The following is a 46,807-nucleotide window of genomic DNA, read 5'->3' on the forward strand; positions in this document are numbered from 1 at the left end:
TTGGAGACCGTGCCGAGACCCGGCCGCTGACGCAACGGGATCCACAGGAGCAGTACCGCCGCGCCCACGATGATCGACACGACACCGATGGACAGGTCCGTCAGCCCGGCGAGGCCCTGGTGCAGCACGCCCCAGGGCTCGAGCCCCAGGCCCGCCTCGACGAGCAGCGCCGAGCTGGCCCCGTAGAGGGCGAGCCCGGCGTACAGCTGGATCAACCGTCGTCCGAGACGACTCTGCGTGGACAAGGCGGGTCCCCCAGTGGTGGTAGTGGCCTGATGCATGACACCCTGTGGCTCGGGATGACACGCCATCCATGGCCAATTCGGGGAAGGTGGACTGATTTCAGTGGCGCAGTGGACCTCGGCGGTGGGTGCGGCGCAGCTCGCCCGGCTGCTCAACTCCCAGCAGGACCGTCCGGCGGGCCCCGGCACGCGCCGCCCGCCGGCCTACCGCGCGCTCGCCGACGGCATCCGCCTGCTGGTCCTGGAGGGCCGTGTTCCGGTGGCCGCCCGCCTGCCCGCGGAACGCGAACTGGCGCTCTCCCTGTCCGTCAGCCGTACGACCGTGGCGGCGGCCTACGAGGCGCTGCGGGCCGAGGGTTTCCTGGAGTCCCGGCGCGGTGCGGGCAGCTGGACGGCGGTCCCGGCCGGCAATCCCCTCCCGGCGCGCGGCCTCGAACCCCTCCCGCCCGAGGCCCTCGGCTCGATGATCGACCTGGGCTGCGCGGCACTGCCCGCGCCGGAGCCGTGGCTGACGCGGGCGGTGCAGGGGGCCCTGGAGGAACTGCCGCCGTACGCCCACACGCACGGCGACTACCCGGCCGGACTTCCGGCCCTGCGGACGATGATCGCCGAGCGGTACACCGCGCGCGGAATACCGACGATGCCCGAGCAGATCATGGTCACCACCGGGGCGATGGGCGCGATCGACGCGATCTGTCATCTGTTCGGGGGCCGGGGCGAGCGCATCGCGGTGGAGTCCCCGTCCTACGCGAACATCCTTCAGCTGATGCGGGAGGCGGGCGCCCGGCTCGTGCCCGTCGCGATGGCGGAGGGGCTGACCGGCTGGGACGTGGACCGCTGGCGGCAGGTGCTGCGGGACGCGGCGCCGCGGATCGCCTACGTCGTCGCCGACTTCCACAATCCGACCGGTGCGCTGGCCGACGAGGACCAGCGGCGGCGGCTGGTGGAGGCGGCAAGGTCCGCGGGGACCGTGCTGGTGGCCGACGAGACGATGACCGAGCTGTGGCTGGACGAGGACGTCTCCATGCCGCGGCAGGTGTGCGCGTTCGACCCGGCCGGCTCGACCGTGGTCACGGTCGGCTCGGCCAGCAAGGCGTTCTGGGCGGGAATGCGCATCGGGTGGGTGCGGGCGGCGCCGGACGTGATCCGCAGCCTGGTCGCCGCGCGGGCCTATGCCGACCTGGGCACGCCCGTACTGGAGCAACTGGCCGTGAACTGGCTGTTCAGCACCGGCGGCTGGGAGCAGGCCGTGGAACTGCGGCGCGGACAGGCCCGGGAGAACCGGGACGCGCTGGTGGCGGCGATGCGCAAGGAACTGCCGACGTGGGAGTTCGAGGTGCCGCAGGGTGGCCTGACGCTGTGGGTTCGGGCCGGGGGGCTGTCCGGCTCGCGGCTGGCGGAAGTCGGCGAGCGGGTGGGCGTGCGCGTGCCGTCGGGACCGCGGTTCGGGGTCGACGGGGCCTTCGAGGGCTATGTGCGACTGCCGTTCACCGTCGGGGGAGCGGTGGCCGATGAGGCCGCGGCGCGGCTGGCCGCGGCGGCGCGGGTGGTGGAGAGCGGCGGGTCCGGGGGCGGCGAGGCGCCGCGTACGTTCGTTGCGTGAACGGAGCGGGCGGGAAGGGGCGCGGGGAACTGCGCGATCAGCCCCCACGCACCCGCAGCCGCCCGAGAACCGCTGAGGGTCACGGTGCTTCCGCGGGCACCGCTTCCGGCTCCGCCTTCGAGAGGACCGGCACTGCCTCCGATGGGGCCGCTTCCGGCTCGGCTTCTGGCTTGGCCTCGGAGGGGGCCGTCTCCGCGTCGGCCGGAGTCGTCCGCGCCGGCAACAGCGCCAGCACCGCCTGCCGGTCCGCCTCGCTCGTCGCGTCGTCGTACGGGTCCGGAGTCGCCGGCACCTGGAGACGATGGACCGGCCCCGTCCCCAGGCGGGCGTACCCACGGCCGGGCGGGACCTGCGCGGCCGGGGTCGTGTGCGGGGGCGCCCCCAGGAACGCCTCCAGCTGGTCCGGTGTCGCCGGGCCCAGCACGACACGCGCGCGCGTGTGCTGCCGTACCGGATCGCTCAGCGCCTCCGCGCTGTCGAACTGATCGGCCACCACCACCGTGACATTCGCCGCACGGCCGTGCCGAAGGGGGACCTGGAGGAAGGACTGCGGATCCTTGCGGCCGTCCGCGGCGGCCAGATGGGTGAAGGCGCTCGGGCGGTCGAGGAGGATCCACAGCGGGCGCTTGATGTCGTCCGGCGAGGGCCGGCCGGCCTGACGGGCCCGGTTGGTCGCGATGAGACGGCGCTCCGTCTCGGTCGCCGCCCACTCCAGGCTCGCCTGTGCTCCCGCCAGTCCGCCCTCGACCGCGAGGACCCCGTCCCGCCCGGTCAGGCACGCGTACTCGGCGGTGCTGCCGCCCTCGACGATGACGACATCGCCGTACTGAAGGGCCTGGAGCGCGATCGAGCGCAGCAGGGTCGAGGTGCCGCTGCCCGGCTGGCCCATGACCAGCAGGTGCGGCTCGGTGGAGCGGATGCCGGTGCGCCAGACGACCGGCGGGACGTCGCGCTGTCCGTCGCCGAAGCCGAGCGGCAGGGTGCGCTGGACCTGGGTGGGGTCGGTGAAGCCGAGGACCGTCTCGCCCGGGGCGGTGACGAAACGCTGGGCGGCGATGTCGGTGGGCAGCGGGGCGAGGACGGTCACCGTGAGCTGGTTGCCCTCCTCGTCCCAGGTGAAGTGGTACTCGCGGCCGCGGCCCGACTTGGCGTGCAGCAACTGCTCGACGCGGGCGCGGGCCTCGGCGTCGCCGTCGGTGAAGTACGCCGGGTAGCAGATCAGCAGGTGGGTGATGCGACCGGTGCCGTCGAAGTCGTACGCGGGGAAGGCCTTCTCCCACTCGCCGCCGTGCGCGTACAGCGGGGCCGGGTCCTCTGCCGCCGAGAAGTACGGGACGAGCGCTTCGTACAGCGACTGGAGGCGCTGTGTCTGCGACTCGTCGGGTCCTTCCGGCTCCGACGGCTTGCGGTCCCGGCCCTGCCAGGCCGCCGCCGCCATCAGGCTGATGACGGCGAGCAGCGGACCGTACGGAACGAGCGCCACGACCAGGACCACCGAGGCCACCAGGAAAAGCAGCGGCCCGCGCCTGTCCTTGGGTGCCTCGGCCCACTTGCGCCGCCCGGCCGAGGCCAGCCGGCGCAGACCGCGTGTCATCGTGATCAGCGGGTGGAGGACGTCGGTGGCGCTGTCGGCCGCCGTCCGGGCCAGCTCCCGGCTCCGGGCGATCTGCGCGCTGCCTGTGCTCAGGATGCGGGGGAGGGGGCGGCGGGCCACTGCGGTCTCCTGGAGGTGCGTACGGACGGGAGGGGCGGCGTCAGAACTTGATGCCGCCGAGGAGGCTCGCCAGGCTCTCGCCGCCGGCCTTGATGCTCGGGGCGATGGCGGTGCTGGCCAGATAGAAGCCGAACAGCGCCGAGATCAGCGCGTGCGAGGCCTTCAGCCCGTCCTTGCGGAAGAAGATGAAGACGACGATGCCGAGCAGTACGACACCCGAGATGGAGAGGATCATTTGGTGCTCCTGGTTCGTGGGGACAGTCACCATGAGTACTTCCAGGATCACAGCATGTATCCATACGACAAAAGGTGCAAATGGTTGAATTTTCCGTGATTTCACTTGGTTGGCTGAGTCGTAGTGTCCTTACGTCCGGCACTTCGGGTCATGTGCCGCGCGAGCCAGTACCCTTGCGATTCACCTGAACGGTTGTATGAGAGGCGGATCGGCCGATGACTGAAGCCCCCGACCCCGAGGTCGTGGAGCTGGCGACCAAGATCTTCGATCTGGCCCGGCAGGGACAGACCGAAGCGCTTGTGGCGTACGTCGACGCGGGTGTTCCCGCAGGCCTCACCAACGACCGCGGGGACTCACTCGTGATGCTCGCCGCCTACCACGGTCACGCGGACGCGGTGCGTGCGCTCGTCGAGCGTGGGGCGGCGGCCGGCGGCGTCAACGACCGCGGGCAGACACCTCTTGCCGGGGCTGTCTTCAAGGGCTCCACGGACGTCATCAAGGCCCTGTTGGAGGGCGGCGCCGATCCGGCCGAGGGCACCCCCTCGGCCCTGGACACGGCCCGGATGTTCGGCAGGGCGGAACTGCTCGAACTGTTTGGCGCACACTGATCCGTATGTTCTGACCAGCGAAAACACTAATAACGGGGGAGGCGGTACAGGGCCGCCGAAATTTCGGTCGCGGCAGATGGAAGTGCCGAGTCATCATGACGTCGTGGTTCACGGACGTGATGGCAGGGCAGGTGATGCCGCACCGCGCGGACCGTGATGCGGGTCCGCATGGGCCACCGACGAGAGGCAGAGGAAGATGGCTTACAGCAAGCAGGAAACGGCGGGCGCCCCGACGTGTTGTCACGCGGCCAGGTAATGCACGTCCCCGGTTGCGTCGACGCTTGATGTGAGGCTGTTTCCCATGTTCGATCCGGTCATAGCGCCCAGCGGCACGCTGCTCGGCCTGCTCCAGCGGGGCCGCGGCGACGGCACCCTGCACGCGCTCACCGCCCCGCGCGCCGAGGCGCTCGCGGCCCTGAACCACTGCGTGCTGCGCGATCCCCGCCACGACTGGCAGGTGGAGAACCGCTCGCTGTATTACGCCCGTCTTTTCCTCGACCTCAATGGCGAGCTGGACGAGATCGAGACGCACCTCTTCGAGGTGGACGACGTCTTCGACACCGAGGAGTCGCGCACGGGCCTCGCCCTCGCCGTCCTCGGCCACCTCGCCTCCTACGGCAGGCTCGACGCGCTCGAACTGCTGCGCAGGTACGCCGCCTCGGGCTCCAACTGGGCCTGGGCACTGGACGAACTGGCGCTGCGGGACGACGACGCCGGTCTGCGTGCCCTCGCCGCGCCCGTGCTCGCGCGCTTCGCCACCGATCCCGAGGGCGAGGCCGAGCTGGCCGCGGTCGTCCGCGACGCCTTCGAACCGAGGCCGTGGCGGCTGTGGGCCGACGATCCCCGCGAATCCGTCTCCACGCGTGTGCGTGCCGCTCAGGAGGCCGGCTGTTTCGACCGCTGGCAACGCCAGATGCGGCCCGCGGGGCCCCGCCCCGGGTGGAGCGTGCAGGCCGTCTTCGAGTGGGCCCAGCAGGGCGTCGAGCGGGGCGCCGCGCTGCATGTGCCCGCCGCCCGCTGTCTGTCCGCCGTCGCGGGCCCCGAGGACCGGCCCGAGATCCTCGCGGCGGCCAAGGACGGCACCGACGGGGCCCGGGCCACCGCTCTGCGCCATCTCGCCGACAGCAATGATCCCGTCGCCTTCGATCTGATCGAGTTGGCCGTCGTCACCGGCTCACCGGTCGTCGTGGAGGCCGCCCTCGACTCGTTCGAACGCATGCGCAGTATCGCTGCCGTCGACCGCGCGCGTGGCTGGGCCCGACGGCCCGATCCACTGGGCGCCGCCGCCGGGCGCATGCTCGCCTGCCTGGGCGGCGCCCAGGACCGGGACCTGGTGCTCGCGGCCCTCCGGGAGGCCGTACGGGGCGAGGGCCCCGACGCCCCCACCCTGTGGACCCTCGTCGACGGCACCGGACGCCTCGGCATCGCCTGTGCCGCGCCCGTGCTGCGCCACATCTACCGGGAGACGGCCTCCTCCCATCTCCGTGGCCGCGCCGCCCGCGCGCTCGCCGCCACCGACCCCTCGTTCGCCACCGGCTTCGCCGTCGAATGCCTCTGGGACTGCGAGGAGACCACCCGCGAGATCGCCGCCCGGCACGCCGAGACGGGAGACGCCCGGGTCGTCGAGCGACTGCGCCGACTGGCCGCCGATCCGGCCGAGGAGGCCGAGGTCCAGACGGCCGTCCGCAGCCGTATCGGACCGGACACCGCGGCCATGTGAAACGACCCTCGGGTGTGCACCTCCGGGCCCTGTCGCACCCGCCCGGTGAACTCGGGGTGACTCGCGGGTCAGGTCGGCATGGACGCCGCCTGACCTGCTCGGGTGTGCAGCGGAACGCTCACGGGACGTTCATCGCCGGCAAAGATCCACGTTGACGCGGCCACGTCCAGTGCGGCGAGAACACCCGTATGCGTGTCGTCATAGTGACCGAATCCTTTCCCCCCGATGTGAACGGCGTGGCCCACTGCGCGCTCCAGACCGCCCGGCACCTCGTAGATCGCGGTCACCTTCCGCTCGTCGTCGCGCCGGCCACCGCGTCCGGCCCCGTGCGCGGCGCGGACGCCCTCGCGCCGTGCCCCGTCGTCCGTGTCCCGTCCCTCCCCCTCCCGGGCTACCCCCAGGTCCGCGTCGCCCTCCCCAGCAGGCGCGTGGCCGCGGCGATCGTCGAGCACCGTGCCGACGTCGTCCACCTGGCCAGCCCCTTCGTCCTCGGCGTCCGCGGCATGGCCGCCGCCGCCCGGCTCGGCATTCCCGCCGTGGCCGTCTACCAGACCGACCTCGCCGGATACGCCCGCACCTACGTGCACGCGGGAGAAGCCGCCGCCTGGCGCCGTATCCGCTCCGTCCACGCCGCCGCCGACCTCACCCTCGCCCCGTCCAGCGCGTCCCTGCACGACCTCGAGGCGCACGGCGTGCCCCGGGTCAAGCTGTGGCCGCGCGGCGTGGACACCGTCCGCTTCCGCCCCGACCTGCGCGACGAGGCGCTGCGTCGGCAACTCGCCCCGAACGGCGAGATGATCGTCGGCTACGTCGGGCGGCTGGCGCCCGAGAAGCACATCGAGCTGCTGGCCGACGTGTGCCGTCTTGAGGGCGTCAAGGTCGTCGTGGTCGGCGACGGGCCGAGCCGGCCGAACCTGGAGCAGGCACTGCCCGGCGCCGTCTTCCTGGGCCGCCGCATGGGCGACGAACTGGCCCGGATCTTCGCCTCCTTCGACGTCTTCGCGCACACCGGCCCCTTCGAGACCTTCTGCCAGACCGTGCAGGAGGCCATGGCGAGCGGTGTGCCCGTCGTCGCGCCCGCCGCCGGCGGACCGCTGGACCTGGTCGCCCACGGGCGCACCGGGTTCCTCGTCCCGCCGCGCGACCCGGCCGCCGTACGGGACGCGGTGCGGTCCCTGGCCGCCGACCCCGAGACGCGCGCCTCGTTCGGAGCCGCCGCGCGGGCCATGGTCGAGGGGCGCACCTGGGCGGCCGTCGGCGATCAGCTGATCGGCCACTACGCCGCCGTGCTCACCGGCCGGAAGACGGCGGTGGCGGCATGAGCGGACAGTCGCTGCGGATCGTCCGCCTCGCCAACTTCGTCGCTCCCGCTTCGGGCGGCCTGCGCACCGCCTTGCGCGAGCTCGGCAAGGGCTACCAGGCGGCCGGACACGAGTCCGTGCTCATCGTTCCGGGCGACCGCGCGAGCGACCGCCTGACCGAGCAGGGAAGGATCATCACCCTGCCCGGCCCGCTGCTGCCCGGCACCGGCGGCTACCGCGTCCTCGCCGACAAGCGGCGCGTGGCCCGGCTCCTGGAGGAGCTCGCCCCCGACCGCCTGGAGGTCTGCGACCGTACGACCCTCAGGTGGACCGGCAAATGGGCCCGGCGCGCCCGCGTTCCCGCCGTGATGGTCTCCCACGAGACCGCCGACGGTGTGCTCCGCACCTGGGGCCTGCCGGAGGGAGCGGCCCGGCGTGCCGCCGACGCCCTCAACGTCCGTACGGCGCACACGTACGCGCGCGTGGTGTGCACCACGGAGTTCGCCGAGCGGGAGTTCGTGCGGATCGGAGCGCGCAACGTCGTACGGGCCCCACTGGGCGTCGATCTGGTCGAGCGGCATCCGGCGCTGCACGACGCGGGAATGCGGGGCCGTTACGCGCGCGAGGACGAGACGCTCCTGGTGACCTGCACCCGGCTGTCCGTGGAGAAGCGGCCCGGCACCGCGCTGGACGCCGTGGAGGAGCTCGTACGGCGCGGTCGGCGGGCGGTGCTCGTGGTGGCCGGGGACGGGCCGCTGCGACCGCGCCTGGAGCAGCGGGCCCGGGAGCGCGGGCTGCCGGTCACCTTCCTCGGGCACGTTTTTGACCGCGGGCTGCTCGGCGCTCTCCAGGCGTCCGCCGACGTGTGCCTGGCCCCTGGGCCGGCCGAGACCTTCGGGCTCGCCGCGCTGGAGGCCATGGCGTGCGGTACGCCGGTGGTGGTGAGCGCCTCCTCGGCCCTGCCGGAGGTCATCGGATCGGCCGGGGCCGTCGCCGCCGACCGGGGGGAGGCCTTCGCGGACGCCGTGGACATGCTGCTCGAACGTTCCGAGGCCGAGCGCCGCGGGATCGCACGCGCGCGTGCGGAGTGCTTCGGCTGGGACACGGCGGTGCGGGCGTTCCTCGCCGCACACGACGCGGAGGTCTTCCTACGGCGCTCCGTACCCGGAGGCGTGGCATGAGCGGGGGCGCGTCATGAGGGGCCTGCGTTTCGTCGCCCTTGGTGACTCGCTCACCGAGGGCGTGGGAGACCCGTTGGGGGACGGGTGGCGCGGCTGGGCCGCCTTGCTCGCCGACGGGCTCTCCCCGGCGGACGTGGACTTCACCAACCTCGCGGTGAGCGGAGCGCAGACCCGGGACGTGCTGGAACGGCAACTGCCCGCGGGGCTCGCGCTGCGGCCGGACGTCGTGTCCGTGGTCGTCGGCGTCAACGACACGCTGCGCTGCACCTTCGACATCCACGCCGTGGCCGCCCGGCTCGACACGGTCTACGCGGCCTTTCGCGCCCAGGGGGCGGTGCTGCTCACGGCGTGTCTTCCGGACCCGGGCACGATGCTGGGTCTGCCCGGGGCGTTGGCGAGGCCGCTGGCTCGGCGGCAGCGGGCGGTGAACGCCGTGGTGCACGCCCTGTCCGAGCGGTACGGAGCCCTGCACCTGCACGCCGCTGAGGGAGCCTGGACCACCGAGCGTGCGATGTGGAGCGCGGACCGGTTGCACCCCAGCGAACGAGGGCACCGGCAACTGGCCGTGCGGTTCCATGAGGTGCTGGTGGAGCGGGCGGTCGCGTCCGGAGCGGCGCCCTCGGCCGAGCCGGAGTTTCCCGTGCCCGCCAAGTCGGCGAGTCTGTGGTGGCTGGCCACGGCGGGGACGGGGTGGGTGGCGCGCCGGTGCACGGATCTGCTGCCGCAGTTGGTGACGTTGGCCGTGGACGAGATGCGGCACCGCGCGCGGGGAACGAGTGGGCGGCTCGACCTGCGGGCCGCGCACGCGGTTTCCATGGCGTTGGCCGCGTTGTCGGTGGCGTCGGGGGAGCAGCAGGTGGAGGCGGCTCGAGCGGTGTGATGGGTGCGGGCGCGTCGTGGGCGGCCGCGCAGTTCCCCGTGCCGCTGCGGGTCAATACATCTAGCGCCTGCGTACCTCTATGAAGCGCACCGGAGTCCCCGGTACCGCCTGAGCCACCGCTGGGAGGTCCGTCTCGCGGACCACTCCGATCACCGGGTAGCCGCCGGTGGTCGGGTGGTCGGCCAGGAAGACCACCGGTCTGCCGTCGGGTGGGACCTGGACAGCGCCCAGGACCATGCCCTCGCTGGGGAGTTCGCCGGTGAGCCTCCGCTCCAGGACGGGCCCCTCCGTGCGCAGGCCGATCCGGTTGCTCGCCGAGGACACCTGGAATGTGCGGGAGGTGAAGGCCCGTACCGCTTCCGGGGTGAACCAGTCGTCCCGGGGGCCCAGTGTGACGCGCAGGACCAGTTCCGCGGGGGGTGCCGGCTGCGGCGCCGTGTCCACGCGCGTGTGGAGAGAGCTCGGGGTGCCCAGGGGCAGCACCGCGCCGTTCGTGAGAGGGGCCGGGCCCAGGCCCGACAGGAGGTCCGTGGAGCGGCTGCCCAGGACCGGCTCCACGATGATTCCGCCGGACACGGCCACGTAGCTGCGCAGCCCTGAGAGGGCCGTTCCGACGGTCAGCAGTGCTCCGGCCGGCACGCGTACGGGTGCGCCCCAGGCTGCCGGGCGGCCGTCCACCGATACGTGGCAGGGGGCACCCGTCACGGCCACGGTGACCGTCGAACGGGGGCGTACCGCGCAACCGTTGAGGGTGGTCTCCAGGACGGCTGCCTCGGGGCGATTGCCGACCAGACGGTTCGCGAGCGCCGCGGCGGGGCCGTCGAGGGCGCCCGAGCGGGGCACGCCGAGGTGGGCGTGGCCCGGGCGGCCCCGGTCCTGGACCGTGGTCAGGGCCCCGGACCGGACGACGGAGAGGGCGCGGTCCGTCATGCCGCACCCACGAAGCGCACCCGCGTACCCGGCGACAGCAGCGCGGCCGGCACGCGCGCGTGGTCCCACAGCACGGCGTCCGTGGTCCCGATGAGCTGCCAGCCGCCGGGCGAGGAGCGCGGGTAGACGCCGGTGTACGGGCCCGCGAGCGCCACCGAGCCCGCCGGGACGGCCGTACGGGGGGTGGCCCGGCGTGGGACGTCGTAGCGGGCGGGCAGGCCGGTGAGGTAGCCGAAGCCGGGGGCGAATCCGCAGAAGGCGACGGTGAATTCGGTGCCGGCGTGGATGCGGGCCACCTCCTCGGGAGAGACGCCCCAGTGCGCGGCCACGTCGGCCAGGTCGGGGCCGTCGTAGCGCACGGGGAGTTCGACGACCTCACGCGCGCGTGGGGGAGCGGACGGTATCTCGGACGCGGTGAGTTCGGCGGCCAGGCGGGCCGGGTCGGTGAGGCCGTCGAGGAGGACCGTGCGGGCCGCGGGAACGATCTCACGGACGGACAGCGAGCCCTCCGCGCGGCGCCGCACGAGCTCCGCGTGCAACGCCCGGGCCTCGTCGCCCGAGGACACCTCGACGAGCAGGGCGGCGTCTCCGACCGGGAGTGCCCTCATACGAAGGCCTCCACCCGGACGCCCGACGTCTCCAGCCGCTCCCGGACCCGCCGGGCCAGCTCCACCGCGCCCGGCGTGTCCCCGTGCAGGCACAGGGACCGGGCCTCGACCTCGATGCGGGCGCCGGAGCGGGTGGTGACCACGCGGTCCCGGGCCAGACCGAGCGAGCGTGCCACGACCGCCTCCGGATCGATGACCACCGCGCCCTCCTGGCCGCGCGGGACCAGCGTGCCCTCCTCGGTGTACGCGCGGTCCGCGAAGGCCTCCGTGACGCCCTCCAGGCCCGCCTTGCCGGCTGCCTCCAGGAGGCGTGAGCCGGGCAGGCCGAGCACGGCCAGCGTGGTGTCCGCGAGGAGCACGCCGTCGACGACCGCGGCGGCCTGCTCCTCGTCGTGGACGACCCGGTTGTAGAGCGCGCCGTGCGGCTTGACGTACGACACACGCGTGCCCGCCGCCCGGGCGAAGACCTCCAGGGCGCCGATCTGGTAGGCCACTTCGGCCGTCAGTTCGGCGGACGGCACGTCCATCGCGCGCCGCCCGAACCCCGCCAGGTCCCGATAGGAGACCTGCGCGCCGATCCGCACCCCCCGCGCGGCCGCCAGCTCGCACACCCGTCGCATGGTGGCCGCGTCCCCGGCGTGGAACCCGCAGGCCACGTTGGCGCTGGTGACGACGGACAGCAGTTGCTCGTCGTCGGTCAGCAGCCAGCGGCCGAAGCCCTCGCCGAGGTCGGCGTTGAGATCGATCGTCGTCATGGAAGCTTCGCGTCTCCTACTCAGGCCACTCGGTACTGCTCGTCGCGGGCGTCCGTGAGGAACATCTGCCCGGGTGCGTGGGTGAGGGCGAACGGCGGGCGCGAGGCCATCACCGCGGCCTGCGGGGTCACTCCGCAGGCCCAGAACACCGGGATGTCGTCCGGTTCGGCCTCCACCGGATCGCCGAAGTCGGGGCGGTCGAGGTCGTCGATGCCGAGCCCCGAGGGATCGCCGCAGTGCACAGGGCTTCCGTGCACCGCAGGGAGGAGACTGCTCTCTCTCAGCGCGGCTGCCAGGTGCTGCGGCGGCACCGGACGCATGGACACCACCATGGGGCCGTGCAGCCGCCCCGCGGGGCGGCACTGTCGACTGGTCACATACATGGGAACGTTCCGTCCCTGCTCAATGTGCCGGATCGGGACGCCCGCCTCGGAAAGTGCCCACTCGAAGGTGAAGCTGCACCCGATCAGGAACGAAACGAGGTCGTCGCGCCAGTACGCGCGCACGTCCGTCGGCTCGTCCACCAACTCGCCGTTCTCCCACACCCGGTAGCGCGGGAGATCGGTGCGCAGATCGGCGCCGTCCGCGAGGACGGTGGTCCAGTCACCGGCGTCCGTGACGTCGAGGACCGGACAGGGCTTGGGGTTGCGCTGGCAGAACAGCAGCATGTCGTACGCCCAGTCGGCGGGCACCGAGATCAGGTTGACCTGGGTGTGGCCGGCCGCGACTCCGGCGGTGGGGCCCGTCAGGCCCGCGCGGAAGCGGGTACGCGCCTGGGCCGGGCTCCACGCGTGCGCGTGCTCGTCCACGAGGGTCAGGGGACGGTCTTCCGTACGGTTCACGCGAGTTCCTTCCCACGGGTCTCCGGCAGCCCGAGCAGGGCCAGAGCGGCGATGCCGTAGCCGATGGCGCCGAAGACCAGCGCCCCGCCCACGCCCCAGCTGTCGGCGAGGAAACCGACGGTGGTGGGGAAGACCGCACCGACCGCGCGGCCCGCGTTGTACGTGAAGCCCTGTCCCGAACCGCGCACCGCCGTCGGGTACAGCTCGCTCAGATAGGAACCGAAGCCGCTGAAGATCGCCGACATGCAGAACCCGAGGGGGAACCCGAGGACCAGGAGCCAGGTGTCGGCTCCGCTGGGGATGTTGCCGTACGCCACGATGCAGACGGCCGACAGCAGGGCGAAGAGCCAGATGTTGCGCCGCCGGCCCAGGCGGTCGGTGAGGTAGCCGCCGGTCAGATAGCCGAGGAAGGCGCCGGAGATCAGGAACGTCAGATAGCCGCCCGTGCCGACGACCGACAGTCCGCGGTCGCTCTTGAGGTACGTCGGTACCCAGGTGGCCAGGGTGTAGTAGCCGCCCTGGACCCCGGTGGACAGCAGCCCCGCGAAGATCGTCGTACGCAGCAGGTCGGGCTTGAAGATCGCGGCGAACGAGCCCTTCCCGGCGCTCTTCTCGCGCACCGCGATCGCCTCGGGGGCGTCCTGGACCTGGCGCCGCATCCAGACGACCAGCAGTGCGGGCAGCGCGCCGGTCCAGAACATCACGCGCCAGGCCGTGTCGGCGTCGAAGACCGAGAAGACGAGCGTGTACACGATCGCGGCCAGTGCCCAGCCCACGGCCCAGGAGCTCTGGATCGCGCCCAGGGTGCGGCCCCGGTGCTTGGCGCTCGCGTACTCGGCGACCAGGATCGCGCCCACCGCCCATTCGCCGCCGAACCCGAGACCCTGGAGGGCGCGGAAGACCAGCAGTGACTCGAAGTTGGGCGCGAAGCCGCAGGCCACGGTGAAGATCGCGTACGTGACCACGGTGATCATCAGCGCCCGGACCCGGCCGGCCCGGTCGGCCAGCACCCCTGCGAGGGCTCCGCCGATGCCGGAGGCCAGCAGGGTGACGGTGGTGAAGAGACCGGTCTGGCCGCTGTCCAGACCGAAGTAGGCGGCCAGCGCGACCATGCTCAGCGGGAGCGTGAAGTAGTCGTAGGAGTCGAGGGCGTAGCCGCCGAACGCGCCGGCGAAGGCGCGGCGGCCGCGCGGACCGAGAGCGCGGAACCAGCCCAACGCCCCGTCTTCGGTGGGGCGTTCGGTCGCTGTGGGGTGATCGGTCAGGGCCTGTGGGGGCGGGGTCGTGCTCATGGGCACCTCGCAGAAGGGGGACGGAGGATGCGGAGTTGAGCCGTGCGGTGTAGAGCACCGTAGAGGATCGTTCAACGATCCTTCAATACCCGTGTTGTTTCGTTCTCGTGTCTGCGGTTGAATTCCGGGCATGGCAGAGCAGCTGAGCGGACTGGCCGACGACCGTGCCCTCCTGGGCCGCACGAGCACGGCCGAGCGGGTCTCGGACATCCTCAGAAGTCGCATCGCCGAGGGGTATTTCCCGCCGGGGACGCGGCTGTCGGAGGACAGCATCGGAGGGGCGCTGGGTGTGTCCCGCAACACACTGCGCGAGGCGTTCCGCCTGCTCACGCATGAGCGCCTGCTCGTCCACGAGTTGAACCGAGGCGTGTTCGTCCGGGTCCTGGCCGTCGAGGACGTGGAGGACATCTACCGGACCCGTGCCCTCGTGGAGTGCGCCGTCGTCCGCGGGCTGGGCGAGCCTCCGTACGCCCTGGACGAGCTGGCCGAGGCTGTCGTGGAGGGGCAGCGGGCGGTACGCGAAGGTGACTGGAAAACGCTGGGCACGGCCAATATCCACTTCCACCGGGAACTGGTCGCCCTCGCGGGCAGCGACCGCACCGACGAACTGATGCGCAGTGTCTTCGCCGAACTGCGGCTCGCCTTCCATGTCGCGGACGACCCCAAGGCCCTCCACGAGCCGTACCTGGCCCGCAACCAGCAGATCCTCGGAGCGCTTCAGGCGGGCGACAAGGGTGAGGCCGAAAAGCTGTTGGCGGTGTATCTGCGCGACTCGCTGGAACGAGTGGTCGATGTATACCTGCGCAGGGTGAGCGCCCCCTAGGGGCGCGGGGAACTGCGCGACAAGCCCCCACCGGCCTGCCGACGCGACACAACCGGTGGTCCCCCGTCCAACCGCCGGAGGCGATCCGCACGGTTTGGGGAGTTGTCAGACCGAGGACCTAGTCTGTGCACCGTGACTTCGCCTGCGACGACGGACAGCGTTCCGCCCCAGTTCAGCGCGGGGCCGCGCCCCGCACCGGGCCCGGCCGCCGACGAGGGACTGGCGCGGCGGCTGCGCGCGCTCGCCTGCACCGCGCCGCTGCACGACCTCGACACCCGCAAGGCCAACCTCGCGGGTGAGTACTCGGTTTACGGCATGGCGGAGGTGGCCCTCTCCGCCATCGACCTGGTCACCCTGAACATGGACTTCGACACCGGCGCCGACCACGACCAGATAGTCGCTCGCCTCATCCCGCGCATCGCCGCCCAGGCCCCGCAGCGGCCCGTCGCCGAGCACGAGCGCGTGGCCCGCTGGGTCCTGGAGAACCTGATCAACGTCGGCAGCGTCGACCGCGGTTTTCGCGCCGTCTACGGCACTTTCGCACCGGACGGGACCTACGTCCGGCGTGACTACGACTTCAAGCTGATCGAGGAAGTTCCGGGGCCCGGCGGCTCGGTGTATCTCCGGACCACGGACGAAGCGGTCAACGTCCTCGTCGGTGCCCTCGACACCGACGTCACCAGCGCCCAGATCGCCGCCGAGGTCAAGCTGGAGGTGCTGATCAGCCGCGGCCGCCTCGCCGACGCCCAACTCGCCGCCGAGCAGGCCCGGTACCGGACCGTGCAGTACTCCGAGACCCTGCGCAGGGCACTGGACGCCACCCGCCGCAATGTCCGGGCCGTCGACTGGCTCAACTCCGTGCCCGACATGATCGCCGAGGCTCTCGACCACGTCGCCGACCGGTACCGCCACGAGAACGCGATCCTGACCAACATCCGCAAGGCGCGGGACGAGTCCGAGGACGCCGAGCAGAAGCGGCGGGCCGCCGAGCTCGTGGACATCGTCAAGGACTGCATCCGGCGCCACACCCAGCTCCAGTCCCGGCTCCTCGAAGCGGGGCCGCTGTTCCGCGCCGAACAGGACCGGCAGGCCTTCGCCACGCCGATGACGACGTCGGGGATCGATCTGTACGGCCACCTCGTCGCTCCGGTGCTGCCGCTGCCGTTGGAGCAGGCCACCCGCGTCACCGACGCGTTCTTCGCGCGCGGGACCGGCCTGCGCACGCCGGTGTCGGTCCGGGTGGGCGATCTCGTCGACATACTGCTGACGCCGCCCATGGAGCGGGAGCACCTGGGCGCGGAGATGCCGGAGCCGGACCTCATCGCCACGCCGGACGACAGCCGGTTCAGCGAGGAGCAACTCGCGTCCGCGAAGGAGCTGCTGGACCTGCCGGCCGACGCCCCGCGACGACTCTCGGGACTGCTCGCGGAGGCCCGCAGGACCGGTGGCTTCGATCTGGCCTACCTGGTCGCCCTGTTGGCGGTCCACGCGGCGAGCCCCGCCGTCGGCACCGCCTACCGCCAGGGCGAGCAGAAGCTGCTCTTCGCGGTGGACGACGGAACGGACCTGGACGATCCGGACTTCGGTGGCGCCGACCTCATCGTCGGCACAGCCCTGCTGGACGCCGTGGGGATGGCGGCGGACCGGACGGAAGCAGCATGAGTGAGCAAGAGCGTGACAAGGAGCCCCAGCCGTGAGTGAGCATGTCGAGTGGAGCGAGTCGGAGGCCCCGACCCCGTCGGCGCCCGCCGCCGTCACCCCCGCCGACGCCGCCGACGCCGCTCGGCTCGTCGCCTTCGGACTGCAGCCCAAACTGCAGCCCGCGCGGGACCAGGAGTACGCCGAGCTGCTGCGGCGCTACCGGGAGGACCCCCCGTTCGCGCGGCTCGCCGACGCAGTCGCCGCCGGACTCGGTCTGGTCGTCCTGGAAGTGTCCCCGCGCGCGGGCATGGCCGTGACCGCCGCCGAGGACTCCGTGTTCGCCGTCCGCATGGGGGACTACGCGCGTCGTACGTCCGCCGACGGCGGGGACCGGTTCCTGCACGGCCTCGCCCATCTCGCCGTGGCCGCCATGGCGTTCCCCCGGCCCGAGGACCTCGCCGACGACGGATACATCGGGCGCGTCTCGGTCAACGGCGTCGACGCCTTCGTACGCCAGGCCTGCCGACGCCTGGAGGAGCGGGCCGAGGAGGTCGGCGAGAACACCGACCCGGCCACGGACGCGCCGGGCCTCGAGGCGGCCTGGCGGATCTGGGCCAGACGCAGCGCGGCCGGCGCGACCAAGGACGCGCGCCGGCTCGCCGGGTCCACGACCGGCATCGTGGGCAAGGCGGCCGCCTTCCTCACCGACTCCGGGTTCCTGCAGCGCACCGGGGACGACAACGGCGGTACCTACCGGACCACGGCTCGTTACCAGCTCCAGGTGCGGGACATGGCCGGAAGTGCCGCCATGGCCGAGCTCCTCGAACTGGGGGTCGTCCCGGTCACCGACGGCACGCCGACGCTGCTGCCGCCCGAGGACCGCGACGACCTGGAGCTGGCGGCCGATGCCGGGCTGCCGTTCCACTCCTGAACTTCCCTGACCTGCCGAAGACTTACGAGAGTCCGCCATGTACGAGCTGTCCCGGGTCCGCCTCTACTCCATCGGTCCTGCCGGTGCGCGCTACGCCGACACCGTGCTTGACCTGCGCGGCGTCGGCGCGGAAGTGCCCGACCCCGCGCCCACCCAGGCGGAGTTCTTCGAGGAGGAGCCCGTCGGCCCGCCCCGTCGGCCCGCCCCGGCCGGAGTGCTCTTCCTGGAGAACGGCGGCGGCAAGTCGGTGCTGCTCAAACTGATCTTCTCGGTGATGCTGCCGGGCCACCGGAACACGCTCGGCGGTGCCAGCTCCGGTGTGCTGCGGAAGTTCCTGCTGGCGGACGACTGCGGGCATGTGGCCCTGGAGTGGCAGCACACCCTCACCGGCGAGTGCGTCGTCGTCGGCAAGGTGAGCGAATGGCGGGGGCGCCAGGTCTCCAACGACCCGCGGAAGTTCGCCGAGGCCTGGTACTCGTTCCGGCCCGGACCGGGGCTCAGCCTCGACAACCTGCCCGTCGCCGAGTCCACCGCCGTGCGGCCGCCCGCCGAGGGCCAGTCGGCCGCACAGGGCCGTCGCCGGACCATGAAGGGCTTCCGGGACGCCATCACCGAGGCGGGCAAGGCGTATCCGCATCTGGAGGTGCACTGGGAGGAGATCCACGACCGGTGGATCGAGCACTTGGGCGACCTCGGCCTGGACCCCGAGCTCTTCCGCTACCAGCGGGAGATGAACGCCGACGAGGGCGAGGCCGCCGGCCTCTTCGCGGTGAAGAAGGACTCCGACTTCACCGACCTGCTGCTGCGTGCCGTGACCGACACCCGAGACACCGACGGGCTCGCCGACCTGGTCGGCGGATTCGGCAACAAGCTGGGGCGACGCGCCGAACTGATCGCCGAACGGGACTTCACCGCAGGGTCCGTAGACCTGCTGGGCCGGATCGTAGAGGCCGCCGAGGCGCGCTCACGCGCGCGCGACATCCACGCGGGCGCCGAACGCCGCACCCGGACTCTGGCCCGACGGCTGTCCGCGCGAGGCGTCCAGGAGCGGGTGCGGGCCGCCGACCTCGCCCAGCGGGTCACCGCTGCCGCGTACGCCGTCACCCACGCCGAGGCGGGCCGGGAGCGCAGTGCGCTGATCGCCGCCGAACTCGCCTACCGGCACGCCTCCCTCGCGCTCGCCGCCGCCGAGAAGTCGGCCGCCGCCCAGAAGCGCGAACTCGCCGAAGCGCGCACGCTGCACTCCGCCTGGCAGGCCGCCGAGGCCGTCCTGCGCCACCGTGCCGCAGCCGACCGCATCGCGCGCGTGGCCGCCGCCATCCAGGAGGCCGAGCGGGACGCGGCCCCCGCGCTCGCCGCCCGGGCCAAGGCCGCCGTCGATCTCGTCCGGGCTCTGCACGCGGCCGCCGAGAGCGCCGAGGCCCTCGCCAACGAGGAGGAGGAGCGGTCCGCAGCCCTCCAGGAGGTCGGCGAGTCCGCCTACCGGGACTCCACCTCGGCCGCGACCGAGGCACAGCGCGCCCGCAGCGAGATCGGGCATCTGCGCCAGCGGCTGAGCGAGGTCGAGCAGGAGACCGCCGAGGCGGTCCGCGCGGGCTGGCTCGACGACAGCGCACCCGACGCCGACCCCGCCCGCGCGGCCCTCGCCGCGAGCGACGCCGAGAAGACCGCGGTCGCCGCCTGGGACACCGCCCGCGAGGCCTCGCACCGCGCCGCCGAGCACGCGCGCGAGGCAGCCTCGGCCGAATCCCGCGCGGAACTCACGGCCGCCCGCGCGGAGGACGCGGCCACCGCGGCCGCGCGGTCCTACGAGGCCGAGCGGCGGCTAGCCGAGGGGCTGGCCCGCGAGGAGCGGCTGGCGGAGATCCTGAGCCTGACCGGGGCCTTCGGGGGAGTGCCCGGCCCGCGGACGACCGCCGAGGGCACGAAGGCCAACGGCCCGGCCGGGCGCGAGGGTGCCGGTGCCGGACAGGGCACCGACCCGCACGCCGGCTCCCCGGGTGCTTTCGCCGACGACGGTCTGAACCCCGAGGACCTCGACCGATTCGCCGACGAACTGCGGGAACTGCTCGACGACTCCGTCTCCTCCGCCGAACGCCAGCTCTTCGAGCTGCGTACGGCCGCCGCCGACGATGCACGGATCCTCGGCGCGCTCGGTGACGGCGGGCTGCTGCCGCCGGGACCGGACGTGCTGGCCACGGTCGAGTTCCTCGGTGAGAACGGCATCCCCGCCCTGCCCGGCTGGCGCTATCTCGCCCAGGCCGTCGACCCCGCCGACCACGCGCGCGTGCTGGCCGCAAGGCCGGAACTGGTCGACGGCGTGATCATCACCGACCCCGACACGCACGCCCGAGCCCGCGAGGTCCTGAACGACGCGGCACTGCTTCCCCGGTCCGCCGTCGCCGTGGGTACGGCGGCTGCCCTCCTCGCACCCACTCCGGCCCCCGAGTCGGACACGGGGGACGTCTTCCTCGTACCGCCGAACCCGGCCATGCACGACGAGCATGCCGCCGACGAGGAGCGCCAGGCGCTGCGCGGCCGGGCAGGCGAGCGGGACGAGGAGATCCGGTCGCTCGCGGCCCGCCTCGCCAAGGACCGTGAACTGTCCGCCCGGCTCGCCTCCTGGCGTACCGGCTGTCCGGCCGGCCGCCTCGTCGAGCTGGCGCAAGCCGCCCGTGACACACGCGCGTTCGCCGAGGAGTCGGAGGCCGAACTGGCCGAGGCACGCACCGTGCGGGCCGAGGCCGACGAAGCCGCCGCCGAGGCCGCGCAGACGCGCGACGAGCGGCAGGAGGCCGCACAGAAGGCCCGGCGCGCCGCCGACGCCCTCGCCGGGCTGGCCTACCGACTGCGTGAACGGGCCGGCTGGCAGGTCAAGCTGCGCGAACTGGCCGACGAGGCCACCGAGTCGGAGGCCCGCGCCCAGACCTGTCTGGAGCGCGCCCGCGCCGCCGACGAGGACCGGCGCGGTGCCCAGCGGGCCGCCGACGACGCCCGTCGCACCGCCCGCACGCTGCGCGCCGAGCGCGCCGAGATCGCGGGCGCCCCCGACGACGTACCGGACAGTGACCCGGACGCCTCCAAGGCGTCCCTGCCCGCGCTCCGCGAGGCCTATCGGGCTGCCTCCCAGCTGTACGAGAAGGTGGGTGTCGGTGCCGACCTGCGGGCCGAACAGGCTCGGGCGGAGAGCGACGACAGCGCGGCCCTGGCCGAACTGGACCGGCTGAGCAACAAGGTCCGCACGCGCGCGGCGCAGTTGCTCCAGTCGCCCGACGGGTCCGACGGGCCCTCTCGGCAGGCCGCCGCTGCCCGTGCGGAGGAGCTGGTGCAGCTCCTGGAGACCCGTGTGTCGACCGCGAGCGAGCAGCTGGGGCGGTTGCGCGGCGAGGCCGAGCGGCACGCCCCCGAGGACGGCGAGGCGCACACCGAGCTGTCGCCGGAGCTGGAGCCACGCGACGCCGAGCACGCACAGGCGCTGCTGCGTACGGCCACCGCCGAACTCGCCTCCCGCACCGAGGCGTTGGCGCAGGCCCGGGAGGCACACGCGGATCTGCTCGGCTCCCACCGAGCCGCCGAGGACGCGGCGGGCGGCTTCGACGAGATCGCCGCGATGCTCCGCGACCTGCTGCGCGAGCACCCCATGGAGGACGAGCAGGAGGATCCGGAGCCGTATCCGGGCAGCCCCGAGGAGGCTCGTCAGGCCGCCGCCGAGGCCCGCCGGTCGCTGCGTGGCTGCGCCGCCGACCTCTCCACCGCCGAGGCCGCCGTGCGCGAGGCAAGCGACGTACTCGTCCGGCACGCCAACTCCACGCGCTACGAGCAGGTGCGTACCCCCGCGCGGCAGCAGATCCGCGAGCTGCCCGCTTCCGCGCTGCCCGAGCACGCGCAGAAGTGGGCGGACGCCTTCGCGCCCCGACTTCGGGTATTGACCGACGAGTTGGCCCAGCTGGAGCGGAACCGGGACTCGATCGTGGACCGGCTGCGGGGGCTCGTGGAGTCCGCCCTGGCCACGCTCAGGTCGGCCCAGCGGTTGTCCCGGCTGCCCGAGGGGCTCGGCGAGTGGTCCGGGCAGGAGTTCCTGCGGATCCGCTTCGAGGAGCCCGACCAGGCGACCCTGACCGAGCGGCTCGGCGAGGTCATCGACGAGGCGACCCGGGCCGCCGTGAAGAAGAACTCCGATCTGCGGCGGGACGGAATGTCCCTGCTGCTGCGGGGAGTCGCGGCGGCGCTGCAGCCCAAGGGCGTGGCCGTGGAGATCCTCAAGCCGGACGCCGTGCTGCGCGCCGAGCGCGTGCCCGTCGGGCAGATGGGCGATGTGTTCTCCGGCGGCCAGCTCCTCACCGCGGCCATCGCGCTGTACTGCACGATGGCGGCCCTGCGCTCCAACGACCGGGGCCGGGACAAGCACCGGCACGCCGGCACGCTGTTCCTGGACAACCCGATCGGCCGCGCCAACGCGACATATCTGCTGGAGCTCCAGCGGGCGGTGTCGGACGCGCTGGGTGTCCAACTCCTGTACACCACAGGCCTGTTCGACACGACGGCGCTCGCTGAGTTCCCGCTGGTCATCCGCCTGCGCAACGATGCCGACCTCAGGGCCGGCCTGAAGTACATCAGCGTGGAGGAACATCTCCGCCCGGGCCTGCCCCAGCAGCCTCAGGCGGGCGAGGCGGTGCGCAGCGAGATCACGGCGACCCGGATGTTCAAGCGTCCGGCGCCGGTGACTCCGTAAGGAGCCTCAGCCGCTCAGGGGTGCGACAACTGCCCTGTGCCGCCGCCTTGTCGCCGTATCCGCTCCTGAGTCCGCTCGGCAAGCCGCGCCTGCCGCCGGGCCCTGCGCCGCTCACGTCGCAGTGCGCGCGCCGTGCTGCTCGGGGTCGACACCACTCCGTGGCGCTGGTTCCAGACCTGGCGGGTCACCCAGACGTCCAGGGCGCCCCAGGTGGCCACCACGGTGCTGGCCACACTGCTGACCACCATCGGGAACGCCAGCCAGGAACCGGCCAGGGTGCACAGGAAGGCCACCATCGCCTGAAGCAGGGTCACGGCGATGATGAGCACCGCCCGCACCGCGGAGTTGCGCACCGGATCCGGCAGCCGACGCCTGCGCGCGGGTTCCTCGACCCACAATGGCTGGTACGTCTCCTCCCGGGCGGCGCCGCGCCCGCTCGGCATGTCCGACCCCGCCGGTATGTCGTGAAGCCGCGCATCCCGGCGCCGAGGCGCCGTCGTACCCGCTGTCTCCACGCCGCTTCCCGGCGCCTCCTGCCGTTCCGCCGTGCCCATCACCGTGTCACTCCCCACCGCCGGCAGACCCCTCGTCCCGGTGTCCGTAAACCGGGCTTCAAGGTGGCTGCCCGGCTTGCGCTGGTTTACGCCGCCCAGTTGCAGATGCGGCTCCTGTGGCCGAATCCACCGCCATTTCCCGAAGAGAAGGACGAACAAGACCACTTCAAGATTCCCGCACCACGTCAAAGAAACGAAAAAATCCAGCCAACCACCGGCCCTGGCCGATCGGTTCCGGTCGGACGCGTACCACCTGATCGCAGGAGGCAATCTCCCGCAATGGGAGGACAACTCCCCATGTCGCGACAGTGGAGCGGAAGTTCGGGTTCCGGATGCAACTTCGAGTTACGTGTGCGTCGGTAGTAGGCTCGCGCCGTTTGTTGACGTACATGTGTACCCCCGGCCGGCGGGGGTCGAGCTGGGGGAGGCCATGCGCTTTCGCGGGAAGTCGATCCGCCGGAAGATCGTGGCGCTGCTTCTCGTGCCGCTGGTGTCCCTGATCGCGGTGTGGGGCTTCGCCACGGTACTGACGGGACGTGAGGTCGCCCAGCTCTTCCAGGTATCCACCGTCACGGAGAAGCTCGGTTATCCCATCGAGGACACCGTGCGCGTGCTCCAGCAGGAACGCCGCCAGACGCTTGTCTATCTGGCTGATCCGCGCGCGTCGGACGCCCTGTCCGCGCTGCGCAGCACAAGGAACGCCTCCGACGACGCCATCGCCAAGTTCCGGCAGAACGCGCGCGATCCCGATGCCCGCGACGGACTGGACCAGGACGACGACGAACGCCTCACCGCCGTCCTGGACGCGTTCGACGGCATCGACTCACTGCGCCGCAGCGTCGAGGAGGGCACGGTCACCCGCCTCCAGGCCTTCTACCAGTACAACCGCCTCGTCGACCCCGCCTACGACCTGCTCGCCACCCTCGACGGCGTCGACAGTGTCGAGTTGGACAAGCAGGCACGGGCTCTGGTCAACATCACCCGGGCCCGCGAACTGCTCTCCCGCGAGGACGCCCTGCTCGGCTCCGCCCTGGTGGTGGGCAAGCTCACTCACGACGAGATCCGCGACGTCTCCGATCTCGTCGCCCAGCGGACCCTGCTGTACGACGTCAACCTCGGAGTGCTGCCGACGTCGGAACGCGAGCGGTACGAGCGCTTCTGGAAGAACGCCGGCACCGCCCCGCTGCGCTCCGCCGAGCAGTCCGTCGCCGGTGCTGAACCCGGAACCGACGGCAACGTCAGCGCCAAGAGCTGGGACGCCGCCGCGGGCAGTGTGCTCGACGAACTCGCCAAGCTCGACGACCAGGCGGGCGATCGCCTCCAGGACCGTGTCCGGCCGGACGCGATGGGCGTGATCATCAAGGCGGCCGTCGTCGGCGTCCTCGGTCTGATCGCCCTGCTCTTCTCGCTGGTGCTGTCCGTACGTGTCGGCCGCGGCCTCATCCGTGACCTGAGGCAACTGCGCCTGGAGGCCCACGAGGCTTCCGGCGTACGGCTGCCCAGTGTGATGCGCCGGCTCTCCGTGGGCGAACAGGTGGACGTGGAGACCGAGGTCCCGCGCCTGGAGTACGACAAGAACGAGATGGGTGAGGTCGGCCAGGCCCTCAACACCCTCCAGCGCGCAGCCGTCGAAGCCGCCGTCAAGCAGGCGGAGTTGCGCGCCGGGGTCTCCGAGGTCTTCGTCAACCTCGCCCGCCGCAGCCAGGTTCTCCTGCACAAGCAGCTCACGCTGCTCGACACCATGGAGCGCCGCACCGAGGACACCGACGAGCTCGCCGACCTCTTCCGCCTCGACCACCTGACCACCCGTATGCGCCGGCACGCCGAAGGCCTGGTGATCCTCTCCGGCGCGGCCCCCTCCCGGCAGTGGCGCAAACCCGTCCAGCTCATGGACGTCGTCCGCGCCGCCGTCGCCGAGGTCGAGGACTACGAGCGCATCGAGGTCCGCAGGCTGCCCAGGGTGGCCGTGACCGGCCCGGCCGTCGCGGACCTCACGCATCTCGTGGCCGAACTCCTGGAGAACGCCACGGTGTTCTCCCCGCCCCACACCGCCGTCCAGGTCCTGGGCGAGCGCGTCGCCAACGGCTTCACCCTGGAGATCCACGACCGCGGACTCGGCATGGCCGCCGACGCGCTGCTGGACGCCAACCTCCGGCTCGCCGAGACACCGGAGTTCGAGCTCTCCGACACCGACCGGCTGGGCCTGTTCGTGGTCAGCCGGCTCGCCCAGCGGCAGAACGTCAGGGTCTCGCTGCAGCCTTCGCCGTACGGCGGCACGACGGCCGTCGTCTTCATTCCCGACGCGCTGTTGACCGACGACGTCCCGGACACCAACGGCATCGGCTTCCGTCTCGACCGCCCCCGGCCGTCGAAGGAGGCCGAACTGGAGGAGGCCCAGCGCGTCTCGCTCACCCGGGGACCGGCCCAGCTGGCGGCCAGGACGCCCGCGATCCTGGACGGCCCGGTCGAACTGGAAGCTCCTGTCGACCTGGACGCCCTGAACGACTTCCCGGGTGTGCTCGACTCCGAGGACAGCGAGCGTGGCGGACTGTTCCGCCCGCGCCGCTCCCTGGCCCACGTCGACGACGAAGCCCCGGGAACCGACGGAACGGACATCGGCGACGGCGGCCCGGACGCCCCGGTGTCACTGTCCCGCCGCCGGACTCCCAAGCTGGTCACCTCCCACGGGCGCCCGGTCACCGACGGGCGGACGGGACGCGAGGAGACGGACGAGCCACCGGCGATCGGCCCGGGCGCGTCCAGGCCGCAGACGACCCCGTCGGCGGGACAGGGGCCCGCGCGCTCCGAACCTCCCACGCTGCCGAGCCGCCGCCGCGCCGCGGCCCTGCGCCGGGGCACCGGCGTGGCCGACCGCATCGACGAGCTGACGGAAGCACCGACCTCCTCGGCGTTCCCGAGCCGTGAAACCGGCGGGCCGTCCGGAGCTCCGGTCCTGCCCCGACGCACCCGGCGTGCCGAAATCGCGTCCAGCGGCACGGGCCCGGACTCGGGCGACTCCGCCACCGATGCCACCGGCAGACCGGGCGCGCCCGGTCTCGGCCCCGTCGCCTCTGCTCCGGGCGCCCTCGGCAGGGGTGGCCCGGCCGGCTCCGCCCCGGACGGCGTCGTACGTCCCGGCTGGGGCGAGTCCGCCCGCGGTGCCTCCGGAGCATCCGACTCGGGCAGGCCGCCCCTCGGCTCCGCACGCGGGTCCCAGGACGCCGGCTCCGGTACCGCCCCGCTTCCCCGCCGGGTACGGCAGGCCAATCTCGCCCCCCAGCTCAAGCAGGCACCGGTGCGGCGCCCCCAGAACCAGGCGGAGCCCGCCGAACGGGACGCCGACGAGGTCCGCAGCCGAATGGCCTCGCTCCAGCGCGGCTGGCAGCGTGGCCGTGAGGAGAACGCCGTGGGCGACGACACGCCAGGCGGCACAGCACCACAACGAACGACTAAGGGGGACGGTCCATGACCGCACCGAAGGCGACCGACAAGTCCGGCGAGCTGAACTGGCTCCTCGACGACCTGGTGGACCGCGTCGCGAGCATCCGCAAGGCCCTGGTGCTCTCCAGCGACGGCCTCCCGACCGGCGTGTCCAAGGATCTGACCCGCGAGGACAGCGAGCACCTCGCCGCCGTGGCGTCCGGGTTCCACAGCCTCGCCAAGGGCGTGGGCCGGCACTTCGAAGCGGGCAACGTCCGGCAGACGGTCGTGGAACTGGACGACGCCTTCCTGTTCGTGACGGCCGCCGGCGACGGCAGCTGCCTCGCCGTCCTCTCGGACGCCGACTCGGACGTGGGCCTCGTCGCGTACGAGATGACGCTCCTGGTCAAGCGGGTCGGTGTGCATCTCGGTGCCGCTCCGCGCACCGATCTGCCTCAGGGCGGGTAGTGAGATGGCATGAGCACAGACGGTCAGGGAAGAAGCCACTGGTTCGACGACGAGGCCGGACCGGTGGTCCGTCCGTACGCCATGACACGCGGCCGCACCACGAGTGCCGGGCAGCACCGTCTCGACCTCATCGCGGTCGTGGTGGCCGAATCCCATACGGACGATCCCGAAGGGGACCACTCGCTGTCCCCCGAGCACGTGGACATCGTCGACCTGTGCCGGGACACCCCCCAGTCGGTCGCCGAGCTGTCCTCCGAACTCGACCTGCCCATCGGGGTCGTACGGGTCCTCATAGGCGACCTCGTGGCCTCGGAGTGGGTCCACGTGAACCGGCCGGTGCCGCCCGCCGAGCTCCCGGACGAGAGCATTCTGCGCGACGTGATCAACGGCCTCAGAGCCCTGTGACCGACTGGCCCGCCCGCCCGGGGGCCGCCTGACCTCGGTGAACACCGAGTACGTGCCAGGGACCCGAGCCGGGAGTCCCCACCGGTCCGCGGCGGGCGCCGGCACACCCCTGCCGATATGATCTGACTGATCGTCGACGACCATCCGCGGACGGCCGCCCACCAGTCCGCGGACACGGTTGCGAGCAGTGCGATCGGGGAGACCGACGTGACGACAGGCTGGCAGTTCTGGGTCGACCGAGGCGGCACCTTCACCGACATCGTCGCGCGACGCCCGGACGGCCGCCTGCTCACCCACAAGCTGCTGTCGGAGAACCCGGCCCGCTACGCCGACGCCGCGGTCGCCGGGGTCAGGATGCTCCTGGACGGCTCCGGGGAACCCGTCGACGCCGTCCGCATGGGCACCACCGTCGCCACCAACGCCCTGCTGGAACGCAAGGGGGAGCGCACCCTCCTCGTCATCACCCGAGGCTTCCGCGACGCCCTGCGCATCGCCTACCAGAACCGCCCCCGCATCTTCGCGCGCCGCATCGAACTCCCCGAGCTCCTCCACGAGCGGGTCGTGGAGGCCGACGAGCGCGTCGCCGCCGACGGCACGGTGCTGCGCGCCCTCGACCTGGACACCCTCGCCGGTCCCCTGCAGGAGGCGTACGACGACGGGATCCGGGCCGTTGCAGTGGTCTGCCTGCACAGCCACCTCCACCCCGCTCACGAGCAGGCGATCGGACAGCTCGCCGCCCGCATCGGCTTTCCGCAGATCTCGCTCTCCAGCGAGGTCAGCCCGCTGATGAAGCTCGTCCCGCGCGGGGACACCGCCGTCGTCGACGCCTACCTGTCGCCGGTGCTGCGCCGATACGTCCGCCACGTCGCCGACGAACTCGAAGGCGTGCGGCTCATGTTCATGCAGTCGAACGGCGGCCTCGCCGAAGCCCGGCAGTTCCGCGGCAAGGACGCCATCCTCTCCGGCCCCGCCGGGGGCATCGTCGGGATGGCCCGCATGTCCCAACTGGCCGGTTTCGAGCGGGTCATCGGCTTCGACATGGGCGGCACCTCCACCGACGTCTCGCACTTCGCGGGCGAGTACGAACGTGTCTTCACCACCCAGATCGCCGGTGTCCGGCTGCGCGCCCCCATGCTGGACATCCACACCGTCGCGGCCGGCGGCGGCTCGGTACTGCACTTCGACGGATCCCGCTACCGCGTGGGGCCGGACTCGGCGGGCGCGGACCCGGGCCCCGCCTGCTACCGGGGCGGCGGCCCGCTCGCCGTCACCGACGCCAACGTGATGCTCGGCCGCATCCAACCCGACCACTTCCCCAGCGTGTTCGGCCCGGACGGCGACCAGCCCCTCGACGCCGGACTCGTCCGCGACCGCTTCACCGCCCTCGCACGCGAGATCCGCGAGCGGACCGGTGACGACCGCACTCCCGAACAGGTCGCCGAGGGGTACCTCCAGATCGCCGTCGCCAACATCGCCAACGCCGTCAAGCGGATTTCCGTCCAGAAGGGCCACGACGTCACCCGCTACGCCCTGACCACCTTCGGCGGGGCGGGCGGCCAGCACGCGTGCATGGTCGCCGACTCGCTCGGCATGCGCACGGTCCTGGTGCCGCCCATGGCCGGTGTCCTCTCCGCGCTCGGCATCGGACTCGCCGACACCACGGCCATGCGTGAACAGTCCGTCGAGGCCCCCCTGGAGCCCGCCGCCATGTCCGGCGTCCTCAAGACCGCCGACGACCTGGAGAGCGCCGCCCGCGGTGAACTCCGCGCCGAGGACGTCCCCGAGAACCGTATCCAGGTCACCCGCCGCGCCCAGCTCCGCTACGACGGCACCGACACCCCCCTCATCGTCGAGCTGACCGAGCCGGCCGCGATGAGGCACGCCTTCGAGGAACGTCATCGCGCCACGTACTCCTTCACCCTCGACCGCCCGCTCGTCGTCGAAGCCCTCTCCGTCGAAGCCACCGGCATCACCGAACCCCCCGATCTCTCCGCCCTGGCCGTCTACCAGGGCAGCCCGACCGCCCCCGGCACCGTCCGCCTCCACACGGCCGGCGCCTGGCGCGACGTCCCCCTCCACCGCCGCGAGGACCTGCCTCCCGGCGAGTCCGTCACCGGCCCCGCGATCATCACCGAGACCAGTGCGACGACCGTCGTCGACGACGGCTGGCAGGCCGCGACGACCGACGACGGGCATCTGGTCATGGAACGCGTGACGATTACGGAGAGTTCCGATCTCGACACGCAAGCCGACCCGGTTCTGCTCGAGGTCTTCAACAACCTCTTCATGTCCATCGCCGAACAGATGGGCGCGCGCCTGGAGTCCACGGCCCAGTCCGTCAACATCAAAGAACGCCTGGACTTCTCCTGCGCGCTCTTCGACCCGGACGGAAACCTGGTGGCCAACGCCCCACACATCCCCGTCCACCTGGGCTCGATGGGTACCAGCGTCCAGGAGGTCATCCGCAGGCGCGGCCCGTCCATGAACCCCGGTGACACCTACGCGGTCAACGACCCGTACCACGGCGGCACCCATCTGCCGGACGTCACCGTGATCACCCCGGTGTTCGACGTGAGCGCCACGGAGAGTGATCAAAGGATCCTCTTCTACGTCGCTTCCCGCGGCCATCACGCCGAGATCGGCGGCATCGCCCCCGGCTCCATGCCCGCCAACAGCAGCACCATCGAGGAGGAGGGCGTCCTCTTCGACAACTGGCTCCTCGCGGAGAACGGCCGCTTCCGCGAGGAGGAGACCCTCCGCCTGCTCACCGAGGCGCCGTACCCCTCCCGCAATCCGAAGACAAACCTCGCCGACCTCCGCGCCCAGATCGCCGCCAACCGCAAGGGCGTCGACGAAGTCGGCCGCATGATCGAGAACTTCGGTCTCGACGTCGTGCAGGCGTACATGAAGCACGTCCAGGACAACGCCGAAGAGGCCGTGCGCCGGGTGATCGACGCCCTGGACGACGGCGAGTACGCCTACGAGACCGACTCGGGCGCCGTCATCCACGTACGCGTGCGCGTGGACCGCGAAAGCCGCTCCGCCACCGTCGACTTCACCGGGACGTCCGCCCAGCTGACCACCAACTTCAACGCGCCTTTCGCAGTGGTCAACGCGGCTGTCCTGTACGTGTTCCGGACGCTCGTCGACGACGACATCCCGCTCAACGACGGCTGTCTGCGCCCGCTGGACATCGTCGTACCGCCCGGCTCCATGCTGGCGCCCGAACCGCCGGCCGCCGTCGTCGCGGGCAACGTGGAGACCTCGCAGGCGATCACGGGCGCCCTGTATGCGGCGCTCGGTGTCCAGGCCGAGGGCTCCGGCACCATGAACAACGTCACCTTCGGCAACGAACGCCACCAGTACTACGAGACGGTGGCCTCCGGGTCCGGCGCGGGCGAAGGCTTCCCCGGCGCACCAGCGGTCCAGACCCACATGACCAACTCGCGGCTCACGGACCCCGAGGTCCTGGAGTGGCGACTGCCCGTACGGCTCGACGAGTTCGCGCTGCGGCCCGGCAGCGGCGGCGCCGGAAAGTGGCACGGCGGAGACGGTGCCGTACGCCGCATCCGGTTCCGCGAGCCCATGACGGTCTCCACCCTGTCCCAGCACCGTAGGGTGCCCCCGTACGGCATGGCGGGCGGCGAGCCCGGTGCGCTGGGCGCCAACCGCGTGGAGCACGCGGACGGTACGGTCACCGAACTCGCCGGTCGTGACTCGGCGGACGTCGGCCCCGGCGACGTACTCGTCATCGAGACCCCCGGCGGCGGAGGCTATGGCCCGCCGTCGACCCAACACCCCCAGCAAGCAGGAGAAGAGACCAATGATCTTCGGGCGTTCTGAGCGCGGCAAGCCCCCGGTCGAGCCCGTCACGCTCAAGATCCTGGTGGCCGGCGGCTTCGGCGTGGGCAAGACCACGTTCGTGGGCGCGGTCAGCGAGATCAGGCCGCTGCGCACCGAGGAACTTCTGACCGAGGCAGGGCGCCCGGTCGACGACACCAGCGGTGTCGAGGGCAAGCGCACCACCACTGTCGCCATGGACTTCGGACGCATCACCCTGCGCGAGGACCTGGTGCTGTACCTGTTCGGCACACCCGGGCAGGAACGGTTCTGGTTCATGTGGGACGAGCTCTCCGAAGGTGCCCTCGGAGCCGTCGTGCTGGCCGACACCCGCCGCCTGGAGGACTGCTTCGCGGCCGTCGACTACTTCGAGCGGCGCTCCATACCCTTCCTCGTCGGCGTCAACTGCTTCGACGGAGCGATCCGTTACCCGGAGGAGGATGTACGCCAGGCTCTCGACCTCGACGAGGACGTACCGATCGTGCTGTGCGACGCGCGGCACAAGCAGTCGGTCAAGGACGTCCTCGTGGGCGTCGTCCAGCACGCCATGGCGTACTCGGCGCGGCGCCGTCAGAGCGTCACCACCTGAGACACGGGTGCGGCCCGTACCCCCGCCGACAGGGGTACGGGTCGCGGCTTTTCGGCACCACGCGCGCGTGCCTAGTTCTCGCCGTCCTCTTCCCAGCCGAAGCTCTTCTCCACGGCCTTGCGCCAGTTGTGGTACTGGCGGTCCCGGACGGACGCCTCCATGTTCGGCGCCCACTCGACGTCCTTCTGCCAGTGGGACTTCAGCTCGTCGAGGTCGTTCCACACGCCTGTGGCGAGCCCGGCCGCGTACGCGGCACCCAGGCACGTGGTCTCGGAGACCTTCGGCCGGACCACCGGCACGTCGAGCACATCGGCCTGGTGCTGCATGAGCAGGTTGTTCTTGGTCATGCCGCCGTCCACCTTCAGGGTGGTGATCTGCACTCCGGAGTCCTGGTACATGGCGTCCACGACCTCGCGCGTCTGCCAGCTCGTCGCTTCGAGCACCGCGCGCGCGAGGTGCGCCTTGGTGACGTACCGCGTGAGACCCGTGACGACACCGCGCGCGTCGGAGCGCCAATAGGGCGCGAACAGGCCGGAGAAGGCGGGCACGATGTACGCGCCGCCATTGTCCTCGACACTCGCCGCCAGGGGTTCGATCTCGTCGGCGGTACGGATGATGCCGAGCTGATCGCGGAACCACTGGACCAGGGCGCCCGTGATGGCAATCGACCCCTCCAGGCAGTACACCGGCGCCTCACCGCCGATCTTGTAGCCCATCGTCGTCAGCAGCCCGTTCTTCGAAGGGACCGGCCGATTGCCCGTGTTGAGCAACAGGAAGGAGCCCGTGCCGTACGTGTTCTTCGCCGTGCCCACGTCGTAGCAGGCCTGCCCGAACACCGCGGCCTGCTGGTCGCCCAGCGCGGACGCCACGGGCACGCCCGCCAGTTGGCCGACCGCGGTGCCGTAGACCTCGGCGGACGACCTGATCTCGGGCAGCACGGCGTCCGGCACGTTCATCGCGGACAGGATGGACTGATCCCACTGGAGGGTCTCGAGGTTCATCAGCATGGTCCGTCCGGCGTTGGTCACGTCGGTGACGTGCCGCCCGCCGTCCGTGCCACCGGTGAGGTTCCAGATCAGCCAGGAGTCGATGGTGCCGAAGGCGATGTCACCGTTCTCGGCGCGTGCGCGCAGCCCCGGCACGTTGTCCAGCAGCCAGGCCGCCTTCGGTCCCGAGAAATAGGTGGCCAGCGGCAGCCCGGTCTGTTCGCGGAAACGGTCCTGTCCGTCGGAGCCGCCGAGTTGCCTGGTCAGCGCCGCGGTGCGGGTGTCCTGCCACACGATCGCGTTGTGCACGGGCTTGCCCGTCGCGCGGTCCCACAGGACCGTCGTCTCGCGCTGGTTGGTGATGCCGAGCGCACTGAGCTGGTCGGCCCGCAGCCCGGCCTTGGCGATGGCCCCGGCGACGACGGCCTGCACCTTGGACCAGATCTCGGTGGCGTCGTGCTCCACCCAGCCGGGCTTGGGGAAGATCTGGCGGTGCTCGCGCTGGTCGACGGCCACGATCGCGCCGTCCTGGTTGAAGATGATGCAGCGGCTGGAGGTGGTGCCCTGGTCGATAGCGGCGACGAACTTGTCCGTCATGACGTCCCCTTCGTCGGTTCCTGCACAAGGCTGCGTTTCACGGGCTGCGTCTCACGAGGACTGCGTTTCACAAGGGCTGTGTTCAGAAGGCTGCGTTGAAGATCACCCCGGCCAGCGCCCCGCCGATCAGCGGTCCCACCACCGGGATCCACGCGTAACTCCAGTCCGAGGTGCCCTTGTGGGGAATCGGCAGCAGGGCGTGGACGATGCGCGGGCCCAGGTCACGGGCCGGGTTGATGGCGTATCCGGTGGGCCCGCCGAGTGACAGACCGATGCCGACGACCAGGAAGGCGACGACGAGGACAGCGGTGCCGGACTCGCCGAGTCCCTTGGTGAGGCCGAAGGCCAGGATCGGCAGGACCAGGCCGATCGTCGCGATGATCTCCGTGACCAGGTTCGCCACGGGGTTGCGGATCGCGGGCGCGGTGGAGAAGATCCCGAGCGTCGGCTGGGCGATCTCGTCGTCGGCGTTGGCCTGGAACTGAGCGAAGTAGACCAGCCAGCACAGGACCGCCCCGAGCATCGCGCCGACCATCTGACCGGCGATGTAGAGGGGAACCTGGTCCCAGTCCCCGGTGTCGATGGCGATCCCGAGGGTCACGGCGGGGTTGAGATGCCCGCCGGACAGCGGTGCGGCGGTGTACGCCCCGGCGAGCACGCCGAAGCCCCAGCCGAACGCGATGACGACCCAGCCGGAGTCCTTCGCCTTGGAATAGTTGAGTACGACGGCGGCGACCACGCCGGCGCCGAAGAGGATCAGAATCGCCGTACCGATGACCTCACCGAGGAATACGTCTCCGTTGCTCATGGCGGCTCCTAGGCCCTGGCCCGGGACGTTCCCGCCCCGGTCCTCCGTGCAGGGTTGCGGTTCCCTTGGCGAACTGCCGAGGGCAAGGAGAATCCCGCGCCCCGCCCGGCGTCCGCGACGAGCGTGCCGTCGCAGCCGAATCGCCCGTGGGGGAGTGGGCCTGAGCTCGTGGGGGCCCGCGCGGCGTGGTGCCTGGATACGCCGAGAATGTACGGCGATGTCGACTGACACCGGAAGTGTTCACCGGGCCCCGGGGGGCGTCAAGGTCGCCGACGGCAACGGTTGGGACGGGCGGCCGAACCGCCTCGACCAACGGGCAGGACCGGCCGGAGCCCGAACGGCACCCACGGCCGTGCTTCAGCCCCTCCCCGGCTCCGCCACCGCGTACCCCGTCGAAGCGGCCTCCGCGCCCGCTGAGCGCCGGATCTCGTGCCCGGGCAGCCCTGCCCGCCCCACGACCCAACTCGCCCCGCTGAGCGCCTTCGCGGCCTTCTTCAGCGGCGCCAGACACGCGGCCGCCTCCCTGTGGTCCGCCACACTGCCGGGCAGGCACTCCACCGTGGCCAGGGACAGGGTCACGGGCCGCCCGCCCGCGGCCCAGGGCGCGTCCAGCACGGCGGCGGCCAGCGGAGCGAGCTCCTCCGGGTCCGCCAGCACCAGGAAGTCGTCCCCGCCGATGTGCCCCACGCGCGTGGTGCCGGTCGCCGCGTGCTGCAGCAAGCGTCCCACCGCGCGGATGAGTTCGTCGCCCGCAGCGAACCCGGCCCCGTCGTTGACCTGCTTGAATTGGTCGACGTCCAGCCAGCTCAGCGCGAACGTCCGCCCGGCCGCGATACGACGGTCCACCTCACCCGTGATCGCGTCCGAACCCGGCAGCCGGGTCAGCGGATTGAGCCCGGCCGCCTCCTCCACCCGGGTCTCGCTCAGCGCCCGTACGAGATCCGCGAGCCGTACGGCCCCCACGCAGCGGCCGTGCCGGTCGACCACGGCCACGTCGTCCGACGTACGGTCCCGGTCGCCCACGGCGACCACGTCCAGTACCTCCCACGCGGTGGCGTCGATCCCCACCGTCCGCGGTGGATCGCCGAGCTTCGCCGCGGGGCGTTCGGCGTACAGGGCGTGTCCGTAGCGGCCCGACATCGACAGCAGGAAACGCGAGCGGTGCACCGAGCGGAACGGCACCCCGTTCCTGTCCACGAGCAGAACCCCCGACACGTCGGGCGATCCGGTCAGCAGCGCCCGCACCTGACCCGCGGAGGCGGTGGCCGGCAACAGCGCGGCGGGGCGCACGAACTCCCGTACCGAAGGACCCGACCGCGGTGGCGGCGCGTCAAACGGGGAGGGGGGCGGAACGTACACCTCCGCCGCGGGAAGCCGGGAGGGCGGCGCGAACAGTGTGCCCTGCGCCAGCTGCGCCCCGGCCGACAGCGCGGCCCCGTACTGCAGTTCCGTCTCCACTCCCTCGACACAGAGGAGCGCGCCGACTTCGTCGCACAGGGTCCGCATCGCCCGTACCGCCGAAGGCCGGAACAGCAGCGACGCGTCGAGCTTCACGAGATCGGGCGACATGTCGACAAGCAGCCTCAGTGGTACGTCCCCGTCCCCCACACCGTCCGCGCTGATCCGGAAGCCCTGTCCCCGCAGCTCGGCGAGAGCCTCCAGCAGCGCCTGATGCGGTACATGCGTGTACGGCGGACCCACGTCGATCGTGACCTCCCACGGCAGCCGTCCCGCCTCACGTACGGCGTGGTGCAGCGGGGTGAGGCCGCCGAGGTCGGCGAGCGTGCCCGCGAACACGTTGACGTGCAGCGGCAGCAAGGTTTCCCTGCGCACCGCCGCCCGCAGCGCCAACACGACGAGCCGACCGTCGACTTCGGGGTCGCGGCGGGCCTCCGCCAGGATGTCGCCGGTCTCCGGGCGGGCGAGTATCTCCAGCCCTGCGACTCCGCCGGTGGCCAGATTGACCACCGGTTGGAAGGCGAAGCGGAGAGTGTCCGTCCAGGAGCGCACGGGAGCATGATGGCGTCATTCGCGCACGCCCAACCGCAGTTCATGAGACGTTCACGCAGGATTCCGGGGCGCTCACGCAGCGTATGAGAACCCCCTTTCCCTCCGATCACCTCACGGCGATCACCGCCGACCCGTGTCCGAACAGCCCCTGGTTGGCGGTGATCCCCACGCGTGCGTGCTCGACCTGCCGGGCACCCGCGTCGCCCCGCAACTGCCAGGTGAGCTCGCACACCTGGGCGATCGCCTGAGCCGGAACCGCCTCGCCGAAGGAGGCGAGTCCGCCGCTCGTGTTGACGGGTATGCGTCCGCCCGGTGCCGTCGCCCCCTCGCGCAGGAGCTTCGCGCCCTCGCCCTCTCCGCACAGTCCGAGGTCCTCGTACCACTGCAACTCCAGGGCCGTGGACAGGTCGTAGACCTCGGCGACGGAGAGTTCCTCCGGCCCGACGCCGGCCTCCTCGTAGGCCGCGCGCGCGATCGACGCGCGGAACGTCCCGGCGGTGGGCTCGACCGCGGCGGCGGAGTCCGTCGCGATGTCCGGAAGGTCCAGCACCGTGTTCGGATACGTCGGCGTCACCGTCGACACCGCCCGGATCCGCACGGGCTCGACCACGCCCCTCCGCCGAGCGAACTCCATGCTGGAGAGCACGAGCGCCGCACCGCCGTCCGAGGTGGCGCATATGTCGAGCAGTCGCAGCGGATCCGCCACGACGGCGGAGGCCGCGACCTCTTCCGCGCTCACCCGCTTGCGGTACCGCGCATACGGATTCAGCGCCCCCAGGGCCGCGTTCTTCACCTTGACCTGAGCGAAATCCTCCACCGTGTCCCCGTGCACGGCCATGCGGCGCCGCGCGTACAGCCCGAAGTAGGTCGGGTTGGTCGCGCCGAGAACCCGGAAGCGCAGCCAGTCCGGATCGTCGGGCCGGTCGCCGCCCGCGGGGCGGAAGAACCCTTTCGGCGCGGCATCGGCACCCACCACGAGCACTACATCGGCCAGTCCCGCGAGGACCTGTGCCCGCGCGGCGGCAACCGCCTGCGCCCCGGACGCGCACGCCGCGTACACGCTGGCGACACGGGCCCCCTGCCAGCCGAGCGCCTTGGCGAAGGTCGCCCCTGCCACATAGCCCGGATAACCGCCCCGCACGGTGTCCGCGCCGACGATCGAGCCGACGTCCCGCCACTCGAGGCCGGCGTCGGCCAGCGCCGCGCGGGCGGCCGCCACGCCGTACTCGACGAAGCCGCGCCCCCATTTGCCCCATGGGTGCATGCCCGCGCCGAGCACCGCCACCTCTCCTGTCATGCCGTCACCCCCCTCGGCCGCCAGTGCCACGTCGTCCAGACCGTCTCGCCGTCCTCATGGAGCACACCCGGGACGACCTCCACCTCCGCGCCCACCGCCAGGTCGGCGACGGTCACCCCGGGAACCGCCTGCCCCAGCACCACGATCCGCTCGGCGGCCAGCTCCACAGCGATCAACGTGTACGGCTCCCACGGAAGTTCCGGATCGGTCACATACGGTGACGGAGGCCGGTACCGGCTGTCCGTGTACGACCAGACGCGACCGCGCCGCGAAAGGGGAATCTCCGCCAGATCGCCACTGTCGCATCCGGGGTTGCGGCAGTGGCTGTCCTCGCGCGGGAAGAAGACCGACGCGCAGGCGGAGCAGCGGGTCCCGAGAAGCGTGAAGTCGTCTCCCTCGCCGGCGAACCACCCGGTGACCACAGGTGTGCGTATGTGCGGCAAGACCCCTCCCCGGGCCGGATCTGACGGGACGTCAGAAGTGTTGCACGGGCGGCCGCAAAGAGGCAGAGGGCCCAACGGAACCGGACTACCCGATGATCAGATACAGTCCGCCGCGTGTCCGAAACTCAGCACTCCACCCCCAACTCCGTGCCCGGCTCTCACTGTTCGAGCTGCGGAGCGCCCTACGGAGAGGGCGTCGCAGGCTGGCCCCGCACCTGTCCCGCCTGCAACACGGTGGCCTACCGCAACCCCCTGCCGGTCGCCGTCGCACTCCAGCCCGTGTACGACACACAGGGCACCGCCCTGGTCGTCATCACCCGAACCATCGCCCCCGCGCGCGGAGGCATCGCGCTGCCCGGCGGTTACCTCGACGACCGTGAGGACTGGCGGCACGCCCTGGTCCGCGAACTCAAGGAAGAGACCGGCATCGACGCGGCGAGCCGCGACGTACGGCTCGTCGACGCGCTGAGCTCGCCCGACGGGCACCTGCTGCTGTTCGGGGTGTTGCCGGAGCGTCCCGCCGACGGCCTCCCGGCGCCCGCCGCCACCGACGAGACGGAGGGCTGGCACCTCCTGCGCAGGCCGGAAGAGCTCGCCTTCCCGCTGCACACGCTGGCCGTGCGGGCCTGGTTCGAGGGCCGCTACGTCTGATCCTCAGCGCGCTCCCAGCCCGCGCAGCCGCACCGGGTGGGACGGCTCGCTCACGCCGTCCTCGCCCTCCCGCTGAACGACCACCTTCCGGCCCTCCCAGCGGGCGACGTAGCGTTCGATCTCCGGTTCGTCCCAACCGTCGCCCGCGTCCGCAACGACCAGTCCGCCCCCGCTCCGCCCACGGGCGGGCGCCCACACCTCCAGTTCGAGACCGCCGTCGTCCCCCCGCACCGGAATGACGGCGCCCGCGCGCGCGAGTACCGGAATCCGCGACAGCGGGGCGTCGACGAGCACCTGTCCCGGCCCCTCATAGACCTGTTCCGTGGCCGTGTCGTACCAGCGCCCCCGCGGCAGCTGAACTGCGCGCCGGTCACTGCCCGGATCGAGCACCGGTGCCACGAGCAGGCAGTCACCCAGCAAGAAGGCGTCCTCGCAGTCCCGCAGGGCACGGTCCTCGGGCGCGGACCACCACACGGGCCGGACATAAGGCGCACCGGTACGCCGGGCCAACTGAGCGAGCGTCATGAAGTACGGCAGCAGCCGCCGGCGTTCCACGAGCGCCACGCGCGCGTGCTCCAGCACCTCGGCTCCGAACTCCCACGGCTCCCTGCGCCCTGCCCGCAGACTCGCGTGGGTACGGAACAACGGCAGGTAGGCGCCGAGTTGGAACCACCGCAGATACAGCTCGGGCGAGGGGTGCCCGTCGTAGCCGCCCACGTCGGGCCCCGAGTACGGCACCCCGCACAGCCCGAGCCCCATCACGAGCGACAGCGAAGCACGCAGCCCCGGCCAGCCGGTGGCCACGTCACCGGACCAGGTGCCGCCGTATCGCTGCATGCCGGCCCATCCGGAACGCGAGAACAGGAAGGGCCGCTCGTCCGGCACCAGGTCGCGCAGACCCTCGTACCCGGCCTGGGCCATGCACAGCGCATAGACGTTGTGCGCCTCCCGGTGGTCACCGCTGCGGTCCTCCAGGGAGTGCCTGGCCGAACGCGGCAGGGTGGACTCACCGAACGCGTTGAAGGACGTGGGCTCGTTCATGTCGTGCCAGAAGCCCTTGAACCCCGCCGTGACCCTCTCCTGGTAGAGGCGACCCCACCACGCACGCACGCGTGCGTGCGTGAAGTCCGGATAGACCGCCTCCCCGGGCCACACGACCCCTTGCACGAGCCGCCCCGACGCGTCCCGCACGAAGGCGTCCTCGACCGTCCCGCTGTCATGGACGGCGTTGCCAGGCGCGGCCTTGACCGCCGGGTTGACGATCGACACCAGCCGGATCCCGTCCCGCAGCAGTTCCTCGGCCAGTTGCGGCAGCTTGGGAAACCGCTCCTGGTCGACCGTGAACACCTGGTGCTCGTCGTAGTGGTCGATGTCCAGATGGACGGCATCGAGCGGCAGCGCCCGCTCCTGGTACCCGGCGACGATCCGCCGTACCTCCTGCTCACTGCCGAAGCCCCAGCGGGCGTGATGATGACCGAGCGCCCAGGACGGCGGCAACGCGGGCGCACCGGTCAGCGAGGCCCAGGCGAGCAGCACGCGCGCGGGAGTGCCCACCATCACCCAGCAGCGCAGCGGACCGCCGGCCATCCGCAGCTCGGACATCCCCACTTGGTCGTGTCCTGAACCGGCGCCCTCCTCGCCCTCCCGCAGGGTCACGGTGCCGTCCCACGAGGTGTCGTGGAACACGAGATGGGTGGCGGCGTCGGCCACCACCAGTTGCACCGGCATCGTGACGTACAGCGGATCGTCCCCCGGCCCGAACGCCCGGCCCGGGTCGGTGTTCCACAGCCGGTACGTCCCGTCCCGCAACCGAGGCCCCGACGCCCGTCCCCCCAGCCCGAAGAACCGGGCGTCGGCGGCCACCTCCGACCGCTGCATCCAGCGCGCCTCGCCGCCGCCCACCGGCTCCCACCAGCGGGGCGGCAGATCCCGGCGCAGGATCACCCCGCCGGGCGTACGCACCTCGACCGCTCCGTGCCGCGACACCACGACCGTCGCCCGCTCGGCCACGACCCGCCAGCCGCCGTCCTTGTCCGGCTCCAGGACCGCCCGGGGATCCGGCTCCGGGCAACGGCCCACCAGCGCGTACGACGGTTCCGGCTCGGCCCCGTCCCACCCCCAGAAGACCGCCCCGTTCACCGCGACGACGATCCGCAGCTCGGAGCGGTTGAACCGTATGACGCCCCCGCCCGGACCTGACTCGACCTCCCGCATCGGCCCCGGCACCCGCGCCCGCTCTGCCCCCCGTGCCGGCAGCCCGACGGCGTCGATGCGCCTCCTGCGCCACGCGGCGCGCACGGTACGCAACCCCTGGGGCGCCCCCGCCGAACCAACCGCCTTCACCGAACGCACCAGGTCACGACCGTTCATGCTGCTCACCCTGCCACTCACTGGTTCACCCGCGCGTGTCGTTCAACTGGCGTTCACCCGTGCCGGGGCCACATCTTCACGACACGGACTGTGTGGGGCGCACCCTGGCGTAGAAGTTGATCACATGGCATCGTCCCTGTCAGCCGCGTCACGCGCACACCCCTGGCCCGTGCGCGGGAGACGCACACGACGCGCACAGTCCGGGAGCCCCCATGTCGACCGTGAATCCCCAGCCGCTCTGGCAGCCAGATCCGCAGCGCATCGCCCGGTCCCAGGTCACCAGGTTCCAGGCATGGGCGGCCGAACACCACGGCGCCCCGGCCGACGGAGGCTATGAAGCCCTCCACCGCTGGTCGGTGGACGAGCTGGAGCCGTTCTGGGAAGCAGTCACCCAATGGTTCGACGTACGGTTCTCGACGCCCTACGCGCGCGTGCTGGGCGACCGCTCGATGCCCGGCGCCGAGTGGTTCCCCGGAGCCACCCTCAACTACGCCGAGCACGCCCTGCGCGCGGCCGAGACACGCGGGGACGAACCCGCCCTCCTGCACGTCGACGAGACCCATGAGCCGCGCCCGGTGACCTGGTCCGAGCTGAGCCGCCAGGTCGGCTCCCTCGCCGCGGAGCTGCGCGCCCTCGGCCTCCGGCCCGGCGATCGCGTCAGTGGCTACCTTCCGAACATCCCGCAGGCCGTCGTCGCCCTGCTCGCCACGGCCGCGGTGGGCGCCGTCTGGACGTCCTGCGCCCCCGACTTCGGCGCCCGCAGCGTCCTGGACCGCTTCCAACAGGTCGAACCGGTGGTCCTGTTCACCGTCGACGGCTACCGCTACGGCGGCAAGGCGCACGACCGCCGCGAGACGGTCGCCGAACTCCGCCGCGAACTGCCTTCCCTGCGCGCCGTCGTCCACATCCCGCTGCTCGGTACCGAGGTTCCTGAAGGCGCCCTGGAGTGGGATGCCCTCACGAGCGCCGACATCGAGCCGGTCTTCGAGCAGGTGCCTTTCGCACACCCCCTGTGGGTGCTCTACTCCTCGGGCACGACAGGCCTGCCGAAGGCGATTGTCCAGTCCCAGGGCGGCATCCTCGTCGAGCACCTCAAGCAGCTCGGCCTGCACTGCGACCTCGGCCCCGAGGACCGTTTCTTCTGGTACACCTCCACGGGCTGGATGATGTGGAACTTCCTCGTCTCCGGCCTCCTCACGGGCACGACCGTCGTCCTGTACGACGGCAGCCCCGGCTACCCCGACACGGGCGCCCAGTGGCGGGTCGCCGAACGCACGGGCGCCACCCTCTACGGCACCTCGGCCGCGTACGTCATGGCCTGCCGCAAGGCCGACGTGCACCCGGGCCGCGACTTCGACCTCTCCACGGTGCGGTGCGTGGCCACCACCGGCTCACCGCTTCCGCCCGACGGCTTCCGCTGGCTGCACGACGAGGTCCGTGAGGACCTGTGGATCGCCTCCGTCAGCGGGGGCACGGACGTGTGCTCGTGCTTCGCGGGCGCCGTACCGACCCTGCCCGTGTACATCGGCGAGCTCCAGGCACCGAGCCTGGGCACCGACCTGCAGTCCTGGGACCCGAGCGGCAAGCCCCTGATCGACGAGGTGGGCGAGCTCGTCGTCACCAACCCCATGCCGTCGATGCCGATCCACTTCTGGAACGACCCCGACGGAAGCCGCTATCACGACAGCTACTTCGACACCTATCCCGGAGTGTGGCGGCACGGCGACTGGATCACCGTCACCTCGCGCGGCTCGGTCGTCATCCACGGGCGCTCCGACTCGACGCTCAACCGCCAGGGCGTCCGCATGGGTTCGGCCGACATCTACGAGGCCGTGGAGCGACTCCCCGAGATCAAGGAGTCCCTGGTCATCGGTATCGAGCAGCCCGACGGCGGCTACTGGATGCCGCTGTTCGTGCAACTGGCCCCGGGAGCCGTCCTCGACCAGGCACTCCGCGACCGCATCAAGGCGACGATCCGCGAAAACCTCTCACCCCGCCACCTCCCCGACGAGGTCATCGAGGTCCCCGGCATCCCGCACACCCTCACCGGGAAGCGCATCGAGGTCCCCGTCAAACGCCTCCTCCAGGGCACTCCTCTGGAGAAGGCGGTCAACCCGGGCTCCATCGACAACCTCGAACTGCTCCACTTCTACGAGGACCTGGCCCGCAAACGCGTCTGACGGAGCGGGTCATCCACCGTAGGTGGCCTCGGACTCACCGAGCACGCCGGCGAAGTCCGAGGCCAGCCGCGCCGTATCGGCCGGCTCCAGCTCAGCGGCCGTGATCCGCCCGCCCGGACCGGCCGACAGCCGGAACCTGGCCCCGGCCATCACGGCCGACGCGTCCCGGACGGGCACCCCCACATGCATCCCGCTCGCCCCGTGCGCCTCGATGCCCCGATCGCCGAGTTCCCGTACGAGAGCGTTCCGGCGCAGCGCTTAGGTCTCCTCGGCACGAGCGACCAAAGCCCCGATTCGGCACCACCGCAGCGGCTGCCCGGAACCTCCTCCTCCCGCCCTCCGCCACCTTCGCCCTGGGCGGCATCACCATGGCCGAGATGCTGCACTCCACATCTCCCGGGAACTCGCCCTCGCCCCCTAGACCGCCCAGGGCACCTACCTCGGCGTCCACGGCCTGGCCCAGTCCGTGCAGCGCACCTTCGGACCACTCGCAGTCACCGCGGCCATCGCCACCGCCCCGGCAGGATGGGCCGCCTTCGGCGCAGCCATAGCCCTGACCTGCGTGATCCAGCACCGAATGGTCCGGGCGCACCTCACACAGACCTCATTGTCAGTGCCGACGGTTACTGTGAGTGAGAATTGATCGACTGCGCACAGGGGGAAACATGGCGCACACCGACCACCAGACAATGCGACGCGTCCTGCGCCGCGAAATCGCCGGAACCATCGGCCTGCTCACCGACGAACACGACTTCCGCGCCATGCGGCGCTACCGCAGCTTCACCTTCGACGACCACGCGACCTACCTGAAACAGGTCGAAGACCTCCTGAGGATCCGCGCCTCACAGGGCAGCCACACCACCGTCGCCCTCTTCGACCCCCAGGAGTACGCAGAGTTCTGCGAGGAGACCGGTCTCAACCCGGACATCCCGTCGAGCCGAACACGCTTCACGGCAGAACTCGCCAACACCGGACCGACGCTCCCGTACGAGGGCCAGCCCCTCACCGACCTCGTGCCCGCCCTCGTTGACGAAGCCGTCCGCCAGGCCACCTGGGAGTACGCGACCACTCTCCTCGCCCGCCTCGGCACCTGCGGTTCCTGCGGGGAGGACATCGGCCGCGCGGCCTTCACCCGCGCCTCCGACCTCCTCGTCCGGATCCTCGACACAGCCCTACCGGGCGAACACCACCTCGTCTGCAGCGTCACCAGCACCCCGGAAACCCTCGTCGCCGTCCTCCACTCCGAAGAGAACACCGAGGGGGCCGTCCAACTCGACGAGGCCGAAGCCCTCGAATTCACCACGGTCCTCGCACTCGGCATCGCCACCCAGAGCCCCGGCGGACTCGTCATGCGCACCAGCGCCCCCGGGACCACCGACCGCATCTACGGCTGGCGGCTGCGCGGCGACGGCCTCGAACCCCTCACCGCCGGAGAAGTCTTCGACGCCTACTGCACGGATATCGATTCCGGCGACCTGATCTCCCCGGAATCGGACGTCGACTACTGCGTGCCTCCCGACCTCGGACCGCAAGGACAGACGTCGCGCCACAGTCACTGAACACAAAGAGGGCGCTCCACCCGCAGGTGGAGCGCCCTCCAGGAACCGTCAGCCGGCCTCTCCGGTCCGACTACTCGCCCGACAACACCGCCTGGGCCGCATCGCGCGCGTCCTCGGCACTGTCGGCGGCCCGCGCGGCGGCGGCAGCACGCTCGCACTGCGCCAGCGTGTACTTCGCCAGCGTCGCCCGGACATAAGGAATCGACGCCGCACCCATGGAAAGCGAGGTGACCCCAAGACCGGTCAGCACACAGGCGAGCAGCGGGTCGGACGCGGCCTCACCACAGACACCACAGCTCTTGCCCTCGGCCTTCGCCGCCTCGGCGGACAGCGCGACCAGGTCGAGCAGCGCGGGCTGCCACGGATCCTGCAGCCGCGACACGGCACCCACCTGTCGGTCGGCGGCGAAGGTGTACTGCGCGAGGTCGTTGGTCCCGAGCGACAGGAACTCGACCTCCTGCAGGATCGACCGCGCCCGCAGAGCGGCCGAGGGAATCTCCACCATCGCGCCGAACTTCGCCCGCAGCCCTGCCGCACGGCACGCGTCGGCGAACGCCTTGGCATCGGCGCGGTCCGCCACCATCGGGGCCATGACCTCAAGGTAGACGGGCAGACCCTCGGCGGCCTTCGCGAGCGCCGTCAGCTGAGTCCGAAGCACGTCAGGGTGATCGAGCAGCGTCCGCAGTCCACGTACACCCAGCGCCGGGTTCGGCTCGTCGGACGGCGTCAGAAAGTCCAGCGGCTTGTCCGCGCCCGCGTCCAGCACACGAACGACCACACGACCCTCGGGGAACGCCTCGAGGACCTGGCGATATGCCTCGACCTGCTTCTCCTCGGACGGAGCGTTCTTGCTGTCGTCGAGGAAGAGGAACTCGGTACGGAAGAGACCGACGCCCTCGGCTCCCGCTTCGACCGCGGCGGGCACGTCCGCCGGACCACCGACGTTGGCCAGCAGCGGCACCTTGTGGCCGTCGGCGGTGGCACCCGGACCCGTCGATGCGGAGAGCGCGGCCTTCCGTTCGGCGGCAGCGGCCTCCAACTGGGCCTTCTTCTCATCGCTCGGGTTCACGAAGATGTCACCGGTGCTGCCGTCGACAGCGATGACCGTGCCCTCGGCCAGCTCACCGGCGCCCGGCAGCGCCACAACGGCCGGCACACCGAGCGCCCGCGCCAGAATCGCGCTGTGGCTGGTCGGTCCACCCTCCTCGGTGACGAAACCCAGAACGAGCGTCGGGTCCAGCAGAGCGGTGTCGGCAGGCGCGAGATCACGCGCCACCAGGACATAAGGCTCGTCGCTGTCCGGGACGCCCGGCATGGGCACTCCGAGCAGACGGGCGACGATACGATTCCGCACGTCGTCGAGGTCGGCGACGCGACCGGCCAGGTACTCACCCGCGCCCGCCAGCAGCTCGCGGTACGCGGCGAACGCGTCGTACACGGCGCGCTCGGCCGTGCTGCCGACGGCGATACGCCGGTCCACGTCTGCCATGAGCTCGGGGTCCTGGGCCATCATGGCCTGCGCTTCGAGCACCGCCTGAGCTTCACCGCCCGCCAGATTGCCGCGCGCCATCAGGTCGGCCGCCACAGCCTCCACGGCCTTGCGGGCGCGCCCCTGTTCACGCTCCGCGTCCTCGGCCGGAATCTGCTTGGCAGGCGGCTCCAGCACCGCCGTTCCCATGTGCCGAACCTCGCCGATCGCCACACCGTGGCTCACGCCGACGCCTCGCAGCGTTGTCTCCATCTCACCCGTCTCCGATAGTGCGGCGGGTCCCGCCGCCGCGATGGTTGTCGCCTCTACTTGCCGTCGTACGACGGCGCTGACGTCACTTCCAGACGAAGAGACTGTCGTCGACCTTCACGTCGCCGTCCTCACGGAGTTCGGAGAGGGCCTCGGCTGTGGCCTCCAGAGCCACGACCGGGCAGACCGCGGACTTGCCGGCGGCCTCGACGGCGGCCGGGTTCCAGCGCACGATCGCCTGACCGCGCGTGACGGTGTCGCCCTTGTTCACCAGCAGCTCGAAACCCTCACCGTTGAGCTGCACGGTGTCGATGCCGAGGTGGACGAGCACGCCGTGCCCCTGTTCGTCCACGACGACGAAGGCGTGGGGGTGGAGAGAAACGATCACACCGTCGACGGGCGCGACGGCCTCGGACGGTTCGCGCACGGGATCGATCGCCGTACCAGGGCCGACCATGGCCCCGGAGAAGACCGGATCAGGCACGGCGGCCAGTCCGATGGCGCGTCCAGCAAGAGGGGACGTCACGGTGGTCATGGGAAGCCTCCCAGGGGTGGAGCTGCGTATATGCACCGTCATTGCTCGTCCCGGACGGCGCTGTCCAGCAGCGTATGGCATGTGAAGTACGGGTTCCGCAGGAAAGATACCGCTAAGTGGTCTAGACCACCAGCCCAACGGATTTGCACCCTCTTCGCGGCCCCCTGTACAGTCGTACTCCTGCTTGAGGCCGAGCGGCGCCACCGAGCGTCCCAGCCGGGCAGCACCCAACTTGTCAGATCCTAACTCCGGATCATCTTCTGCATGCTTGCAGGGCGGTGGTCAGAGGGCCGGAAAAACACTGATAGAGTTTGGGAAC

Annotated in this window: 36 protein-coding genes (1 of these 36 cut by a window edge); 18 read left to right on the forward strand and 18 right to left on the reverse strand. The window is 71.6% G+C overall.

The features are described from left to right. Positions 1-281: the beginning of a membrane protein YczE gene (yczE, locus tag AQJ46_RS26815; RefSeq protein ID WP_225887402.1), read on the reverse strand. It extends 409 nt beyond the left edge of the window; 281 of the gene's 690 nt are visible here — the first part of the coding sequence; it begins with the start codon at positions 279-281; the stop codon falls past the left edge of the window. A gap of 64 nt (positions 282-345) precedes the next feature. On the opposite strand from yczE, the gene AQJ46_RS26820 reads away from it, so the two are divergent. After that, entirely contained in the window at positions 346-1,845 is a 1,500-nt protein-coding gene (locus AQJ46_RS26820) for an SCO1417 family PLP biosynthesis transcription factor (protein ID WP_059208008.1), read from the forward strand. Between the two features lie 79 nt (positions 1,846-1,924). Here AQJ46_RS26820 and AQJ46_RS26825 read toward each other — a convergent pair whose 3' ends face one another. Next, positions 1,925-3,559 (reverse strand): ATP-binding protein, encoded by a 1,635-nt coding sequence (locus AQJ46_RS26825; RefSeq protein WP_059208009.1) that lies wholly within the window; start codon positions 3,557-3,559, stop codon positions 1,925-1,927. A gap of 40 nt (positions 3,560-3,599) precedes the next feature. Next, the gene (locus tag AQJ46_RS26830; protein WP_007380617.1) at positions 3,600-3,794 is read right to left on the reverse strand and encodes a hypothetical protein; all 195 of its coding nucleotides are present in this window, start codon (positions 3,792-3,794) and stop codon (positions 3,600-3,602) included. Positions 3,795-4,009: 215 nt separating this feature from the next. Between AQJ46_RS26830 and AQJ46_RS26835 the strand changes: the two genes are divergently transcribed. From AQJ46_RS26835 to AQJ46_RS26855, 5 genes are all read left to right on the forward strand, one after another. Further along, the gene (locus AQJ46_RS26835) at positions 4,010-4,402 is read left to right on the forward strand and encodes an ankyrin repeat domain-containing protein (protein ID WP_057614100.1); all 393 of its coding nucleotides are present in this window, start codon (positions 4,010-4,012) and stop codon (positions 4,400-4,402) included. A 301-nt stretch (positions 4,403-4,703) separates the two neighbouring features. Beyond that, positions 4,704-6,122, forward strand: a complete 1,419-nt coding sequence (locus tag AQJ46_RS26840; RefSeq protein WP_059208010.1) for a HEAT repeat domain-containing protein — start codon at positions 4,704-4,706, stop codon at positions 6,120-6,122. A gap of 188 nt (positions 6,123-6,310) precedes the next feature. Further along, positions 6,311-7,444 (forward strand): glycosyltransferase family 4 protein, encoded by a 1,134-nt coding sequence (locus AQJ46_RS26845; protein ID WP_059208011.1) that lies wholly within the window; start codon positions 6,311-6,313, stop codon positions 7,442-7,444. Then, on the forward strand, positions 7,441-8,604 hold the full coding sequence (locus AQJ46_RS26850; RefSeq protein WP_059208012.1) for a glycosyltransferase: 1,164 nt from the start codon (positions 7,441-7,443) through the stop codon (positions 8,602-8,604). Before AQJ46_RS26845 ends, AQJ46_RS26850 begins: the two co-directional genes overlap by 4 nt. Before the next feature lie 13 nt (positions 8,605-8,617). Next, a complete protein-coding gene (locus AQJ46_RS26855; RefSeq protein ID WP_059208013.1) occupies positions 8,618-9,484 on the forward strand; it encodes an SGNH/GDSL hydrolase family protein in 867 nt (288 codons plus the stop codon). Between the two features lie 60 nt (positions 9,485-9,544). Here the strand turns inward: AQJ46_RS26855 and AQJ46_RS26860 are convergent, their stop codons facing one another. Genes AQJ46_RS26860 through AQJ46_RS26880 form a run of 5 tightly spaced genes read right to left on the reverse strand, consistent with a single transcriptional unit; the run spans position 9,545 to position 13,911 of the window. Next, positions 9,545-10,414 (reverse strand): 5-oxoprolinase subunit C family protein, encoded by an 870-nt coding sequence (locus tag AQJ46_RS26860; protein ID WP_059208014.1) that lies wholly within the window; start codon positions 10,412-10,414, stop codon positions 9,545-9,547. Next, on the reverse strand, positions 10,411-11,022 hold the full coding sequence (gene pxpB / locus AQJ46_RS26865) for a 5-oxoprolinase subunit PxpB (protein WP_059208015.1): 612 nt from the start codon (positions 11,020-11,022) through the stop codon (positions 10,411-10,413). Before pxpB ends, AQJ46_RS26860 begins: the two co-directional genes overlap by 4 nt. Next, positions 11,019-11,777: a LamB/YcsF family protein gene (locus AQJ46_RS26870; RefSeq protein WP_059208016.1), complete on the reverse strand. Its 759-nt coding sequence runs from the start codon at positions 11,775-11,777 to the stop codon at positions 11,019-11,021. Before AQJ46_RS26870 ends, pxpB begins: the two co-directional genes overlap by 4 nt. A gap of 20 nt (positions 11,778-11,797) precedes the next feature. Next, on the reverse strand, positions 11,798-12,619 hold the full coding sequence (locus AQJ46_RS26875) for a putative hydro-lyase (protein WP_059208017.1): 822 nt from the start codon (positions 12,617-12,619) through the stop codon (positions 11,798-11,800). Next, on the reverse strand, positions 12,616-13,911 hold the full coding sequence (locus AQJ46_RS26880) for an MFS transporter (RefSeq protein WP_059208018.1): 1,296 nt from the start codon (positions 13,909-13,911) through the stop codon (positions 12,616-12,618). Before AQJ46_RS26880 ends, AQJ46_RS26875 begins: the two co-directional genes overlap by 4 nt. Positions 13,912-14,041: 130 nt before the next feature. On the opposite strand from AQJ46_RS26880, the gene AQJ46_RS26885 reads away from it, so the two are divergent. The 4 genes from AQJ46_RS26885 to AQJ46_RS26900 all read left to right on the forward strand — a co-directional run bounded on the left by AQJ46_RS26885 (position 14,042) and on the right by AQJ46_RS26900 (position 22,038). Next, positions 14,042-14,734 carry a GntR family transcriptional regulator gene (locus AQJ46_RS26885; protein WP_059208019.1) on the forward strand — a complete coding sequence of 231 codons (693 nt, stop codon included), beginning with the start codon at positions 14,042-14,044 and terminating at the stop codon, positions 14,732-14,734. Between the two features lie 132 nt (positions 14,735-14,866). Then, positions 14,867-16,396, forward strand: coding sequence for a hypothetical protein (locus AQJ46_RS26890; RefSeq protein WP_059208020.1), 1,530 nt, complete (start codon positions 14,867-14,869; stop codon positions 16,394-16,396). Positions 16,397-16,427: 31 nt separating this feature from the next. Next, positions 16,428-17,306 carry a hypothetical protein gene (locus AQJ46_RS26895; protein WP_059208021.1) on the forward strand — a complete coding sequence of 293 codons (879 nt, stop codon included), beginning with the start codon at positions 16,428-16,430 and terminating at the stop codon, positions 17,304-17,306. A gap of 37 nt (positions 17,307-17,343) precedes the next feature. Continuing rightward, positions 17,344-22,038, forward strand: a complete 4,695-nt coding sequence (locus tag AQJ46_RS26900; RefSeq protein WP_059208022.1) for a hypothetical protein — start codon at positions 17,344-17,346, stop codon at positions 22,036-22,038. Between the two features lie 14 nt (positions 22,039-22,052). On the opposite strand, the gene AQJ46_RS26905 is transcribed toward AQJ46_RS26900, so the two are convergent. Beyond that, positions 22,053-22,592: a hypothetical protein gene (locus tag AQJ46_RS26905; RefSeq protein ID WP_059208056.1), complete on the reverse strand. Its 540-nt coding sequence runs from the start codon at positions 22,590-22,592 to the stop codon at positions 22,053-22,055. A 430-nt stretch (positions 22,593-23,022) separates the two neighbouring features. Between AQJ46_RS26905 and AQJ46_RS26910 the strand changes: the two genes are divergently transcribed. From AQJ46_RS26910 to AQJ46_RS26930, 5 genes are all read left to right on the forward strand, one after another. Continuing rightward, a complete protein-coding gene (locus AQJ46_RS26910) occupies positions 23,023-26,061 on the forward strand; it encodes a sensor histidine kinase (protein ID WP_059208057.1) in 3,039 nt (1,012 codons plus the stop codon). Further along, positions 26,058-26,480 carry a roadblock/LC7 domain-containing protein gene (locus tag AQJ46_RS26915; RefSeq protein ID WP_057614086.1) on the forward strand — a complete coding sequence of 141 codons (423 nt, stop codon included), beginning with the start codon at positions 26,058-26,060 and terminating at the stop codon, positions 26,478-26,480. The genes AQJ46_RS26910 and AQJ46_RS26915 overlap by 4 nt, the downstream gene beginning before the upstream one ends. 9 nt (positions 26,481-26,489) lie before the next feature. Further along, the gene (locus tag AQJ46_RS26920; protein ID WP_057614085.1) at positions 26,490-26,885 is read left to right on the forward strand and encodes a DUF742 domain-containing protein; all 396 of its coding nucleotides are present in this window, start codon (positions 26,490-26,492) and stop codon (positions 26,883-26,885) included. A gap of 207 nt (positions 26,886-27,092) precedes the next feature. After that, positions 27,093-30,728 carry a hydantoinase B/oxoprolinase family protein gene (locus AQJ46_RS26925; protein WP_059208023.1) on the forward strand — a complete coding sequence of 1,212 codons (3,636 nt, stop codon included), beginning with the start codon at positions 27,093-27,095 and terminating at the stop codon, positions 30,726-30,728. Continuing rightward, positions 30,709-31,314 (forward strand): GTP-binding protein, encoded by a 606-nt coding sequence (locus AQJ46_RS26930; protein ID WP_057614083.1) that lies wholly within the window; start codon positions 30,709-30,711, stop codon positions 31,312-31,314. The genes AQJ46_RS26925 and AQJ46_RS26930 overlap by 20 nt, the downstream gene beginning before the upstream one ends. 71 nt (positions 31,315-31,385) lie before the next feature. On the opposite strand, the gene glpK is transcribed toward AQJ46_RS26930, so the two are convergent. The 5 genes from glpK to AQJ46_RS26955 form a co-directional block, all read right to left on the reverse strand. After that, on the reverse strand, positions 31,386-32,897 hold the full coding sequence (gene glpK, locus AQJ46_RS26935) for a glycerol kinase GlpK (protein ID WP_059208024.1): 1,512 nt from the start codon (positions 32,895-32,897) through the stop codon (positions 31,386-31,388). An 82-nt stretch (positions 32,898-32,979) separates the two neighbouring features. Then, positions 32,980-33,705: an MIP/aquaporin family protein gene (locus AQJ46_RS26940; protein WP_059208025.1), complete on the reverse strand. Its 726-nt coding sequence runs from the start codon at positions 33,703-33,705 to the stop codon at positions 32,980-32,982. A gap of 357 nt (positions 33,706-34,062) precedes the next feature. Further along, positions 34,063-35,715, reverse strand: a complete 1,653-nt coding sequence (locus AQJ46_RS26945; protein WP_059208026.1) for a GGDEF domain-containing protein — start codon at positions 35,713-35,715, stop codon at positions 34,063-34,065. A gap of 106 nt (positions 35,716-35,821) precedes the next feature. Next, positions 35,822-37,012 (reverse strand): lipid-transfer protein, encoded by a 1,191-nt coding sequence (locus AQJ46_RS26950; RefSeq protein ID WP_059208058.1) that lies wholly within the window; start codon positions 37,010-37,012, stop codon positions 35,822-35,824. Further along, positions 37,009-37,434, reverse strand: a complete 426-nt coding sequence (locus tag AQJ46_RS26955; protein ID WP_059208027.1) for a Zn-ribbon domain-containing OB-fold protein — start codon at positions 37,432-37,434, stop codon at positions 37,009-37,011. Before AQJ46_RS26955 ends, AQJ46_RS26950 begins: the two co-directional genes overlap by 4 nt. Positions 37,435-37,569: 135 nt before the next feature. Here AQJ46_RS26955 and AQJ46_RS26960 point away from each other — a divergent pair, with 135 nt between their 5' ends. Beyond that, entirely contained in the window at positions 37,570-38,106 is a 537-nt protein-coding gene (locus AQJ46_RS26960) for an NUDIX domain-containing protein (protein WP_059208028.1), read from the forward strand. A gap of 3 nt (positions 38,107-38,109) precedes the next feature. Here AQJ46_RS26960 and AQJ46_RS26965 read toward each other — a convergent pair whose 3' ends face one another. Further along, positions 38,110-40,476, reverse strand: coding sequence for a glycoside hydrolase family 31 protein (locus AQJ46_RS26965; protein WP_059208029.1), 2,367 nt, complete (start codon positions 40,474-40,476; stop codon positions 38,110-38,112). A gap of 212 nt (positions 40,477-40,688) precedes the next feature. On the opposite strand from AQJ46_RS26965, the gene AQJ46_RS26970 reads away from it, so the two are divergent. Beyond that, the gene (locus AQJ46_RS26970; protein WP_059208030.1) at positions 40,689-42,656 is read left to right on the forward strand and encodes an acetoacetate--CoA ligase; all 1,968 of its coding nucleotides are present in this window, start codon (positions 40,689-40,691) and stop codon (positions 42,654-42,656) included. A gap of 9 nt (positions 42,657-42,665) precedes the next feature. Here AQJ46_RS26970 and AQJ46_RS56575 read toward each other — a convergent pair whose 3' ends face one another. Continuing rightward, the gene (locus AQJ46_RS56575) at positions 42,666-42,845 is read right to left on the reverse strand and encodes a hypothetical protein (RefSeq protein WP_059208031.1); all 180 of its coding nucleotides are present in this window, start codon (positions 42,843-42,845) and stop codon (positions 42,666-42,668) included. A 476-nt stretch (positions 42,846-43,321) separates the two neighbouring features. On the opposite strand from AQJ46_RS56575, the gene AQJ46_RS26980 reads away from it, so the two are divergent. Further along, a complete protein-coding gene (locus tag AQJ46_RS26980; protein WP_059208032.1) occupies positions 43,322-44,215 on the forward strand; it encodes a hypothetical protein in 894 nt (297 codons plus the stop codon). Positions 44,216-44,285: 70 nt separating this feature from the next. Here AQJ46_RS26980 and ptsP read toward each other — a convergent pair whose 3' ends face one another. Beyond that, on the reverse strand, positions 44,286-45,956 hold the full coding sequence (gene ptsP, locus AQJ46_RS26985) for a phosphoenolpyruvate--protein phosphotransferase (RefSeq protein ID WP_057614074.1): 1,671 nt from the start codon (positions 45,954-45,956) through the stop codon (positions 44,286-44,288). 82 nt (positions 45,957-46,038) lie between these two features. Next, positions 46,039-46,488, reverse strand: coding sequence for a PTS sugar transporter subunit IIA (locus AQJ46_RS26990; protein WP_059208033.1), 450 nt, complete (start codon positions 46,486-46,488; stop codon positions 46,039-46,041). Positions 46,489-46,807 lie beyond the last annotated feature (319 nt).

The organism is Streptomyces canus (assembly GCF_001514145.1).
Classification (GTDB): domain Bacteria; phylum Actinomycetota; class Actinomycetes; order Streptomycetales; family Streptomycetaceae; genus Streptomyces; species Streptomyces canus.

Coding starts and splice junctions, on each gene's coding strand:
- AQJ46_RS26830 (WP_007380617.1), bottom strand. CDS start 3,794: ATGATCCTCTCCATCTCGGGTGTCGTACTGCTCGGCATCGTCGTCTTC.
- AQJ46_RS26835 (WP_057614100.1), top strand. CDS start 4,010: ATGACTGAAGCCCCCGACCCCGAGGTCGTGGAGCTGGCGACCAAGATC.
- AQJ46_RS26840 (WP_059208010.1), top strand. CDS start 4,704: ATGTTCGATCCGGTCATAGCGCCCAGCGGCACGCTGCTCGGCCTGCTC.
- AQJ46_RS26845 (WP_059208011.1), top strand. CDS start 6,311: ATGCGTGTCGTCATAGTGACCGAATCCTTTCCCCCCGATGTGAACGGC.
- AQJ46_RS26850 (WP_059208012.1), top strand. CDS start 7,441: ATGAGCGGACAGTCGCTGCGGATCGTCCGCCTCGCCAACTTCGTCGCT.
- AQJ46_RS26855 (WP_059208013.1), top strand. CDS start 8,618: ATGAGGGGCCTGCGTTTCGTCGCCCTTGGTGACTCGCTCACCGAGGGC.
- AQJ46_RS26860 (WP_059208014.1), bottom strand. CDS start 10,414: ATGACGGACCGCGCCCTCTCCGTCGTCCGGTCCGGGGCCCTGACCACG.
- pxpB (WP_059208015.1), bottom strand. CDS start 11,022: ATGAGGGCACTCCCGGTCGGAGACGCCGCCCTGCTCGTCGAGGTGTCC.
- AQJ46_RS26870 (WP_059208016.1), bottom strand. CDS start 11,777: ATGACGACGATCGATCTCAACGCCGACCTCGGCGAGGGCTTCGGCCGC.
- AQJ46_RS26880 (WP_059208018.1), bottom strand. CDS start 13,911: ATGAGCACGACCCCGCCCCCACAGGCCCTGACCGATCACCCCACAGCG.
- AQJ46_RS26885 (WP_059208019.1), top strand. CDS start 14,042: ATGGCAGAGCAGCTGAGCGGACTGGCCGACGACCGTGCCCTCCTGGGC.
- AQJ46_RS26900 (WP_059208022.1), top strand. CDS start 17,344: ATGTACGAGCTGTCCCGGGTCCGCCTCTACTCCATCGGTCCTGCCGGT.
- AQJ46_RS26905 (WP_059208056.1), bottom strand. CDS start 22,592: ATGGGCACGGCGGAACGGCAGGAGGCGCCGGGAAGCGGCGTGGAGACA.
- AQJ46_RS26910 (WP_059208057.1), top strand. CDS start 23,023: ATGCGCTTTCGCGGGAAGTCGATCCGCCGGAAGATCGTGGCGCTGCTT.
- AQJ46_RS26915 (WP_057614086.1), top strand. CDS start 26,058: ATGACCGCACCGAAGGCGACCGACAAGTCCGGCGAGCTGAACTGGCTC.
- AQJ46_RS26920 (WP_057614085.1), top strand. CDS start 26,490: ATGAGCACAGACGGTCAGGGAAGAAGCCACTGGTTCGACGACGAGGCC.
- AQJ46_RS26930 (WP_057614083.1), top strand. CDS start 30,709: ATGATCTTCGGGCGTTCTGAGCGCGGCAAGCCCCCGGTCGAGCCCGTC.
- glpK (WP_059208024.1), bottom strand. CDS start 32,897: ATGACGGACAAGTTCGTCGCCGCTATCGACCAGGGCACCACCTCCAGC.
- AQJ46_RS26940 (WP_059208025.1), bottom strand. CDS start 33,705: ATGAGCAACGGAGACGTATTCCTCGGTGAGGTCATCGGTACGGCGATT.
- AQJ46_RS26950 (WP_059208058.1), bottom strand. CDS start 37,012: ATGACAGGAGAGGTGGCGGTGCTCGGCGCGGGCATGCACCCATGGGGC.
- AQJ46_RS26965 (WP_059208029.1), bottom strand. CDS start 40,476: ATGAACGGTCGTGACCTGGTGCGTTCGGTGAAGGCGGTTGGTTCGGCG.
- AQJ46_RS26970 (WP_059208030.1), top strand. CDS start 40,689: ATGTCGACCGTGAATCCCCAGCCGCTCTGGCAGCCAGATCCGCAGCGC.
- AQJ46_RS56575 (WP_059208031.1), bottom strand. CDS start 42,845: ATGCATGTGGGGGTGCCCGTCCGGGACGCGTCGGCCGTGATGGCCGGG.
- AQJ46_RS26980 (WP_059208032.1), top strand. CDS start 43,322: ATGGCGCACACCGACCACCAGACAATGCGACGCGTCCTGCGCCGCGAA.
- ptsP (WP_057614074.1), bottom strand. CDS start 45,956: ATGGAGACAACGCTGCGAGGCGTCGGCGTGAGCCACGGTGTGGCGATC.
- AQJ46_RS26990 (WP_059208033.1), bottom strand. CDS start 46,488: ATGACCACCGTGACGTCCCCTCTTGCTGGACGCGCCATCGGACTGGCC.